The organism is Paraburkholderia sp. BGA-UO-ETr-F21, from assembly GCF_059567925.1.
Genome location: NZ_JCAQOY010000040.1, coordinates 513,422 through 571,092, shown reverse-complemented (window position 1 = coordinate 571,092; position 57,671 = coordinate 513,422). Strand labels below are relative to the sequence as shown.

Genomic DNA, 57,671 nt, shown 5'->3' with positions numbered 1-57,671 from the left:
GATCGGGTCAGCCGATTGCACTGTGGCGATTGCGTTACCTGCGTAGATCGGGCGCTCGAACGTGTCAGCGCTGTCCACTGCGGTGATGTCGCTGATCTGCGCGACATCGAGCTTTGCGGCGATACGCGGCGCGATGTTCTTGCCGTACGCCGTTGCCGGCGCGAGGATGTGCGTGTAATCCTTTGCGATGTTCAGCACCGTCGCTTCGACGTTTTCCGCGAGGCCCGCTTCGAGTTGCGGCGCGTCAGCCAGCAAGACCTTGGAAACGCCTGCAATCTTCGCTGCCGCATCCGCTGCGGCTTGTGCGTTGTGCCCTGCCACCAGCACGTGAATATCCCCGCCAATCTTCTGCGCCGCTGCGATCGTGTTCAGCGTCGCGGCCTTGATCGACGCGTTGTCGTGTTCTGCGATTACCAGATTCGTCATTTGCTCTGTCTCCCTCACAGCACCTTGGCTTCGGTCTTCAGCTTCTCGACCAGCGTCTTCACATCCGGCACCTTCACACCGGCGGAGCGCTTCGGCGGCTCGACAACCTTCAGCGTCTTCAGGCGCGGCGTGACGTCGACACCCAGGTCTTCCGGCTTGATCGTTTCCAGCGGCTTCTTCTTCGCCTTCATGATGTTCGGCAGCGTCACATAGCGCGGCTCGTTCAGGCGCAGGTCGGTCGTAATGACTGCCGGCAGCGTCAGCGACAGCGTTTCAGCGCCACCGTCCACTTCACGCGACACCGTAGCCTTTCCGTCAGCGACGACAACCTTCGAGGCGAACGTCGCCTGCGGCAACCCGGCCAAAGCAGCCAGCATCTGGCCGGTCTGGTTCGAATCGTCGTCGATAGCCTGCTTACCGAGGATGACCAGTTGCGGCTGCTCCTTATCGACCAGCGCCTTCAACAGCTTGGCCACCGCCAGCGGCTGCAGCTCTTCGGAAGATTCGATCAGGATCGCGCGATCCGCGCCGATCGCCAGCGCCGTGCGCAGCGTTTCCTGCGACTGCGTCACACCCGCCGACACGGCGATCACTTCGGTCGCCACGCCCGCTTCACGCAGACGCACCGCTTCTTCAACCGCGATTTCGTCGAACGGATTCATCGACATCTTCACGTTCGCGATGTCGACGCCCGTGCCGTCCGATTTGACTGGAACCTTCACGTTGTAATCGACCACTCTCTTGACTGGCACCAGGATTTTCATGCACACGCTCCAAAGTTACGAATACGTCAACCCACGAACATTATAACGACTGCCCTCGCGGCAGCCCTGTCGCGGGCGCTCTAGCAGGAGGATATCGCTCCTCAGCGGCGTGACGGCAATATCGAACGGTCGTTCTATTTTAATCTCGAAAAAACCCGGGCGACAACCCCGGGTTCCGACTTACGACTCTAATTTTGCATTGCCGTCGCATCTTGCTTGCTCTGCAGGCCGCCGGCTCACCAGGCGGTGATCACGGCCCCGCCGAATTTGCTTTCAACAAACTGCTTCACTTCCGGCGAATGATACGCCGCGACCAGCTTGGCGACCCACGGCTTATTCTTGTCCGCCTCGCGGATCGCGATGATGTTCACGTAAGGCCCCTTCGGATCTTCAATCGCGATGGCGTCCTGCTTGGGCTTGAGACCCGCTTCCATCGCGAAGTTCGTGTTGATCGCCGCCGCGTCCACGTCGTTCAGCGAGCGCGGAATTTGCGCGGCGTCGAGTTCGACGATCTTCAGCTTCTTCGGGTTCTCGACGATATCGAGCGGCGTCGCCTTCAGGCCCGCGTCGGCGCGCAGCTTCAGCAAGCCCTGCTTTTGCAGCAACAGCAGCGCGCGGCCGCCGTTGGTCGGATCGTTCGGCACAGCGATCTTCGCGCCCGGCTGCAGTTCGGCCAGCGTCTTCACTTTCTTCGAATAGATGCCCATCGGGTACGTCACCGTATCGGCGATGCGGATCAGCTTGTAGCCGCGATCCTTCACCTGCGCCTCCAGATACGGGTCGTGCTGGTAGCTGTTCGCGTCCAGATCGCCGCCTGCGAGCGCGGCGTTCGGCTGCACGTAATCCGAGAATTCGACGATCTTGATGTTCAGACCGTTCTTCGCCGCGACGGTCTTCACGACTTCCATGATCTGCGCGTGCGGGCCGCCGGTGACGCCGACCTTGATCGAATCTTCAGCGCAAGCCGCGCCGACAGCGAACAGGGACGTGGCGCCGAGCACGGCAGCCAGTTTGAGAATGAAACGACGTTGCATGATGGACCTTTCCAAACCTATTCGAAATTGTTGTTTTACTTATGGCTCAAACGACGCACGAGCCAATCCCCGAACGACTGCACCAACTGCACGAAGACGATCAGAATCACCACGACCGTCAACATCACTTCCGGCAGGAAGCGCTGATACCCATAGCGAATGCCGAGATCGCCGAGACCGCCGCCGCCGATCGCGCCGGCCATCGCCGAATAGCCGACCAGCGAGACGAAAGTGATCGTCAAGCCGGCAACCACGCCCGGCAGCGATTCCGGCAACAACACCTTGAAGACGATCTGGCTGGTGGTCGCGCCCATCGCCTGCGCGGCTTCGATCAGCCCGCGATCCACTTCGCGCAACGCCGTCTCCACCAGACGCGCGATGAACGGCGCGGCGGCGATCGTCAGCGGCACGACGGCGGCCGCCGTGCCGATCGACGAACCCACCACGAGGCGCGTGAACGGAATCACGGCGACGAGCAGGATGATGAACGGCGTCGAGCGAACCGCATTCACGATCACGCCCATCACGCGATTCACCGCAATGTTCTGCAGCACGCCCTGCCGATCGGTCAGATACAGCAGCACGCCGAGCGGCAAGCCCACCAAAGCGCCGACCAGTCCGGAAATGCCCACCATGACGAGCGTTTCCCAGAACGACTGGACGAACATGTCCAACATTTCACTCAACATACGACAGCTCCTCCACCACCACACCCTGTTCACGCAGATATGTCAGCGCCTGCGCCACTTTCGCCGGTTCACCGCCCGCGAGCACCGCGAGCGAGCCGAACGCCTGCCCCTGGATCTCGTCGATCTGGCCGTGCAGGATGTTGAAGTCGAGTTCGTAACGGCGAATGGTTTCCGACAGGATCGGCTGATCGACGCCGGAGCCGGTGAACGCGAGTCGCAACAAGTGACCGCTGCCGGTCTTGAGGCGCTCGGCGACACGTGCCTTCATGGCGGGTGGCAATTCCTGCGCGATCACGTCGCCGATCAACGCGCGCGTGACTTCGTGATGCGGTTGCAGGAACACGTCGATGACCTTGCCTTCTTCAACCACGCGGCCCGCATCCAGCACGGCGACGCGGTCGCAGACCTGCTTGATCACGTCCATCTGGTGCGTGATCAGCACGATCGTCAGGTTCAGTTCGCGATTGATGCGCTTGAGCAGGTCGAGAATCGCGCGCGTGGTTTCGGGATCGAGCGCGGAAGTCGCCTCGTCGGAGAGCAGCACTTTCGGCTTGCTCGCCAGCGCCCGCGCGATGCCGACGCGCTGCTTCTGACCACCACTGATCTGCGCCGGATAACGATCCTTCTGCGCCGACAGGCCGACCAGGTCGAGCAGCGGCAACACGTTCGCTTCGATTTCATCGCGCTTCATGCCGGCGAGTTCGAGCGGCAGCGCGACGTTCTCATACACGGTGCGCGACGACAGCAAATTGAAGTGCTGGAAGATCATGCCGATCTCGCGGCGCGCCTCGCGCAATTGCGCGGCGGGCAGCGTCGTCAGGTCGCGGCCGTTGACGACGATATTGCCCTCGCTCGGGCGTGTCAGCAGGTTGAGCGTGCGCACGAGCGTACTCTTGCCCGCGCCGCTACGGCCGATGATGCCGAACACCTCACCCGCCGGAATCGACAGATTGACGTTGTGCAGCGCCTCGACCCAGCCCCGGGGCCCGGCGAACCGCTGGGAGATATTGCGTATTTCGATCATGGAAAAACGAAACGGCGGAGGTTGTCAGCGAGCGTGATGCGCTCCCGACAAGCGGCCGCCGTTGCTTTTATTGGGATTTGAGCCCGCAATTCTACCGCAGCGCCGACATTCCCTTTAATAATCAATTACGATCTTTTCATAACCTGTTGGAATTAGAGGCCCGCCCGGTGCGCGGTGCTCGCGTGCGCACGACCGCTGCGACTATGATCGGGCGAAACAAAATCAGGATAAGCGGTAGCCATGGAAACATCTCCAAGCAACACGGTGCGGCCCATCGCGGGCAAGCGAAACAGCGGCGAGCCGCTACGCTCGTCGGTCACGACCGGGGACGGCGTGGAACTACCGCTGTACCGCTGGCCGGCCGCCACGCCGACGCGCGCGACCGTGGCGCTGCTCCACGGGCTGGCCGAGCACGCCGGTCGTTACGCGGCGCTGGCCGCGCGCCTGAACGCAGCTGGCGTCGAACTGGTGGCGATCGATCTGCGTGGCCACGGCCACGCACCCGGCAAGCGGGCTTACGTGAAGCGCTTCGACGACTATCTGCTGGACGCGCAAGCTTTGCTAGACGCCGCCGCGCAAAGCTGCGCCCCGCTCTTCCTGATGGGCCACAGCATGGGCGGCGCCGTGGCCGCGCTCTACGCGATCGAGCGCCTCGAAGCGAGCGGCCGGCGCCTGAACGGGCTGATCCTGTCGAGCCCGGCGCTGGCGCCGGGCCGCGACGTGCCGCGCTGGATGCTCAAGCTGAGCCAGGTGATCAGCCGTCTCTATCCGAGCTTCCCGGCGATGAAGATCGACGCCGCGTTGTTATCCCGCCTTCAACCCGTGGTGAACGCCAATCGCAACGATCCGCTCGTGCATCACGGCGCGATTCCCGCGCGCACCGGCGCGGAGCTGTTACTGGCGATGGCGCGCATCGAACGCGGCCGGGCGGGCTTGCGAGTGCCGCTGCTGGTCTATCACGGCACCGCCGACAAGCTCACCGAACCCGAAGGCAGCCGCGAATTCGGTGAGCACGCGGGCTCGCCGGACAAGACGCTCACTCTGCACGAAGGCAGCTATCACGAGACGATGAACGACATCGACCGCGACCGGGTGATCGGGGCGTTGATCGATTGGATCGAAAAACGGCTGGTGGCGAGAGCCTGATCGACGCGGCTAGTCCGCGTCACGCTTCCAGTCGGGCGGGCGTTTGTCGATGAACGCCTGCACGCCTTCCAGCGCCGACTCATCCATCATATTGCAAGCCATCGTCTGGCCGGCAAGCTGGTAAGCCGCTTCGATTCCCATTTCCAACTGGCGATAGAAGAGGCCTTTGCCGGCGCTCACGGCTTCGACGGGTTTCGCGCAGATGCTGGTCGCAAGCCGTGCGATTTCCGCGTCCAGCGCATCCTTGGGGACGACGCGGTTCACGAGCCCTTCCCGCTTCGCGCCCACGGCGTCGATGAAATCGCCGGTGAGCAGCAATTCGAGCGCGGCCTTACGCGACAGGTTGCGCGACAGCGGCACGGCAGGCGTCGCGCAGAAGAGCCCGAGGTTCACGCCCGAAACCGCAAAACGGGCCGTGTCGGCAGCGACCGCCAGATCGCACATCGCGACGAGTTGACAACCAGCCGCAGTCGCGATGCCTTGCACCCGCGCGATCACCGGTTGCGGCAAGCGCTGGATCGTCATCATGAGCTTCGTGCAGCGGGCGAACAGCGCCTGATAGTACGCCAGCGAAGGCGCCGCGCGCATTTCCTTCAGATCGTGTCCCGCGCAGAACGCCCGGCCCGCGCCGGCGATCACGACCGCGCGCGCGTCCGAGCGGCCGATCTCGCTCAATGCCGTCTGCAGGTCGTCAAGCAAGGCTTCGGAGAGCGCGTTAAAGGCATCGGGCCGGTTCATCGTCACACGCACCACGCCCGGCACGCCGTACGCGCCGTGTTCGATCTCGACCAGTGACGCGTCGCGCGCATCGGCGTTCATGGCTCGCTCCTCATAGAGTGGATGGCGCTGCGCGCCGCGCGACGGCTCAGATCCCGGCCAGCGAGCGCACGTGGGCGACCACGCTGCGCCCCAGCGCGGACAGGTTGTAGCCGCCTTCGAGACAGCTCACGATGCGCCCGTGCGAATAGCGCTTCGCGATTTCGCGCATCTGATCGGTGATCCACGCGTAATCGTCTTCGACGAGGCCCATGTTGCCGAGGTCGTCCTCGCGATGCGCGTCGAAGCCGGCCGAGATGAACACCATCTCCGGTTTGAACTCATGCAGGCGCGGCAGCCACAGCATGTCCACCGCCTCGCGCACCGCCATGCCTTTCGAGCGCGCCGGCATCGGCACGTTGCACATGTTGGGCGCCTGGTTGTCGGCGCCGGTGAACGGGTAAAACGGATGCTGGAAGAAGCTGCACATCAGCACGCGCGAGTCGCCCGAAAAGGCCGCCTCGGTGCCGTTGCCGTGATGCACGTCGAAGTCGATGATCGCGACGCGCGAGAGGCCGTGCACTTCGAGCGCATGACGCGCGGCGATCGCGATATTGTTGAAGAAGCAGAAGCCCATGGCGCGCGCCGGTTCGGCGTGGTGGCCGGGCGGCCGGATGCTGCAGAAGGCATTGTCGTAGCGGCCTTCGATCACCGCGTCGGTCGCGGCTACCGCTGCGCCCGCCGCACGCAGCGCGGCTTTCAACGTGTGCGGGTTCATCGTCGTATCGGGATCGATTTCGGCGGTGCCTTCAGCGGGTGAGCGGCTGCGGATGTAATCGACGTGGGCTTGCGTATGCACGCGCAGCAGCGCGGCTTCGTCGGCAAGCGGCGCCATCTCGCGCTCGATCAGCGAATCGATGCGGCTTCCGATCAATTGGTCTTCAATTGCCTGCAGGCGCGCGGGGCATTCGGGATGCCATTGCCCCATATCGTGCAGCAGACAGTCGTGGTGGGAATAAAAGCCAGTTGCCATGATTCTTTTCTGCGGCGACGCGTTTCGAACGCGTGCGGCATGTCTCCATCCAGGGGCGCGCGCCCTCGGCGCGCCAACAGTCATCAAGTTACCACACGATGCGGCTGTGACGCGTCAGGCACAGTTTTGCGGGGAGGCGTCGGGTATACTGCCCCGATCGATTTTTCCCGTCTTCCCTCGTCTCCCGCGCACCGCGCCTTAGCTCACTATGACCGTCAAGCTTGCTCTGTCTGCACGAAACCGGCTACGCATCACGTCCATGGCCGCCGCACTGTCCGTCGCATCGTGCATGATCATGGCAACCAGTCCCGCGATCGCGCAAAGTGCCGGCAAGAAACCATCGGTGCTGCTCGCGCAAGGCCAGCCGCAACCCGCTGTACCTCAAGGGCAAACGTTTGAAGAAGAGATCATCCCGCAGCGCTACGCGAACAACCCCAATGTCGACGCGTTCATCAACGACATGGTGGCGCGTTACGACTTCGACGAGTCCGCGCTGCACGCACTCTTTGCCGGCGTGAGCTATTCGGCGACCGCGGTCAAGCTCGTGACGCCGTCGCCTTCGCCCGCGGTCAAGAACTGGCGCGTGTACCAGGCGCGCTTTCTCGACCAGGTCCGCATCAATGCCGGCGTGCGCTTCTGGCGCGCGAATCAGGCCACGCTGCAACGCGCCTATGAAGAGTTCGGGGTGCCGCCGGAAGTGATCGTCGGCATCATCGGCGTGGAGACGATTTATGGGCGCTTCATGGGCAACTTCCGCGTGCTCGACGCGCTGACCACGCTCAGCTTCGACTATCCGGGCACCGCTAATCGCGCGGACCGCCAGGCGACCTTCCGCAAGAATCTCGAAGACTACCTGGTATGGACGCGCGACTCGCAGATCGATCCGACCACGGTGCTGGGTTCCTACACCGGCGCGATCGGCATTCCGCAGTTCCTGCCGAGCAGCATCGTGCAATACGCGGTGAGCTACGACGGCAACAAGCAGATCGACTTGCGCACGAGTCAGGCGGATGCGATCGGCAGCGTGGCGAATTACCTGCGCCAGAACGGTTGGGAAAACGGCCGGCCAGTAGTGTGGAAGATCGGCTCGGACGCCGGCAGCCTGGGCGTCGCGCAAGCGGCCGCCGACGGCCAGCCGGAGCCGCACTGGCCGCTCGACCAATTGCTGCGCGCCGGCTTGCTGCTGAACGAACCGGGCGTGGACATCGCCTCGGAAGCCGGTACGCCGGTCACGGTGGTGGATCTGCCCTCGCCCGGACGCGGCACCGAGTTCATGCTGGGCTTGAAAAATTTCTACGTGCTGACGCGCTATAACCGCAGCTTCTTCTACGCGCTCGCGGTGTATCAGTTGGGCCAGCGGGTCAAGGCGCAGATGGAAGCAAGCGACGCGACCAACGCCGTCAACAACGCCGCGCCGCCGGTTGCGGCCTCGCAATAGCTGGCGGTGCGGGCGCCGGGTGCGTCCCGCAATGCCACAAGACGAAAAAAAGCGCCGGTCTTCTGAACCGGCGCTTTTTCATTGCGCGAGCGGCTTCAAGCTACGCGCTTACGCAGGAAACACACCCGTCGACAGATAGCGGTCGCCGCGGTCGCAAACAATGAACACGATCGTCGCGTTCTCGACCTGCCGTGCGACGCGCAGCGCCACTTCGCACGCGCCGCCCGACGAGATGCCGGCAAAGATGCCTTCCACCGACGCCATACGGCGCGCCATGGCTTCAGCCGCGGCCTGGCTCACATTCTCCACGCGGTCCACCCGGCTGCGATCGAAAATCTTCGGCAAATAGGCTTCCGGCCATTTGCGAATGCCCGGAATGCGCGAACCCTCTTCGGGTTGCGCACCGATGATCTCGATAGCCTGGTTCTGCTCTTTCAGATAGGTGGACACGCCCATGATCGTGCCGGTCGTACCCATGGACGACACGAAGTGCGTAATGCGCCCTTCGGTGTCGCGCCAGATTTCCGGGCCGGTGCCTTCGACGTGCGCGGCTGGATTGTCCGGATTGGCGAACTGGTCGAGGATGATGCCCTTGCCTTCGCGCTGCATCTGCTCGGCCAGATCGCGTGCGTACTCCATGCCGCCCGTGACCGGCGTGAGAACGATCTGCGCGCCATACGCGGCCATGCTCTGACGGCGCTCCACCGACAGATCTTCCGGCATGATCAGGACCATTTTGTAGCCACGGATCGCGGCCGCCATGGCAAGCGCGATACCGGTGTTGCCGCTGGTCGATTCGATCAGCGTGTCGCCTGGCTTGATACGCCCGCGTGCTTCCGCTTTCGCGATCATCGACAACGCCGGACGGTCCTTCACCGACCCCGCGGGGTTGTTGCCCTCGAGCTTCGCAAGGATCACGTTATTGCGGCTGCGGATCTCGTCGTCGGGGAGCCGGACGAGTTGTACGAGCGGCGTATTGCCGATCGTGTCTTCAATCGTTTTGTAAGCCATATTGGTTCTGGTGCTGTCGCCGCGCAAAGTCTCAATCCATCGATTCTAAACCACCGTGCACGCGACTGCCGTGCGGCCCTTCTGAGCGCATGGATGCAGGCTCCCCTGAGTGAGGGGACGCAGCACAAAAAGCCCGCGGCTGAGAACCGCGGGAGCCAGTCATCTGCATGACAGCTGAAGGAGCGTTCTTGACGACTCCGACCATGAAGGGAAAATCAGGGCGACGCAGCTGGCGCGCGGGCCACCAGGCCCGCGCGCCAGCTGCGCGTGAGGCTATTTCTTCACCGCCACCGTGGCGTCGTTCTTCGGCGTGTTGGCCGCAGCGGCCGCGCCTTTGGTCTGTGCAGACGCCGCAGCCTGCGGGTTAGCAGCCGCGCCAGCCGGACCGATAGCGAGACCCTCCGCCTGCAGGCGCTCGACGGTATGCCCGCCCATGCCTTTGACGCGCTTGCCGAGATCGGCCGGGTCCTTGAACGGACCATGCGCTGCACGCTCGTCGAGAATGGCTTTCGCTTTGGCAGGACCGATGCCCTTGATGCCGCGCAGCGCATCCTCATTAGCCGTGTTGACGTCGACCGCCGCATAAGCGTGGCCAAAAGCGGCGAGCATGGCCGCGGTAACCAGAATTTTTCGAAACATATGGAATCTCCCTCGTACAACCGGTTGGCGACCATCACCAACCGGGAGATTCCAGTTTAAAGAGGGATCCGAATTATTTACACCTGGCCGAACAGCCAACGTACGTAACGGTCGACACCTTCCTGCACGCTCAGGAACGGCGCGTCGTAGCCGGCCGCGCGCAGCTTCGACTGGTCCGCTTGCGTGAAGCACTGGTACTTGCCGCGCAAGGCGTCGGGGAACGGAATGTATTCGATCAGCCCGCGCTGCACCTGATCCGCGAGCGACAGCGCCGGTTCGTTGTTGAGCGAGCGCAGCGTGTTGACCACCGTGCTGGCAATGTCGTTGAACGGTTGCGCACGGCCGCTGCCGAGATTGAAGATGCCCGATTTGTCCGGATTGTCGAAGAAGAACAGGTTGACCTTCACCACGTCTTCAACCGAAACGAAGTCGCGCGTCTGTTCGCCCGCGGCATAGCCGTTGTATTCGCCGAACAGCTTGACCTTGCCCTCGGCGCGGAACTGGTTGAAGTTGTGGAACGCCACCGACGCCATGCGCGCCTTATGCGTTTCGCGCGGCCCGTAGACGTTGAAATAACGAAAGCCGGCTATCTGGCTCTTCGCGGTGGGCAGCACGCGGCGGATCACCTGATCGAACAGAAACTTCGAGTAGCCGTACACGTTCAGCGGCTGCTCGACTTCGCGCTCTTCGACGAAGCGGCTCGAGCCGCCATACGTTGCCGCCGACGACGCATACAGGAACTGGATGTTCTGTGCGAGGCAGACGTCCAGCACTTCCCGGCTGTAGCGGAAGTTGTTGTCCATCATGTAGCGGCCGTCGGTTTCCATCGTGTCCGAACAGGCGCCTTCGTGGAAAATCGCGCGCACCTTGCCGAAGTCGCCACGCTGGAAGCGTTCGACGAACTCAGTCTTGTCGAGGTAGTCGTCGATCTCGCAGTCGACGAGGTTCTTGAACTTGTCCGCGCGCGTCAGATTGTCGACCGCGATGATGCGTTGTTCACCGCGCTCGTTGAGCGCCTTCACGAGATTGCTGCCGATAAAACCGGCCGCGCCGGTGACGATGAGGGTCATGATTGATGATCCTGCGATAGTGAGCTTGGCATGGGATCGGAGTCAGCGCCTGGCGCTCGCTCCGATCGACAGGTTCAGTCGACGCCGCGCGGGTCCCCGTTGCACGCCGTTGATAAAAGCACAGCGAGAGACCCGGCGGGCCGCATCAATGAAAAAGTTCGTCGTAGTCGACGGTGGCGGTGCCCAGTTTGCCGACCACGATGCCGGCCGCGCGATTCGCGAGCCCGACCGCCTCGACCAGCGTGAGGCCCGCGCCGAGCATCGCGGCAAGCGTGGCGATCACGGTGTCGCCCGCGCCCGAGACATCATACACTTCGCGTGCGACAGCCGATGCGTGCAGGACGCCGTCGTCCGAGAAGAGCGTCATGCCCTCTTCCGAACGCGTCAGCAGCAGCGCCTTGAACTGAAGATCGGTGCGCAGTTTCGTCACGCGCGCGAGTAGATCCTCTTCTGATTTCCACTGGCCAACCACCTCGCGCAACTCGGCGCGGTTCGGCGTGATCAGCGTCGCGCCGCGATAGCGTTCCCAATCATCGCCCTTCGGATCGACCAGCACCGGCTTGCCCGCCGCATGGGCCTTCGCGATCATCTGCGTGACGTGGGTCAGGCCGCCCTTCGCGTAGTCGGACATCAGGATCACGTCGTGCGACGGCAGCAGTTCGTCGAACCGTGCGAGACCGGCGAGCAGCACTTCGTGCGCCGGCGAGTTTTCGAAGTCGACGCGCAGCAGTTGCTGCTGACGCGACAGCACGCGCAGCTTGATCGTGGTGAGAAGCGCCGGGTCACGCTCGAGATAAGGCTTCACGCCGCTTTCGTTCAGCAACTGCACGATGCGCTCGCCAGGTTCGTCATGGCCGACCACGCATAGCAAGCCGGCTTGCGCGCCGAGCGCCACCGCATTGCGCGCGACGTTCGCCGCGCCGCCCAAGCGGTCTTCCTGACGCTGCACGTGCACGACCGGCACCGGCGCTTCCGGCGAAATGCGGTTCACGTCGCCGAACCAGTAGCGATCGAGCATGACGTCGCCCACCACCAGCACGCGCGCTGCGGCGAGCTGTTCGCGCGGCACGACGGTGAGCTGCGGCGCGGGCGTGGACGGGATGGCGCCGGGCACGGTCTCAGGCATCGGCCGGAAGTTCAGAGGGTTGGGCATAAGGGCGTCCAATCGAGTGATAGTCGATGCCGAGTTCGGTCATCGCGTCCGGTTCATACAGGTTGCGTCCGTCGAAAATCAGCGGCGACTTCAGCACCGATTTCAGATGCACGAAATCCGGGCTCTTGAATTCTTTCCATTCGGTCACGATCACAAGCGCGTCGGCGTCCGTCAACGTTTCGTCCTGCGTGCCCGCGAAGGTGAGACGCGCGAACTGGTCCGGCACGTCATGCAGATCCATGGCGAACACGCGGCGCGCTTCGGTCACCGCAACCGGATCGTACGCACGCACGTGGGCGCCGCGCGCGAGCAGTTCCGCGATCAGGCGACGGCTCGGCGCCTCGCGCATGTCGTCGGTATTAGGCTTGAACGCGAGCCCCCACACGGCGAACGTACGGCCGCTCAGATCGTCGCCGAGCTTGCCCGTGATCTTGTGCACCAGCACGTCTTTCTGCTTGTCGTTCACTTCCTCGACCGCTTCGAGGATGCGCAAATTGTGGCCGCTTTCGCTAGCCGTGCGGATCAGCGCCTGGACGTCCTTCGGGAAACACGAGCCGCCGTAGCCGCAACCGGCATACAGGAAGTGATAGCCGATGCGAGGATCGGAGCCGATGCCGCGGCGCACCGCTTCGATATCCGCGCCGACCCGGTCCGCCAGATTCGACATCTCGTTCATGAACGAGATGCGCGTGGCGAGCATCGCATTGGCGGCGTATTTGGTGAACTCGGCCGAGCGCACGTCCATGTAGAGCGTGCGTTCGTGATTGCGGTTGAACGGCGCGTACAGACGCTTCATCAGTTCGCGCGCGCGCAGGCCGGCTTCGTCTTCATCAAGGCCGATCACGATGCGGTCGGGGCGCATGAAGTCGTCGACCGCCGCGCCTTCCTTCAGGAATTCGGGATTGGACACCACCGAGAAGCGATGTTGCGCGCTGCCCGCGAGTCCGCGTTGGGCCAGTTCTTCTTCAACCACCGCGCGCACACGCTGCGCGGTGCCGACCGGTACCGTCGATTTGTCGACGATCACCTTGAAGCCGTTCATCGTGCGGCCAATGTTGCGGGCCGCTTCGAGCACGTATTGCAGATCGGCCGAACCGTCTTCGTCCGGGGGCGTGCCGACGGCGATGAACTGCACGTCGCCGTGCGCGACGCTGGCTTCGACATCCGTGGAAAACGTGATGCGGCGCGCCGCGCGCGTGCGGGCGATCATCTCCTGCAAGCCGGGCTCGTGAATCGGCACGCCGCCGTTGTTGAGGATTTCGATCTTGCGCGGATCGACGTCCAGACAGAAAACGTCGTGGCCGATCTCGGCGAGGCACGCGCCGGTGACGAGACCCACATAGCCCGTGCCGATAATGGTGATTTTCATACGCTTTCCGGTAGAAGGTTCCGGTGATGATTCCCGACGATAAAGCCGGTCATGAACAGGTTGCGAGATCCGCCCGCGCGAGGACGCTTGCCACGCGCGGATTCGCGGCGCGAGCGCGTGGCTGGACCCGGCGTGACCACCCGCGTGTCAGTTCGACGCGGTGATCGGCTCGACCCGGCGCGGCGCATAGGTTTCCCAACCGCTGCAGCCCGGACATTGCCAGTAGAAAAGCCGCGCCCTGAAACCACAATTCTGGCACGTATACCGTGGCAGATTTTTGGTGCGCTGGCGAATCAGCGTGCGCATCAGCTCGAGTTCGCTGCGGCGCGGTTCTTCCGCGACGGCTTCCTGTGCCTCGAGCAGCCGCGTCATGCCCGCCAGATTTGGTGACTTCTGCATTTGTGAGCGCGCCAGCGCATGCGCGGCCTCGGGTCCGCGCAGCGATGCGACGTGCTGGTAAGCCACGTCGAGCAGATCGTTGGTCGGATAGCGGTCCACCCACGTGGTGAGCAGATCGGCGCCATCTTGCGGACGGCCGAGCGCCTCGTAAGCCTTCATCAGCTTTTCCGCGACCAGCGGCAGATAAGCCGGATTCTGCTCCTCCACCCGCCGCCATTGGGCGATCGCCGCTTCCGGCGCACCGCCCGCCGCGTCGACGTCGCCGAACAGGATCGTGGCGCGCACATTGGTCGGGTTCGCCTTCAATGCGAAACCGAGCTGACGGCGGGCCTCGTCGGGCTTCTTCTGTTGCAGCGCTTCCTGCGCGAGTTCGCAGTGGAACTGCGCGATTTCCTTGTCGAGCGACTCCGCACCCATCGTTTCCAGATGACGGGCCGTGTCGATCGACTTGACCCAGTCCTTCTCGATTTCGTAGATGGTGAGAAGCGCGCGCTGCGCGCCGAGCGCATAGTCGCCGGTTTCGAGCGAGCGGAAGGTTTCTTCGGCGCGATCGAGCAAGCCCGCTTTCAGGAAATCCTGCCCCAACTCATAGAGCGCATGATCGCGCTCGCTGACCGGCAGGTCGGCACGGCTCAACAGATTCTGATGCACGCGAATCGCGCGATCCGTTTCACCGCGGCGACGGAACAGGTTGCCCAGCGCGAAGTGCAGTTCGACCGTTTCCGGATCGAGCTTGACCACTTCGATGAACGCGTCGATCGCCTGGTCCGGCTGCTCGTTGAGCAGGAAATTCAGGCCGCGAAAATACGAGCGCGGCAGGTTGGCGCTTTCAGACAGCAGCGTCTTGAGGTCGTAGCGCGCAGCCATCCAGCCGAACGCGAAAGCGACGGGTATGACAAGCAGCCACCAGAAGTCTAGATCCATGCGATAAATGCAAATGTGCGGGAAAGCGAAGACGGAAAGCCGCGCTCATGCGCGCGGCGAAGGGAATTCAGATCAGCGGCGGCATGGGCGGCTGTTCCACCACGACCGGGGTTTCGCGCGCCACGCGCAACTCGCGTTTGAGCCGGCCGTTTTCCATGCGCAAGCGCACCATGGCCGGCATCGACGACACCAGCCCAGCCAGCAGCCCTACCACGAAGAACGCGAGGCCGATCAGGATCAACGGCGCCGACCATGCGTAGCCGGCGAGGAAATTCAGCGTAGCAGGTTGTGTGTTGGAGAGCGCCAGCACCAGCAGCAGCACGAACACCAGCACACGGATCAGCCAGACGATAAATTTCATGTATAGGTCTCTTGACGGCAGTTGCGGGGTGACGCCGGCTTGATGACGCGTCGCGCCACGGTGTTGCCCGCGCCGAAGTGACCCGTATTGTAATTGAAGCCCTCGCGGCTGGGCAGGAACTGGCGGATTACGGGCTTACGGGGCTTTATCGTGCTACATCTTGCCGCAAACGGCTACGCGCGCTGGAGAGTCGGAGATTGGGTGATTGGGTAGTCACGCGGTTAGACGGCTCGGCGGGAGGCGCTACCAGCCAATCGCACGTCGATCCAAGTGAATCCGCACGCGCAAAACGTACAGACGAAAAAAAAGCACCCGAAGGCGCTTTTTCTGGTCTTTTGCCGACTGGCTTTGGCCGCTGACGCTACCCATGCCACGCTGCAAATAACACAGCGAAGCATTTACAGGTCGTCATCCGGCTCTTCGGCCTTCAGCGGCTCGCCCGCGCGACGATCTACCCGCTCGCGCAATTCCTTGCCCGGCTTGAAGTGCGGTACGTACTTCTCAGGTACCAACACCTTCTCGCCCGACTTCGGATTACGCCCGACGCGGGAGGGACGGCGGTTAAGGCCGAAGCTGCCGAAGCCACGAATTTCGATGCGATGACCATTGGCAAGCGCCTCCGACATCGCATCAAGCATCGTCTTCACCGCGAAATCCGCATCTTTAAGAACAAGTTGCGGAAATCGCGTAGCCAGCTGGGCGACCAATTCCGATTTGGTCATACTGCAGCAGACCTCTCAGGCTTACTGGTTCTGGCCGTCGAGCTTGGCCTTCAGCAGCGCGCCGAGGTTCGTCGTGCCGGTAGCAGCCGAGCTCGAGTCCGACGAAGCCAGGCCGCGGATCGCTTCCTGTTGCTCAGCCGAATCCTTGGCCTTGATCGACAGGTTGATGCCACGCGACTTGCGATCGATGTTGATGATCATCGCGTTGACCTTGTCGCCGTCCTTCAGCACGTTGCGAGCATCTTCCACGCGGTCTTGTGCGATTTCCGAAGCGCGCAGGTAGCCTTCGACTTCAGCCGACAGCTGAACCACGGCACCCTTCGCGTCCACCGACTTGACCACGCCGTCGACGATCGAACCCTTGTCGTTCATGGCAACGAAGTTGCTGAACGGGTCGCCTTCGAGCTGCTTGATACCCAGCGAAATGCGTTCCTTCTCGACGTCGATGCCGAGAACGATCGCTTCCACTTCGTCGCCCTTCTTGTACTTGCGAACTGCTTCTTCGCCCGTTTCCGACCACGACAGGTCCGACAGGTGAACCAGACCGTCGATGCCGCCCGGCAGACCGATGAAGACGCCGAAGTCGGTGATCGACTTGATCGCGCCTTGCAGCTTGTCGCCCTTCTTGAAGTTGCGGCTGAAGTCGTCCCACGGGTTCGGCTTGCATTGCTTCATGCCGAGGCTGATACGGCGGCGGTCTTCGTCAATTTCGAGAACCATGACTTCGACTTCGTCGCCCAGTTGCACAACCTTCGACGGTGCAACGTTCTTGTTCGTCCAGTCCATTTCCGACACGTGAACCAGGCCTTCGATGCCCGATTCGACTTCGACGAATGCGCCGTAGTCCGTGATGTTGGTGACCTTACCGAACAGGCGCGTGCCCGACGGGTAACGGCGCGAAATGCCTTCCCACGGATCGTCGCCCAGTTGCTTGATACCCAGCGAAACGCGGTTCTTCTCTTGATCGAACTTGAGGATCTTCGCGGTGACTTCCTGGCCAACCGACAGCACTTCGCTCGGGTGACGCACACGACGCCATGCGATGTCGGTGATGTGCAGCAGGCCGTCGATACCGCCGAGGTCCACGAACGCGCCGTAATCGGTGATGTTCTTCACCACGCCTTCCACGATCGCGCCTTCCTTCAGCGTTTCGAGCAGCTTTGCGCGCTCTTCGCCTTGGGTCGCTTCGATCACAGCGCGGCGCGACAGCACGACGTTGTTACGCTTGCGGTCGAGCTTGATGACGCGGAATTCCAGCGTCTTGCCTTCGTACGGGGTCGTGTCCTTGACCGGACGCGTGTCAACCAGCGAACCCGGCAGGAACGCGCGGATGCCGTTGACCATGACGGTCATGCCGCCCTTGACCTTGCCCGTGATCGTGCCGGTCACGAGTTCGTTGTTGTCGAGAGCCTTTTCCAGCGACAGCCACGAAGCCAGGCGCTTCGCCTTGTCGCGCGACAGGATCGTGTCGCCATAGCCGTTTTCCAGCGCGTCGATCGCGACGGAAACGAAGTCGCCCGCCTGCACTTCTACCTCGCCCGCGTCGTTCAGGAACTCTTCGAGCGGGATGTAGGCTTCGGACTTGAGACCAGCGTTGACGACCACGAAGTTGTGGTCAACACGCACGACTTCGGCGGAGATCACTTCGCCGGCGCGCATGTCTTGCTTGGTCAGCGACTCTTCGAACAGAGCCGCAAAAGATTCGGTATTCGGGGTAGAGGTTTGCAGGTCGGACATAAAAATCAAAATTTGCATGGTTCTCGCGGTGCCCGGCTGGCCGGATGGTCAGCAATAACGGCTAGTGTGCGAATGCCACGCGGGGTTAAAGGGTTAATACAAGCTTCGCGACGATCGCGAAACACCTACTGACAACGGACTTCTACTGCGCCCACACCTGAAGCACAACTCGTACTTTCATCAGGCATGCGGGACTAAAGCTTCATACCATTGCACCACCTGCTCGACCGCCTGGTCGACCGACAATGCGGAGGTATCAAGCAGCTTTGCATCCGCTGCAGGCTTGAGTGGCGCGGCTACGCGCTGACTGTCACGCTCGTCGCGCTCACGCAAATCCCGGAGCAAGTCATCTATATTAGCAGAAAATCCTTTTTGGATCAATTGCTTATGCCGGCGCGCCGCGCGGGCCTCCACGCTGGCGGTCATGAACACCTTCAGCACGGCGTCCTGGAAGATCACGGTGCCCATGTCGCGGCCGTCGGCAACCAGCCCCGGTTCCTTACGAAAAGCCCGCTGGCGCGCCACCAGCGCGGCACGCACCGGCGCGTGCACAGCGATCGCCGAGGCGCGGCTGCCGACTTCCTCGGCGCGAATCTCGGCCGATACATCGACACCGTCGAGCTGCGCCAGCCCTTCGCGAAAAGTGATATGCAGATCGTCGATCAGCTTCGTCAACGCGTCGGCATCGTGTTCCGCAATGTTATAGCGCAGGCTGGCAAGCGCGGCGAGACGGTACAGCGCGCCGCTGTCCAGCAAGTGGAAGCCGAGGCTCGCGGCAACCAGCGCGGCCACGGTGCCTTTGCCGGAGGCACTCGGGCCGTCGATCGTAATGACGGGCGTCTGGTGAAAGGGACGGGTCGGTTTCATCGAAAAAGTCGCACGTCGGTCGATTCGGGGTCGAATCAGGGTTGAGCAAGCGCAATAAAGCGCTCGAAATAATCGGGAAAGGTCTTGCCGACGCACTTCGGGTCGTTGATCCGCACCGGCACGCCGCCGAGACTCACCAGCGAAAAGCACATGGCCATGCGGTGATCATCGTAGGTATCGATGGCGGCGTTTGGAATCAGCTTTTCAGGCGGTTCGATGACGATGAAGTCCTCGCCTTCCTGCACTTTGGCGCCGACCTTGCGCAGTTCGGTCGCCATCGCGGCGAGCCGGTCGGTTTCCTTCACGCGCCAGCTGGCGATATTGCGCAGCGTGGTCGCGCCGTCGGCGAACAGGGCCGCGACGGCAATCGTCATGGCAGCGTCGGGAATCAGATTGCAGTCCATGTCGATCGGCTCGAGCTTGCCGTTGTCGTGACCGACGCCGCGCACTTCGATCCAGTCGTCGCCCATCTGCAGGTTCGCGCCCATCTTGATCAGCGCATCGGCAAAGCCGACGTCGCCCTGAATGCTCGCGCGGCCAACGCCCTCCACTCTCAACGGCCCGCCGCCGAGGGCGCCGGCCGCGAGAAAGTACGAAGCGGACGACGCATCGCCCTCCACCATGATCGTGCCCGGCGACTGATACCGCTGCCCCGCCGGCACGATGAACTGATGCCAGCCATTGCGCTCGACCTTGATGCCGAAGCGCTCCATCAGCTTGATGGTGATCTCGATGTACGGCTTCGAGATCAGTTCGCCGTCCACCTGCACGGTGCTCACGCCGCTTTCGGTGCGCAGCAGCGGCAGCGTCATGAGAAGCGAGGTCAGGAACTGGCTCGACACGTCGCCACGCACGGTGATCGGCGCGTCGGCGTTGATCTGCCCGGGGCGAATCCGCAGCGGCGGATAGCCTTCGTTCTCTTCGTAATCGATCTTCGCGCCGAGCTGGCGCAGGCCGTCGACCAGATCGCCGATCGGCCGTTCGTGCATGCGCGGCACGCCGTGAATTCGATAGTCGCCACCATTGACCGCCAGCGCCGCCGTCAGCGGACGCACTGCCGTGCCGGCGTTGCCGAGAAACAGGTCGGCCGTGCGCGCCGTGAATGCGCCGCGCGTGCCCGCCACGACGCAGGTGTCGCCGTCGCGCTTCAGACGCACGCCGAGTTTTTCGAGCGCGTCGAGCATCACGCGGGTGTCGTCGGAGTCGAGCAGGTTCGTGATCGTCGTTTCGCCTTCGGCGAGCGCCGCGAGCAGCAGCACCCGGTTCGAGATGCTCTTCGAACCTGGCAGACGAATCGTGCCGGACGCGCGGGAGAACGGTCCGAGATCGAGGAATTCCATGATTGAGTCCAGTTTCCGGTTATTTCGACGCGTCGCTATTGGCGACGCCGGCAGCGCGCTGTTCCTGCCATTCGGTACGCGCCACGCGCGAGCGCGCGAACACGCTTTCGAGGGCGGCGCCGTCAGCGGCTTCGATCGCCGCGCGCAGGCGCGCGAGCACGGCCGTATAGGCGTCGAGTTCGTCGAGCAGCGCAACGCGATTGGCCACGCACACGTCGCGCCACATTTCCGGGCTCGACGCGGCAATCCGCGTGAAGTCGCGGAAACCGCCCGCCGCGAACGAGAATTTCAGCGCGGCATCGGGCGAATTGAGAATCTGCTCGACCAGCGCGAACGAGAGCACGTGCGGCAAATGGCTGACCGACGCGAACACGCGGTCGTGCTGCTCAGGTGTCATATTGCGCACCAGCGCGCCGGTGGCCCGCCACATGGCCGCGACGCGCTCCACGTCTGCCGACGCGTTCTCAGGCAGCGGGCACAACACGACATTGCGGCCCACATACAAGTCAGGCAACGCGGCATCCACGCCGCTTGCCTCGCGGCCGGCAATCGGATGCCCCGGCACGAACTGGCCGATACGCGCGCCAAGCGCCGCACGGGCAGCAGCGACCACGTCCGACTTGGTGCTGCCGGCGTCGGTGACGATCGTGGCAGCATCGAGAAATGGGGCGATGCGCTCGAGCAGCGGCTGCGTTTGCGCGACCGGCGCGGCCAGCAGCACGAAGTCGGCGCCGGACAACGCTTCTCGCAGTGAAGTGTCATCATTTAGCGCCGCCGAGCCGTCGATCACGCTCAGTTCCAGCGCACGCTCGGTCGACGCAGACGAACGTCCGACACCAATCACCTTGCGCGCACCCTCGGTCTCGTCCCGCTCGCGCAACGCGCGCGCGAGCGATCCGCCGATCAGGCCGACACCGAAAATTACCAGCTTGTTAAAAGAAAACGCGGCCACGTCGGTCACAAATTGAGCGCGCCTGTCGTGCCGACGAGGCGCGCGGGTCAAGGGTTACCGCTTAAGCGGTGGCGAGCGTTTTTTCGAGCGCCGCGATGAATGCTTCATTTTCTTCCGGCAGGCCGATCGTGATGCGCAGCCATTGCGGCAAACCGTAGTTGCCGACCGGACGCACGATCACGCCCTGCTTCAGCAACGCCAGGTTGACGCGATTGCCGGCTGCGTCGTCGTTGCCGACACGCACCAGCACGAAGTTGCCATCCGACGGCACATATTCCAGACCGAGCTTGTCGAACGCTTCGGTCAGACGGCGATAGCCTTGCGCGTTCAACGCGGCGCTCTTTTCCAGAAACGCCTTGTCATTCAGTGCAGCGATCGCCGCGGCTTGCGCCAGCGTGTTCACATTGAACGGCTGACGCAGACGATTCAGCAGGTCGGTCAACTCGGGCTGTGCGATCGCGAAACCCACGCGCAAACCCGCCAGGCCGAACGCCTTCGAAAACGTGCGCGACACCAGCAAATTCGGATAGCGGCGCACCCACGCGATCGAGTCATAGCGCTTTTCTTCCGGCAGATACTCCGTGTACGCCTCGTCGAGCACCACGACCACGTTGCGCGGCACCTTGTCGAGAAACGCCTCGAGCTTCGCGCCTTCGATGAACGTGCCGGTCGGGTTGTTCGGGTTGGCGACGAAGATCAGGCGCGTGTCGTCGGTGATCGCGGCGAGCATCGCGTCGAGATCGTGACCGTATTTGACGGCCGGCACGACGATCGCACGAGCACCCAAGCCTTGCGTCGCCAACGCGTAAACCGCGAACGAGTACTGTGCATAGACGATCGACTGGCCTTTTTCCACAAAGGCATGCGCCGCAATTTCGAGGATGTCGTTACTGCCGTTGCCAAGCGTGATCCAGTCCGCCGGCACGCCATAGCGCTCGCTCAGCGCAGTTTTCAACTCGAACGCATTGGCATCCGGGTAGCGGCCCAGTTCGCTGGCGGCCTGCGCCATAGCACGCTGCGCCGACTCCGGCATGCCGAGCGGATTCTCGTTCGATGCGAGTTTCACGATGGTCGCTTCGTCCAGACCGAACTCGCGGGCCACTTCCGAAATCGGTTTGCCCGCAATGTAAGGCGCAATAGCGCGAACGTAGGAAGGACCGAAAGACGCTGTCATGAGACTCTCCGAACGACTATGAGTAATTGAATGTGCGGCTGGCGCGCCCGGATGCTGCGGACCGCCGCTTGAGTAGCTTCAGCGGGCGCGCGGATACGAGCCCAGAATTTTCAGGAATGCAGCCTTCTCGCCGAGTTCGGCGAGCGCGGCAGCAACCGCCGGATCGTCGCGATGACCTTCAACGTCGATATAGAAGTAGTACTCCCACGTGCCGACGCGCGCCGGTCGCGATTCGAAGCGCGTCATCGATACGCTGTGACGCGCTAGCGGCTCCAGCAGCTTGAACACGGCGCCGGGCTCGTTCTGCACGGAAACGATCAGCGAAGTCTGGTCGTGTCCGCTCGGGCCGGCGGGCTGCTTGCCGATCATCACGAAGCGCGTGCGGTTGTGCGGATCGTCCTGGATCAGCGCATACGCTACCTGCAGGCCGTAGTGAGTCGCAGCGCGATCGCCGGCGATGGCCGCCACGGTCGGATCTTCAGCGGCCATGCGGGCCGCTTCCGCGTTGCTCGACACCGCCTGGCGCTCCAGATGCGGCGCGTTGGTCGACAGCCAGCGCTGGCATTGGGCGAGCGCTTGTGCATGCGCGCACACACGCGTCACGCCGGAGAGATCGCCGTTTAGCGTCAACAAATTATGATGGATCGGCAAAGCCAGTTCGCCGCCGATCGTGAGTTGCGTTTGCAGCAGCAGATCCAGCGTGCGCGACACCGCGCCTTCGGTCGAATTCTCGACCGGCACGACGCCGAATTCCGCGGCGCCCGCTTCGACCGAGCGAAACACTTCGTCGATCGACGGACACGGCAAGCCTTCGATCGACTGACCGAAGTACTCGTGCATCGCCTGCTCGCTGTAGGTGCCGACCGGGCCGAGGTAAGCGGCCTTGATGGTCTTCTCGAGCGCGCGGCTCGCGGCCATGATCTCGCGCCAGATCGCACTGATATGCTCGCTCGCGAGTGGCCCTTCGCTCATGTCCTGCAGACGCGCGATCACCTGCTGTTCGCGCTCGGGCCGAAACACCGGCGCGTTGAAATGCTTCTTGACTTCGCCCACCTCGAGCGCCACCGCGGCGCGTTGATTGAGGAGCGCGATCAACTGCGCGTCGAGTGCGTCGATGCGTTCGCGAAGAGGCTTGAGTCGGGTATTGAGTTCGTCGTCCATGCGTGAAAACGGCCCTGCCGGTAGCTGCTGCACAAATGCGTGCTGGAAAGGATGCGCGCGCCCTGATGACTCAGGCGCTGCGCTGTTCGAATTCCTTCATGTATTCGACAAGCGCTTTGACGCCCTCGAGCGGGACGGCGTTATAAATCGACGCCCGCATGCCGCCGACGGACTTGTGGCCCTTTAGCTGCACCATTCCCCGCGCTTTCGCGCCGGCCAGGAAATCTTCGTTGCGGGACTCGTCGGCGAGGAAGAACGGGACGTTCATCCGCGAACGCGAGCCACGTTCGACCTTGTTCAGATAGAAGCTGCTCGAGTCGATCGCGTCGTACAGCAACTTCGACTTTTCGAGATTACGTGCTTCCATCGCGGCAAGGCCGCCCTGCTTCTTCAACCACTTGAACACCAGCCCGGCGATGTAGATCGCATAAGTGGGCGGTGTGTTGTACATCGAATTGTTCTCGGCGACGGTCATCCATTCGAACGCCGACGGGCAGATCGGCAGCGCACGATCCAGCATGTCTTCGCGCACGACCACCACCGTCACGCCGGCCATACCGATGTTCTTCTGCGCGCCGCCGAACAGCACGCCGTATTTGGCGATGTCCATGGGACGCGACAGGATATGCGACGAGGCGTCGGCCACCAGCGGAATATCGCCGAGATCGGGAATCTCGAACGTCTCGACGCCGTGGATCGTCTCGTTCGTGCATAAATGCACGTAAGCCGGGTCGTCCGACAGTTGCCATTCGGAGCGCGCGGGCGCGCGGGTAAAACCCTCAGCCGTCTGGCCGCTCGCCGCCAGATGCACGGTGCCGTACTTCTGCGCTTCCTTGAACGACTTCTGCGACCACGAACCCGTCACGACGAAATCCGCGCGCGGCTTCGCGCCCATCAGATTCATCGGCACGATGGCGTTCTCGCCGAGACCGCCGCCTTGCAGGAACAGAATGCGATGGCTCGCCGGCACCTCGAGCAGGTCGCGCAGATCGACGAGCGCTTCCTCGTGGATCGACATGAACTCTTTCCCGCGATGGCTCATTTCCATCACGCTCATGCCGCTGCCTTGCCAATCGAGCATTTCGTCGGCGGCTTGACGCAGCACTTCTTCGGGCATGGCCGCAGGGCCGGCGGAGAAATTAAAGACGCGCATCGTGAGATCCTGGAAGCAGGCGCGAAAAACGAAGATCGCGCAAAAATCGGCGACGTTGGCAGCCGGGCCGGCAATGACCGTCAACTGACAACGTGATTTTGCCGGCGCAATTTTCTGACGCGGGTTTCAGGCCGCGGGTTGCAGACCGCGGGCTTCAGACCATTTCGCGCCAAAAAAGAAAATGGCCGTCTGCGCGTGTGCGCAAACGGCCATTATCGCATTGTCACCGCCAAGCCGCCAAACCCCGTGCGCCATCCAGTCTATGAGGCGGCCCCACCGGGAGGCGGCTGGCGCGATATCAGCGCAGCCTTTCGACCTTGAGCTTACTTGGCCGGCTTGACCGACGCGACTTCCTTGTCGGCCTGGTCACGCGTTGCCTTGATCGATTGCGGCATGTACTTTTGCATCAAGCCGTTCACGACGTCGCGGCCAACCTGGTCTTGCACCTGGATGAACTTGCGGCCGGTCGGGCTCTTGTAGAACGTCGTCAGATCCTTGATTTCCGACGTGCTGTAGTACTTCGCGTACGCGTCGTACTGAGCTTGCATAGCGTCCTGACGGAACGAGTCCGTTGCGAACACCTGGCCTGCGCCGTCAACCAGCTTCGGCACTGCGTTCTTTTGCAGCGTCGGGACGGAAGCCTGCTTCTGCTTGTCCGTCATCGTCTTGTTTTCGCTCAGTGCGTCCGACAGGATTGCCGGAACCAGCTGCTTGGCTTGCATCTGGGCGCTGTTGCCGATCGCGCCGACGAGCTTTTGCGCGTCGATGGCGTCCAACAGGTCCTTGATTGCAGCCTGCTTGGCCGGATCAACCGGTGCCGCGGCAGCAGCCGGAGCCGCCGGAGCCGGGCTCTGAAGCGCTTGAGCCATAGCGAAGGTCGGCACGAGGGCAGCCAGCAACATCAGTTGTTTGAATCGTTTTTGCATCATTACTCCCTAATAGAAATGAACTTGAACAGCAAGCTGCGCGGGACACGTATCAGCCCGACACGCCATTATTCCCGGCGCAGCTTTCAACCAATCACTGAGACTGTAAGACGCAGACACGAATCAGGCAGCACCGCCCGGTTCGCCGCCGTTGTCACCCGCGCTGTCACCTTCGGCGGGACCTTCGACGTCGCCCTCCGCATCACCCTCTGCTTCCGCCTCAGCAACCTGTTGCAGACCTGAAAGCTTGGTCCCTTCGTCAAGGCTGATGAGTGTAACACCTTGGGTTGCACGTCCCATTTCCCGAATTTCCGACACTCGCGTACGGATTAGCACCCCGGTATTGGTGATCAGCATGATCTGCGCCTCCTGATCCACCAGCGTGGCGGCGACGACCTTGCCGTTGCGCTCCGAGGTCTGGATTGCGATCATGCCCTTCGTACCGCGGCCATGACGGGTGTATTCGATGATCGGCGTACGCTTGCCGAAACCGTTTTCCGTCGCGGTAAGCACCGACTGCTGCTCGTCGCCCGCCACCAGCAACGCGATCACGCTCTGACCGTCTTCGAGCTGCATGCCGCGCACGCCGCGCGCTTCGCGGCCCATCGGACGCACGTCGTTCTCGTCGAAGCGAACCGCCTTGCCCGAATCCGAGAACAGCATGACATCGTGCTGGCCGTCGGTAATGGCGGCGCCGATCAGGTAATCGCCGTCATCCAGACCGACCGCAATAATACCTTTGCGCAACACACGCCCAAAGGCTTCCAGCGGCGTCTTTTTTACCGTTCCTAACGCGGTGCCCATGAAGACGAATTTGTCAGCCGAGAATTCCTTGACCGGCAAGACAACCGTAATCTTTTCGCCTTCCTGAAGCGGGAAGATATTGATGATTGGACGGCCCCGCGAGTTCCGCGAACCTTGCGGCACTTCATAGACCTTCACGCTGTAGACGCGACCGCGATTCGAGAAGCACAGAATGTGATCGTGCGTGTTCGCGATGAACAGCGTGTCGATCCAGTCGTCTTCCTTCATCGCCGTGGCCTGTTTGCCACGACCACCGCGTTTCTGCGCGCTGTATTCGGACAACGGCTGCGATTTCACGTAGCCGGCGTGCGACATGGTCACGACCATTTCTTGCGGCGTGATCAGATCTTCCGTATTCAGTTCGGTTGCGTTCAGCTCGATCTTCGAGCGGCGCGCGTCGCCAAATTCGGCTTTGATCGACGTGAGTTCGTCGACGATGATCGCCGTAATGCGCTCCGGACGAGCCAGAATGTCCAGCAGGTCAGCGATTTGCGCCATGACTTCGCGGTACTCGCCGATGATCTTGTCCTGCTCCAGGCCGGTCAGGCGCTGCAGACGCATCTGCAGAATTTCCTGAGCCTGAGTGTCGGACAGACGGTAGAGGCCGTCGGATTGCATGCCGAACGACGGATTCAAACCGTCAGGACGGTAGGCTTCGCGACCACCCGCCGTCGCATTTTCCGTCTCGGCGCGGGACAACATTTCGCGCACCAGCGAGGAATCCCACGGACGCGCCATCAATTCCTGCTTGGCGATCGGCGGAGTCGGCGCGGCTTTGATGATCGCGATGAACTCGTCGATGTTGGCGAGTGCAACCGCCAGACCTTCGAGCACGTGGCCGCGTTCACGCGCCTTGCGCAGTTCGTATACAGTGCGCCGCGTCAGCACTTCCCGGCGATGCGACAGGAAGCACGACAGCATTTCCTTCAGGTTCAGCAGCTTCGGCTGGCCGTCGACCAGCGCGACCATGTTCATGCCGAAGGTGTCCTGAAGCTGGGTCGCCTTGTACAGATTGTTCAGAACGACTTCCGGCACTTCGCCGCGCTTGAGTTCGATCACGACGCGCATGCCGCTCTTGTCGGACTCGTCGCGAATGTCGGAAATGCCCTCGAGCTTTTTCTCGTTGACCAGTTCGGCGATGCGCTCCAGAAGTGAGCGCTTGTTCACCTGATACGGCAATTCGTCGACGATGATCGACATGCGCTGACCGCGGTCGATTTCCTCGAAGTGCGTGAGCGCGCGCATCACCACGCGGCCGCGGCCGGTGCGATAGCCGTCGCGCACGCCGGCCACGCCGTAGATGATGCCGGCGGTCGGGAAGTCGGGCGCCGGAATGATCTCGATCAGCTCGTCGATCGTGGATTCCGGGTTCTTGAGCAGATGCTGGCACGCGTCGACAACCTCATTGAGGTTGTGCGGCGGGATGTTGGTCGCCATGCCGACCGCGATGCCGGACGAACCATTGATCAGCAGATTGGGAATACGCGCCGGCAGGATGGCCGGTTCGTTTTCGCTGCCGTCGTAGTTCGGCGTGAAGTCGACCGTTTCCTTGTCGATGTCGGCCAGCAGTTCGTGGCCGATCTTCGCCATACGGATTTCGGTGTAACGCATGGCCGCGGCATTGTCGCCGTCGACCGAACCGAAGTTGCCCTGGCCGTCGACCAGCATGTAGCGCAGGGAGAAGTCCTGCGCCATCCGGACGATGGTGTCGTATACAGCCGTGTCGCCGTGCGGGTGATATTTACCGATAACGTCGCCGACGATACGCGCGGACTTCTTGTAAGCCCGGTTCCAGTCGTTGTTCAGTTCGTGCATCGCGTACAGCACGCGCCGGTGCACCGGCTTCAGGCCATCGCGAACATCGGGAAGCGCACGCCCTACGATCACGCTCATCGCGTAATCGAGATACGAACGGCGCATTTCCTCCTCTAGGGAGATTGGCAGAGTCTCTTTGGCGAATTGATCCATTATCCGTATCTTTTACGTGCCAAGACGACGGCTTAACTGCAATTCGCCGCGTCTTCGCGTAAGCATTGCAGACGCAACGCATCACGCGATTCTAACATGCCGCGAATCCGCTCCCGACGAAGGTACGTATACCTATTAGGCAGTGAACGCGAAGCCCACCTCGACGCTCCATTTTTGAGAGAGAGCAGGCTCGATTCGTGCGTGGGGCAATTCGCCGCTGAGCCATGACTGGCGGCCCCTCCGGGCGATTACTTCTGTTGCGCATGCACCACAATTGGAGGGGGATTTGATGGGGGGCAGATTTTTTTATCGTTGGAAGGGAACGATATGGCAAAATGCCAACGCACAAAGAGTTAGACACTGCTCGAAGTCTACACAGCACGTTTTTTGTTCTACACCGATGTTATACTTCGAGCAATGTATGACTTGTCTTCGTCAACAGGCTCGCAGTAAACCTGCGGTAATCTCAATTTCGAGAGGAGAAATATGAATAAACTTTCAAAGCTCGCGTTCATTGCAGCTACCGCAGTTATGGCTGCATCCGCCATGGCGCAATCGGTGCCGGCGTCGCGACAAGCCACGAACGACAACTGGGTGAATGGTACCGGCGAATACGTGTGGATGAACGGCACGAACGAGCTTTGCTGGCGCGATGCATTCTGGACGCCGGCAACGGCCAACGCAAAGTGCGATGGCGCCCTGGTTGCCCAGGCTCCGACCCCGCCGGCTCCGGTCGCACCTGCACCGGCTATCACGAGCCAAAAGATTACGTATCAAGCTGACGCTCTGTTCGACTTCGACAAGGCAATCCTGAAGCCGGCTGGCAAGGAAAAGCTGGACGATCTGGCATCGAAGATCGGCGCGCTGAACCTGGAAGTCGTCGTCGCAACGGGTTACACGGACCGCATCGGTTCGGACAAGTACAACGACCGTCTGTCGCTGCGCCGCGCTCAAGCTGTGAAGGCATACCTGGTCAGCAAGGGCATCGAATCCAACCGTATCTACACGGAAGGCAAGGGCAAGCGCAACCCGGTCACGACCGGTTGCAACCAGAAGAACCACAAGCAACTCATCGCCTGCCTCGCACCGGATCGTCGCGTGGAAGTCGAAGTTGTCGGTACTTCGAAGCAATAAGCTGCGCGTTACCGCAGTATCAAAGCCCCGCTTCGGCGGGGCTTTTTTTATGTCCGGCCGCCTGCTCGCCTCCGTCTGCGCGCACCCGGCCGAACCTCGACGGGGCGGCATTTTGCCGCCTCGTCCCTCGACCTATATACTCCGGGTTTATCCTCGAGCGCCCGCTCACCGCTTTCTTCGAGGCAGCTTCCGCCATGACCAACGCCGATCCCCACGAACTGCAGAAATTTAGCGACCTTGCACATCGTTGGTGGGACCCGAATGCCGAATTCAAGCCGCTGCACGAGCTCAATCCGATCCGCCTGAACTGGATCGATGCGCACGCGCATCTTGCCGGCAAAACCGTGCTCGATATCGGCTGTGGCGGCGGCATTTTGTCCGAGTCGATGGCCGGCCTGGGCGCGCACGTCAAGGGAATCGACCTGTCGACCCAGGCGTTGGGCGTGGCAGACCTTCACAGCCTTGAAAGCGGTGTAACCGTCGATTACGAAGAAATCGCCGCTGAGGCGCTCGCCGCCCGCGAACCGGGCAAGTACGACGTCGTCACCTGCATGGAAATGCTGGAGCACGTGCCTCAGCCCGCCGCCATCGTCGAAGCGTGCAAGACGCTGGTGAAACCGGGCGGCTGGGTGTTCTTTTCCACACTGAACCGCAACGTGAAGTCGTACCTGTTCGCCGTGATCGGCGCCGAGTACATCGCGCGCATGCTGCCCAAGGGCACGCACGACTACGCGCGCTTCATTCGCCCTTCGGAGTTGGCGAGCTTCGTGCGCGCTGCCAACCTGCGCACGGCCGATATCAAAGGCATCGTCTATAACCCGCTCAGCAAGCATTTCACGCTGTCCGCCGACACGAGTGTGAACTACATGCTCGCCTGCCGGCGCGACGTCTGATCCGCCCCGACCTGCCGGACCTACGAATCAATGAGCGATCCCACACCCCTGCCCCAACGCGAAGACAACGAAGACGCACTTGGTCTTTGCATGGCTGTGCTGTTCGACCTCGACGGCACGCTAGCCGACACGGCGCCCGACCTCGCGGCTGCCGTCAACAAGATGCGCCACGATCGCGGGCTCGAGATGGTACCGCTCGAAGATCTGCGCCCACTGGCGTCTGCGGGCGCGCGCGGGCTGATCGGTGGGGCGTTCGGGATCGGCCCCGAACATCATGAGTTCGCGTCGCTGCGCGAGGAATTCCTCGCCAACTACGAAGCGGACCTGTGTATCGAGACCACGCTGTTTCCGGGCATTCCGGAAATTCTCGACGAACTCGACGCCCGTGGCGTGCTCTGGGGCATCGTCACCAACAAGGTTGCGAGGCTCACCGAACCGCTGATCGCGCAACTGGGACTGGAAGAGCGCGCCGGCTGCATCGTCAGCGGCGACACGACTCCCCATTCGAAACCGCACCCGGCACCTTTGCTGCACGCTGCGCGGGAACTGGACGTGGTGCCCGAACGCGTCGTCTACGTTGGCGACGATCTGCGCGACGTGCAGGCGGGTTTCGCCGCCGGCATGAGGACCATCGCGGCGGCGTACGGCTACTGTGGCAACGATATTCCGCCGACACAATGGCACGCGCAGCACGTTGTCCAATCGCCGGCTGAATTGCAGAGACTATTGCGTGACCTCGGCTGAAGCATGGCCTCCCGGCCCGATCAAGCCCGGCCGCCATCGCGCCCGCCACGTCAATGAGTCAGGACGTGGCCGTCAATCTATTGTAAAATCTACGCTGGCTCATATATTTTGAGCAACGAACCGCGGGGGCGACCTGGTTTCGACAGGGGTTGCGAAGCGGCTAGGGCATGTCGAGGACCCGTCACCTCGTTAATCAATGGGAAAAACGTAACTGCAAACGACGATACGTTCGCACTGGCAGCCTAAGGGCCGCCGTCCTCTGCCTAGTTTACTGACGGGCTAGAGTCGCAAGACCGGTAGCAATACCGACAGAGGTCATATACGTCAGTTAAGCCTTGGTGGTGTCACGACATCCGGGTCGAAAATCTAGTGAATCGCCGTAGTGCAGCGTGTTCGTCCGCGTCGCTGCGGTTAAATCAAATGACAGAACTAAACATGTAGAACTGGTCGTAGAGTGCTTCTGGACGCGGGTTCGATTCCCGCCGCCTCCACCAGAACACGTTTCAGGCAGTACATTCAAGTCTCACCGAAAACCCGTAAGCGGCCTGCTGCTTGCGGGTTTTTTGTTGCCCGCCGCGTCCGTCCTGCTCGTCTGGTTCGCCCCCCTTGCCGCTCCCGCTCCCCATGCGAAGAAACGTTTGGAATAAACGCATCCGCTCGATCGTTTATTCCTCACGCGCGCGCACGCCGCGTTTCGCGCGAAACCAACACCAAGATCAGGAGCCGACATCATGCGCAAAACCCTTTTCTGCCTCGCCCTCCTCGCACTGCAACAAAGCGCTTTTGCCGAAGCGCCAAAAGTCGTCGACGGGCGTTTCGTCACGGCGGACGGCATGACGCTCTACACCTTCGACAAAGACACCACGCCCGGCGTGAGCACCTGCACTGGCGGCTGCCTGAACAATTGGCCGGCAGCCACGGCCAGCGCGTCGGACAAACCGTCCGGCGAGTGGACGCTAATTGCCGCCGCCGACGGCAAACACCAATGGGCGTACAAAGGCCACCCGCTCTATCGCTTCGCGGCGGACAAGCAGGCGGGAGATATGAAGGGAGACGGCTTCAAGGACATGTGGCACACGGCCAAACCCTGAACATCCGCCACAGGGTGAAGGCAAAGGCAACGGCAACCGCAACGCCGGGCTAAACCTGAACCTCGAGACCCATCGAAAGACGCCGGCAGAACGCCGGCGTTGCACAACCAACGGACTCGCGAATCCGCTTATTCGTCTTTAGGACACTGCAGATTGCAGCCATTCGGATCACCCATATCGCCGCGCTTGCGCATGGCCGATTTTTTACCGCTCTGATATTTGTCCGAGGGCGCCGACGCGGCAAACGGCATTTGCGGATGCTCGGCAAGACGAAACTGGTCTTGCAGGATACCGCCCGGAACACCCGGCGAATTCTGCGCAACAGCAACCGAAGCGGTGGCGAGCAGCACACCAGCCGTTGCCACGGCAGCACATGCGTGAAAAATAACGTTCATAGAGATCGGCGCGACATAACGCGCGGTTAAGGCGGAAGCGGAAGCTTAAAGAGTATCCCAAACGGACGCCATACGCAGCGCCGAACACAGCCCGATGTTTACGGCGGCTTACGCCACGGCTTCGCCGAGACCCTCTTCCAGTTCCACCACCCTGCCGCAGTCTTGCGGGTCGTAGCCTTCGAGCTGATCGACGCTATGACGAAACGCGCTGCCGCGCAGCAGACCGATCACGGTCGCAAGCGGCGCACGCTCGAGGCGCGCGCGGTCGCAGGCAAAGTAATAGTCTTCGTCGACGACCGGGATGAAGTCGAGGCCGAAGTGATGCGCTGCGGGCTCCACGCCAAAGCCCACATCCGCCATGCCGCTCGCAACGAACGCCGCAATCGCCGAATGCGTGAGTTCGGCCGACGCATAACCATTCACCCGATCCGGATCCACCCCGACGTTGCGTAGTGCGAGATCCAGCAGCATGCGCGTGCCGGAGCCGGGCTGCCGGTTGACGAAGCGAATGTCGTCGCGCGCCAGATCGCCCAGGCCCGTGATGCCGCGCGGATTGCCCTTGCTCAAAAAGAGCCCCTGCTTGCGTCGAGTGAGATGCACGAGCACGTGACGCTGCGGATCGAGCCAGCGCCGGTACGCATCGGCACATGCCGCGCGAAACTCACCGCGCGGCACATGGAAGCCGGCCAGATCGCATTCGCCGCGCGCCAGCGCGCTCACCGCATCCGCGCTGTCGCGATACTTGATGTCGACCGGAAGATCGTTCGCGACCAGCGCCGTGACGAGTGCGGCCACGGCATAACCATGCGACGCGAAGATGCGCACGTCGTCGGCGGGCGGCGCGAGCCAGCGGTTCAGATCGCTCGCCACTTCGCTGGCAAGCGCCTGCATGTTGCCATCGAGCCTTTCGCCGCACAGACGCTGCGCACGCAATACGGCTTGCCCAAGTTCGGATAGCACCGAGCCGCGGCCGCGCTCCTTGGCGATCAGCGGACCGCCCAAACGCTCCTCGATGCTGCGCAGCAAACCCCACGCATGGCGGTAGGACAAACCCTTAAGCGTCGCCGCCTGCGCGATGCTGCCGGACTCGTCCACCAGCGCGAGCAACGGCACGACGTCCGACAGGCTTGCCTCGCGGCCATCCGGGCCCTTCACCACCAACTGCGCCTGGCACTCGATTCTGATCATATATGTTCAACTCTTTCCTATTGCGCCAGCCGAATCAGCCGCCTATTGTTCGGCTATCCCATATCGAATATACGAAGCATAAGTGCACGCATTATGAATGACAAGTGCATATATGCCTTTGGAGGAGCCACCACTTGGACGATTCCATCGCCATCGCGCCGGATCAGCTCGTGCAGCGTCACGCGCAGCCGGGCAGATCGCTGCTAGCCGTCTTGCACGCGATTCAGGACGAACTCGGTTACGTACCGCCCGCTACGGTCGCGCCGCTCGCGCTCGCCATGAACCTGTCGCGCGCGGAAGTGCACGGCGTCATCACCTACTACCACCACTTCCGTACGCAGCCGGCCGCACAGGTCACGGTGCAACTGTGCCGCGCGGAAGCCTGCCGCAGCATGGGAACCGAAGCGCTGGCCCAGCATATCGAATCGCACACCGGCTGCCGCTTCGACGCCGAACATGAGCACGGCGCGACGGTGGAGCTGGAATCGGTGTATTGCCTCGGGCAATGCGCACTGTCGCCGGCACTCATGCTCAACGGCACCTTGCACGCCAAGGTCACGCCGCAAAAGTTCGACGCGATATTCGCGGCCGCCAACAAGTGCGTGGAGGTGACGGCATGACGCGCATCTACGTTCCCCGTGATTCGTCGGCACTGGCGCTCGGCGCCGACGCGCTCGCTCAGGCGATCGAAGCCGAAGCCGCGCGCCGCGGCGTCGAAGTCGAAATGGTTCGCAATGGTTCGCGCGGCCTGCTGTGGCTCGAACCGCTCGTCGAAGTTCAAACACCGGAAGGCCGCATCGGCTACGCGAATGTCGAAGCAGGCGACGTCGCCGCGCTGTTCGATGCAGGCCTACTCGAAGGCGGAGCGCACGCAAAGCAAGTCGGCGTGGTCGACGAGATTCCGTATCTGAAGAAGCAGCAGCGCCTGACGTTCGCGCGCATCGGCATCACCGACCCGCTTTCCATCGACGACTACGTCGCCCACGGCGGCCTCGAAGGCTTGCGCCAGGCGCTGCAGACCGACGGCGACGCCGCCTGCGAAGCATTGATCGAATCCGGCCTGCGCGGCCGCGGCGGTGCAGCCTTCCCGGCCGGCATCAAATGGCGCACGGTGCGCGGCGCGAAAGCGGCGCAGAAGTACATCGTCTGCAACGCGGACGAAGGCGATTCCGGCACCTTCTCCGATCGCCTCGTGATGGAAAGCGATCCGTACGTGCTGATCGAAGGGATGATCATCGCCGGTGTCGTGACGGGTGCGACGGTGGGCCATATTTACGTGCGCAGCGAGTATCCGCATTCGATCGCGACGCTCGAAGCCGCTATCGCCAAAGCACGCGCCGCCGGCTGGCTCGGCGATAGCGTGCTCGGCTCGACGGCGCATCGCTTCGAACTGTTCGTCGCGAAAGGCGCCGGCGCATACGTGTGCGGCGAGGAAACGGCGCTGCTCGAATCGCTCGAAGGCAAGCGCGGCATCGTGCGCGCCAAGCCGCCAGTGCCGGCGCTCGTCGGCCTTTTCGGCCAACCGACCGTGATCAACAACGTGATCACGCTCGCCACGGTGCCGATCATCTTTGCGCGCGGCGCCGCGTTCTACAAAGACTTCGGCATGGGCCGTTCGCGCGGCACGCTGCCGTTCCAGCTCGCGGGCAACGTCAAGCAAGGCGGCCTCGTCGAACTCGCGTTCGGTGTGACGCTGCGCGAATTGCTCTATGACTTCGGCGGCGGCACGGCGAGCGGCCGGCCCGCTCGCGCGGTGCAGGTGGGCGGCCCGCTCGGCACGTATCTGCCGGAAAGCCAGTGGGACATTCCCATGGACTACGAAGCGTATGCGGCAGTCGGCGCGGTCGTGGGCCACGGCGGCCTCGTCGTCCATGACGACACGTCGAATCTGGCCGAACTCGCGCAGTACGCCATGCACTTCTGCGCCCTCGAATCATGCGGCAAATGCACACCGTGCCGGATCGGCTCGACGCGCGGCGTCGAAGTAATCGGCCGGATTCGCAACGGCGATACCTCCACCCGGCAAGTGCAATTGCTGCGCGATCTGTGCGACACGATGGTGTCCGGTTCGCTCTGCGCGATGGGCGGCATGACGCCGTTCCCGGTGCTGTCCGCGCTCGATCATTTCCCCGAAGACTTCGGTCTCGCCAACGTGTCTGACCACGCGCCGAAAGCGGCCTGACCCAGGAGCCAAAACATGTCCGACGTGCTCAACTCTCCCACTGGCGGCTGCGGCTCAGGCAACTGCGCGTGTAAATCGCAAGCCCTGCAGCAGCGTGCGCCCCGTTCGTTCTTCGACGACACCGATTTCGGCACGCCCGAGCGCCATGCCGACATCGACGTCACGCTGGAAATCGACGGCCAGTCCGTCACCGTTCCCGCCGGCACCTCCGTGATGCGCGCCGCCGTCGAAGCGGGCGTCAACGTGCCGAAACTCTGCGCGACCGATTCGCTGGAGCCGTTCGGCTCGTGCCGTTTGTGTCTGGTGGAAATCGAAGGCAAGCGCGGTTATCCCGCTTCATGCACGACGCCGGTCGAAGCCGGCATGAAGGTCCGTACGCAAACCGATCGTTTGCAGTCGTTGCGCCGCAACGTGATGGAGTTGTACATCTCCGATCACCCGCTCGACTGCCTCACCTGCCCCGCCAACGGCGACTGCGAACTGCAGGACATGGCGGGCGTCACGGGCCTGCGCGAAGTGCGCTACGGCTTCGACGGCGCGAATCACCTGAAGGACAGGAAAGACGAGTCGAACCCCTACTTCACCTACGACCCGTCGAAATGCATCGTCTGTAATCGCTGCGTGCGCGCGTGCGAAGAAACGCAAGGCACGTTTGCGCTGACCATCGCCGGACGCGGTTTCGAGTCGCGCGTGGCCGCCAGCGAAGACGTGCCGTTCATGGAATCGGAATGCGTGTCGTGCGGCGCGTGCGTGGCCGCGTGCCCGACCGCGACCTTGCAGGAAAAGACCGTGATCATGCTGGGCCAGGCCGAACACTCGGTCGTCACCACATGCGCGTATTGCGGCGTCGGCTGCTCGTTCAAGGCCGAGATGAAGGGCAACCAGGTCGTGCGGATGGTGCCGCACAAGAACGGCCAGGCCAACGAAGGCCACGCTTGCGTGAAGGGCCGTTTCGCGTGGGGCTACGCGACGCACAAGGACCGCATCACCAAGCCGATGATCCGCGCGAAGATCACCGATCCGTGGCGCGAAGTGAGTTGGGAAGAAGCGCTCACGTATGCGGCATCGGAATTCCGCCGCATTCAGGCGAAGCACGGCCGCGATTCGATCGGCGGCATTACGTCGTCGCGTTGCACGAACGAAGAAACGTATCTGGTGCAAAAGCTCGTGCGCGCCGCGTTCGGCAACAACAACGTCGACACCTGCGCGCGGGTGTGCCATTCGCCGACCGGCTACGGGCTGAAAGCCACGCTCGGTGAATCGGCGGGCACGCAGACTTTTGCTTCCGTCGATAAAGCCGACGTGATCATGGTGATCGGCGCGAATCCGACCGACGGCCATCCGGTGTTCGGCTCGCGGCTGAAGCGCCGTGTGCGCGAAGGCGCGAAGCTGATCGTGGTGGACCCGCGGCGCATCGATATCGTCGACACGGCGCACGTGAAGGCCTCGCATCATCTGCAATTGCGGCCCGGCACCAACGTGGCCATCGTGAATGCGCTGGCGCATGTGATCGTCACCGAAGGCCTGCTCAACGATGCATTCGTTGCCGAGCGTTGTGAGACGCGCGCGTTCGAGCAATGGCGCGATTTCGTCGCGCTGCCGGAAAACGCGCCGGAAGCGACCGAAGCGGTGACCGGCGTACCGGCCCAATCCGTGCGCGAAGCGGCCCGCATCTATGCGACCGGCGGCAACGCCGCGATTTACTACGGCCTGGGTGTCACCGAACACGCGCAAGGCTCGACGATGGTGATGGGCATCGCCAACCTCGCCATGGCAACGGGCAACATCGGCCGCGAAGGTGTGGGCGTGAACCCGCTGCGCGGCCAGAACAACGTGCAGGGTTCCTGCGACATGGGCTCGTTCCCGCACGAACTGCCGGGCTATCGCCATATCAGCGACACGGTCACGCGCACGTTGTTCGAAGAGGCCTGGAACGTCACGCTGCAACCGGAACCCGGCCTGCGCATTCCGAACATGTTCGACGCGGCCGTGCACGGCAGCTTCAAGGGTCTGTATTGCCAGGGTGAAGACATCGTCCAGTCGGACCCGAATACGCATCACGTATCCGCGGCGCTGACGGCGATGGAATGCATCGTCGTGCAGGACATCTTCCTGAACGAGACCGCCAAGTATGCGCACGTGCTGCTGCCCGGTTCGTCGTTCCTCGAAAAGGATGGCACGTTCACCAACGCGGAGCGGCGCATCTCGCGCGTGCGCAAGGTCATGCCGCCGGTGCCGGGTTACGCGGACTGGGAAGTCACGGTCATGCTCGCACGCGCGCTCGGCTATGAAATGGACTACGCGCATCCGTCGCAGATCATGGACGAGATCGCGCGTCTCACGCCGACTTTCCACGGCGTGTCGTACAAAAAGCTCGACGAACTCGGCAGCATTCAGTGGCCGTGCAACGAGAATGCGCCGGACGGTACGCCGACCATGCACATCGACACCTTCGTGCGCGGCAAGGGCAAGTTCGTGATTACGAAGTTCATCGCGACGCCCGAGAAAGTCACGCGCAAATTCCCGCTGCTGCTCACCACGGGCCGCATCCTGTCGCAGTACAACGTGGGCGCGCAAACGCGCCGCACCGAGAACTCGCGCTGGCACGACGAGGACCGACTGGAACTGCATCCGCACGACGCGGAAGAGCGCGGTATCAAAACCGGCGACTGGGTGGGCATCGAATCGCGCGCGGGGCAAACCGTGCTGCGCGCGAAGATAACCGACCGCATGCAGCCGGGCGTCGTGTACACGACGTTCCACTTCCCCGAATCGGGCGCGAACGTGATCACCACCGATAGCTCGGACTGGGCGACCAACTGTCCGGAATACAAGGTGACCGCGGTGCAGGTGATGCCGGTCGAACAGCCGTCGCAATGGCAGAAAGACTACTCGCGCTTCAACACCGAACAGCTCGATCTGCTGAAGCAGCGTGAGTTGGCCAACGCGACATCGGGCAAGTGAGGACGGCCATGGACAATCAGAACCTGATCGACATGGCCAACCGGATCGGCGACTTCTTCGATTCGATGCCGGACCGCGAGGAAGCGCTCGCCGGCATCGCCGACCATATTCGCCGTTTCTGGGAGCCGCGCATGCGCCGCGCGCTACTCGCAGAGCTCGATGAACCGGATGCGAGCGGTATCCCGATGTCGGGCATCGTCAGGGAAGCGCTCGTCAAACATCGCGCGCAACTGACGCCCGCCGCGCCCGCGACGGTGTAAGCCGCGCCGCACTCGCGGCGCTCAATGTCCGCGGGACTCGCGCGACTCGGGCGGCCCCGCTCACAGGGCCGCCTGCTCCGGTATTTCCCCGCTCACGGCGAACCAGGCTTCGCAATGCCGTAGCAAACCGTGCAGATCGGTACCGGTCCGCCCGCGCGCGCTGATGTAGCCGTCCGGCCGCACCAGATAGAACGACGGCCGCGTTCGGCCATACGATTCGGACAGCGCCGGGCCGCCGTCGCCAGTGGTATCCGTGATGCGCCAGATGCGCACTCCGCCCGGCAGCAATCTCTCGACTTCCGCCGCCACACGCTCCAGTTCCGGGTCGGGCGGTGGCGCATGCTTCGCCGCGGGATCGAGCGGTTTTTCGTCGACGGGCAACGGCGGCACCAGCAGAAACAGCGAGAAGAACGCCGGATCGTGCAGATCGAAAATGCAGCCCACGCCGGGCGCACGCCCCAGCGGTCCATCCACCACATGCACCAGCGCGTCCGGTGCGCGCTCGCCGGCGCGTGGTCCGCCGTCGAGTACACGTTCGAGCGTCAGCGGACTGCGCCGGTACTGGATCGACAACTCGCTGATAGTGAGGCGCGCAGCGTCGCGCAGCGGACCGAGCGCAGCAAGGACCGGCATCACCCGTTCGCGCAGCAGCTTCAATGGTCCGTGATCGGCCTCCGCCATCTGCGTGATGAAACCGGTTTGCCGCAGCACGTCACGTTCGATCGGGTGACGCTCGACGTGATAGGTGTCGAGCAGGCGGTCCGGCGCCGCGCCTTTCAAAACGCGCGCGAGTTTCCAGCCGAGGTTGAACGCTTCCTGAATGCCGGTGTTCATGCCCTGGGCGCCGGCCGGGCTATGCACGTGCGCGGCGTCGCCCGCAAGGAAGATGCGGCCGACGCGCAGCCGGTCCACCATGCGGCTATTCACATGGAAATACGAAGACCACGCCAGATCCGACACGTCGACCCGCTCGCGCACGCGCCGGGCGATCAACGCCTCGCATGCCGCGAGCGACGGCGACGGCACCCTGTTCAGCGGCGGCTCGCCCAACACCGCGGGCGTCTCGGCCGGGGCGACGGCGGCAGGCTCGATCGCATGATCCGCGATCAGACGATGCCGGCCGTGGCCCATCGGAAACAGCGCGACCAGGCCTTCGCCTGACGCGAAGATATGAAACTCGTCCTCGGGCCAATCGGTTTCGGCGTGCAGGTCGGCGAGCAGGAAAGTCTGCTCCAGGGTCTTGCCCTCGAAACTCAAACCCAGCCGGTGACGGATCGCGCTATGCGCGCCGTCGGCGGCGATCATGTACGACGGGCGCATCGTCTCCGTGTGACCGTCCGCGCGGCGCAATGTCGCCTGAAGGCTGGCGGCGCCCTGCGCGAACATCGTCAGTTCGACGCCGCGCTCGACCGTCACGCCCAATGTGGCGAGATGCTCAGTCAGCAGACGCTCGGTCACGGACTGATCGAGAAACAGCAGATACGGATAACGTGTATGCAGCGGATCGAAATCGAGCTGCGCGAGACGCATGCCGTTCGAAAACAGATTGGCGATGCGCGCGCGATGGCCGAGCTCGAGAAACGGCTCGACCAGCCGATGCTGCTCGAGCAATTCGAGCGTGCGCGCCTGGATGCCGATGGCCCGCGAATACGGGTTCGGTTGCATGGCCTTGTCGATCACACGCACGGGGATGTGGGCACGCGCCAGACTCATCGCTGCGGCGAGTCCAGTCGGACCCGCCCCGACGATCAGCACCGGCGACGCATCGTTTGCGGCAGCGTCCATGCGGAACTCCGGAGACAACAATGCGTTCTAGTGTACGCCGCCAGGAAGTCCGCTAGGGGCGCGACGATCGCCTGCTCAACGACGGTTGCAGTGCATCAAGCGCGCAGCGAGCATGGGCTCGGCGTGGCTGCTTCTTGCTTTCAGCGCTCTGCCCGTGCCGTGACCTCGCAACGCGTTCCTGTCAGCCTCAATGCGCGTGCGGCGCATGATCCATCGCGCAGCGATGCTGCGTCGTACCAAGATCCACTTGCAGCGTCGCATGGTGCATCGAAAAACGTTCGCGCAGCGTGAGAACGATGCCGTCGAGCGACTCGTCGCCCGGATGGCCCGCCGGCATCACCAAGTGCGCGCTGAGCGCGTTGCCGGTCGTGGACAGCGCCCACACGTGCAGATCGTGCACGTCGACGACGCCCGGCTGCCCCGCCAGATAGTCGCGGATGCCTTGCAGATCGACGCCGGGCGGCACGGCGTCGAGCGCAAGGCGCACCGAATCGCGCAGCAGGCTCCAGGTGCCGGCCACCACGACCGCCACCACGAGCAGGCTCATCACCGGGTCGAGCCACGTCCAGTTGGTATAGAGAATCACGAGGCCGCTCACCGCGACCGCCGCCGAGATACCGGCATCCGCCGCCATGTGCAGGAACGCGCCGCGGATGTTCAGGTCATCCTGCTGCCCGCGCATGAAAAGCCACGCGGATATTCCGTTGATGACCGCGCCGCCCATCGCCACGACGAACACGGCGAGCCCCGCCACCGGCGCCGGATTGATCAGACGCCCGATGGCTTCCGCGACGATCACGCCGCACGCGAACAGCAGCAACCCGGCGTTGACGAGCGAGGCCAGGATCGACGAGCTGCCGTAACCGAACGTGTAGCGCGCCGACGGCCTGCGCGTAGCGAGCCAGGCGGCGCCCCACGCGAGCAGCAGGCCGAGGACATCGGAGAGGTTGTGGCCGGCGTCGGCAAGCAGCGCGGTGGAATGGGCGAGCACGCCATAGACCGTCTGGGCCACCACGATCGCGATGTTGAGCACGACAGCCAGGGCGAACGCGCGGCCGTGACCGGCAACCGGAGCGTGAGCGTGGTGGTGGCCGGCGTGCCCGTGACTGTGGGAATGACCGGCGGGACCGTGGTTGCCGTGGCTATCGTGGTTGCCGTGGTCAAGCGGCGTGGACACGTGCGCGTCCTCTTGATCCGCCGCAGTTCCGTTCGGGGTTTCGGGTTTCTTCATGACTGATCCAGAGAATCATTGCCGGCCGGTTCGGCCACGTGTTCGAGCATCCCGGCCAGCATCGCGCTGATATGGCGATCGGCGGCGAGGTAGAAGACCTGCTTACCCTGCCGCTGCGCACGCACGATTCGCGCCGCACGCAGCAACCGCAAATGATGGCTCACCAGCGACGACGACAAACCCAGCGCCTCGGCGATCGCCCCGACGGCGCGCCGCTCGTCGAGACACGCCAGCACGATGCGCAACCGCGTGGGGTCGCCGAGCAGGCGAAACAGGTCGGCCAGCGGCACGATGGTATCGGCCGGGCGATCGTGGATGGCGGTAAGCGAAGTGGATGCAGCGAGGGAAGAAGCCATGATGGACGGCGGCTCGGCAGCACATATGAACACGTGTTCACACATTATAGATACCGGGACAACCGGTCAAATCGGAGCGCGCTCCGGCGAGTGTGGGAAAATGCGGCCTCTGCCTCACCCGAATGCCATCCCCCGTCATGCAACCTGTATTTGACCGCGCTTTCGCGGCGCATCGTGACGGCCGCCTCGAAGACGCCGAACGCGGCTACCGCGCGACGCTCGACGGCAACCCCGCGCACGTCGATGCGTTGCACCTGCTGGGCGTTCTGCGCCACCAGCAGGGTCAGCACGCCGAAGCCGCCGAACTCGTCCGGCGCGCCGTGAACCTGCGCCCGGAAGACGCCGCGCTGCAGCTGAATCTGGGCAACGCGCTAAAGGCGCTCGGCCAGATCGACGACGCGATCGAACAGTTCCGCAACGCGCTGACGCTCGCGCCGTCGTTCCCCATGGCGCACTACAACCTGGGCAACGCCTACGCCGCAGCGGGCCGTCACGAAGACGCCGCCGACGCGTTCGAAAAATCGTTGCGCCTGCAACCGAACGACGCCTCGTCGCACAACAACCTCGGCAACGCGCTGCACGCGCTCGGACGTCACACGGAAGCTATCGCCGCGTTCAGGCGCACGCTGGAGCTGCGTCCTGGCCACGCCGGCGCGCTCAATAACATGGGCATGTCGCTGAACGCGCTCGGACGCGCGGCAGAGGCGATCCCGTGTTTTCAGGCGGCGCTGACGGCCGAGCCGCGTTTCGTCGCCGCGCACTTCAACCTCGCCAATACCTTCGACGCCACCGGCCGCCATGCGGAAGCGGTCGCATCGTTCCGTGCGGCGCTGACCTTGCAGCCGAACCTGCCGCCGGCCATTTTCGGCATGGGCAATGCGCTCGCGGCATTGGGACACCATGCGCAGGCGCTGCCCTACCTCGAGCGCGCGGTCGGTCTCGATCCGCAATTCGCGCTCGCGTGGCTGAGTCTCGGCACCGCGCACCAGGCGCTGGGCGCGCATGGTCCCGCCGTGCGTGCATTCGATCAGGCGCTGCGCCTGCGCCCCGACCTCGCCTCCGCGCACATGAACCGCGCGCTCGCATGGCTCGCGATGCGCGATTTCGCGCGCGGACTGCCGGAATACGAGTGGCGTCTGCAAACCATGGCGCAGCCGGAGATCCAGACGCTGCCGCGCTGGCACGGCGAGCCAATCGCCCAGCATACGTTGCTGGTCCATGCCGAGCAGGGGTTCGGCGACACGCTGCAATTCGTGCGCTTCGTCCCGCTCGCCACGCAGCGCGCGGCGCACGTCATACTCGAAGTGCAGCCGCAACTGCTGCCGTTGCTGGCGCCTGCCGCGCAAGCCTGGCGCGTGACGCTGATCGCTCAAGGCACGCCACGACCCGCCGCCGATCTGCAATGTCCGCTGCTAAGCCTGCCGCTCGCACTCGGCACCACCTACGACTCTATTCCCGCCCGCACGCCTTACCTCAGCGTGCCGCCCGCCTACAGCCGCAAATGGCGCGGCTCGCTCGGCGGTCAGGCAAAACGCAAGATCGGCATCGTCTGGTCGGGCCGCATTCAGCAAAATGAAACGCGTTCGATGCCGCTCGCCGCGCTCGATCCACTGTTCGCGCTCGAAGGCATCGACTGGATCGTGCTGCAACCGGAGTTGAGCGCCGACGAGCGCGTGGCGCTCGACGCGCATCCGCGCGCGGCGTCGATTCATCGCTTCGACAAGCGCATCGGCGACTTCGCGGACACCGCTGCGATCATCGAACGGCTCGACGCGGTGGTGTCGATCGATACCTCCATCGCGCATCTGGCCGGTGCGCTGCGCAAGCCGCTCTGGTTGATGCTGCCGTTCGCGGCAGACTGGCGCTGGTTCGCCGGCGAGGCGCGCAGCCCCTGGTATCCCGGCGCGGCACTGGTGCGTCAGCCGCAACCCGGTGCGTGGAGCGAAGTTGTCGAAGCCGTGGCGAACGAATTGCGCAAGCAGTAACGGGACGCCGCGCGCTGAGCGCAGCGTCGCTGCCGGGCCAAAAACAAAAACCCCGCGTTCGTGAGAACGCGGGGTTTTTGTTTGACCCACGAACGGTGACCGCCGAAGCTCAGGCCGTCCGATACTGATCGCGCGATTCCGGCGTGCGGTACAGCACCAGCGTCGCAATCAACCCGCAAATCGCCGCCAGGCCCAGGAACAGCCCCGGCGCGGCCTTGTTGCCGGTGGTGTGAATCAGCAGCGTCGAGATAGCCGGCGTGAAACCGCCGATCGTCGTGGCAAGGCTGTAGGCGAGCGAGAAACCGGCCGTCCGCACTTCGACCGGCATCACTTCGGTCAGCGCCACGACCATCGCGCCGTTATAGCTGCCGTACAGGAACGACAGCCACAACTCGACCGCCAGCAAACGCGCGAACGAAGGATCCGCCACCAGCCATTGCAGCGCCGGATACGCGGTGATGATGGTCAGAATCGTGAAGGCCAGCAGCACCGGACGGCGGCCGATACGGTCCGACAGCGCACCCGCGAGCGGCAGCCAGATCAGATTCGACAAACCGATACAGACCGTGACGATCAGCGTATCGATCGAAGACAGTTTCAGCACTTCCTTGCCGAAAGTCGGCGTGTACGCCGTGATCATGTAGAACGACACGGTGGTCATGATCACCATGCCCATGCCGCCCAGCACGATGCCCCAGTTCGCGGCCATCGTCTTCATGATCTCGCCCATCTTCGGGTGATGCTTGCGCGCCTTGAATTCCTCGGTTTCCTGCAGCGAACGGCGGATCAGGAACAGGAACGGCACGATCAGGCAGCCGATCAGAAACGGCACGCGCCATCCCCAGGCGCTCATCTGGTCGGCCGGCAGCATCTTGTTCAGGAACACGCCGATCAGCGCGGCGAACACCACGGCAACCTGCTGGCTGCCCGACTGCCACGCGCAATAGAAGCCCTTGTTGCCCTTGGTGGCGATCTCCGACAGATACACGGACACGCCGCCGAGTTCGACCCCGGCGGAAAAGCCTTGCAACAGCCGGCCGAACAGAACGAGCACCGGCGCCAGCACGCCGATCGTCGCGTACCCTGGAATCGACGCCACCGTGAGCGTGCCGAGCGCCATCAGGCCGAGCGTGAGGATCAGGCCCTTGCGCCGGCCGTGATGGTCGATGTAGGCGCCGAGGACGATCGCACCGAGCGGCCGCATCAGGAAGCCCGCGCCGAACACCGACAGGGACAGCATCAACGAGGCGAATTCGTTGCCGCTCGGGAAATAGGTCTTGGCGATCGCCGAAGCGTAATAGCCGTAGACCATGAAATCGTACATCTCAAGAAAGTTGCCGCTGACCACGCGGAATACTGTCTTGACCTTGGATTCTTCCGCTGAGGAAGTAGCGTGTGACGCAGTAGACATGACATTCTCTTATAGGCCTGCTGCCACGAAAGAGGCGGTGGCGGTCAGGCAGTTGAAACGATCCACTGCGCTCGGCAAGCGGATGCCGCGGACGGATAGAAAGAACGCGCCGGGGGCGCTGCATTTTCTTGCGGAACGCGTTCCCATGGTATCCGGGTAAACGTTGTGAATCATGCAGCGCTCGCTCCACGTAATGTTACCGTTGATAAAGCTGTCGCGTATTGCATACAGTTTCATTACACATGGTGTCACCTGTGGTCGCGGTAACATTTTTGCAGTCAGGCATTTCCGTTGAGCACTACCGATGCGAACCACCCCCGCTCTTTCACTGCGCCCCGCGACGCTCGCGGATGCCGCGCTCATTGCTTCGATCCACAGCAGCAGTTGGCAGGCCACTTATCGCGGCCTGCTGCCCGAAGCCTTTCTCGACGGCGAAGTCACGCAGGAGCGCGCCGCGTACTGGGAGGCTCGTCTCAGCGCGCCCGGCGGTGAACGGCGCATCGTGCTGATCGCCGAACTTGCGGGCGAGGCGGCCGGGTTCGTGTGTGTTGAACGTCAACCGGAGTCCAGTTGGGGCGTGCTGCTCGATAACCTGCACGCGCGGCCGGCCTACCAGGGTATCGGAGTCGGCAAGCTGCTGATGCGAGCCGCCGAAGACTGGGCTCGCGCGCAAGGCGAGGCGCAACTCTATCTGTACGTGCTTCAGGGGAATACCCCGGCGATCGGGTTCTACGAGCGGCAAGGCTGGCAATTTGCCGGCGCCGAACCGGATCATATGGGCGGCGTGGACATTACCGCGTTGCGCTACATATACAGACTCGACCGCAGACTCGACCGGTAGAGGCGCTGCGGCGCGCTTGTTCGTTATCCCAGGTTTTCCCGATCATGGACGTACCGGCACCTCATTTCGGAACCGTCCGATCGCCAGGTCGGCTGCTTCCTGGCATCATCCTCCGCACTCCGATGGCTTCATAGCGACACGCCCTGTGCCCCGTTTGCTCGTCGCGAGCACGGCGCCGGCGCCTCGCGTCGACGCACGCCGTGCCGTGTAGGGATGGCGTTCACGCGCATCGTACCGAGGCCCGAGTCCCCGCAGACCACGGGATCGCCGATCGGCGCTCCCCTTACAAGGCGCTGGAAAAGACCGATGTCCACCATTCCGTTCACCCCGATCGAAGGCTATCTGGCGCTGCCGCGCGTTCGCCCGCTGGTTCATGTGCCAGCGCCATTCGGCCGGGACTGGGCGCTGCTTCCGCCGGGCTACAGTCTGCGGGCTGAACTCAAGGCGCTCTACGCCGCCATGCTGCGCACGTTCTGCCTGAGCGATCAGGCCATTCGTTCGCTTTGCCGATGGTCGCCGCTGGGTGAACAACGCGTGATCGCACCTACGCATGAGCCTGTATCTGCCGCGATAGCGGCGCAGGCAACGAGCGTTGACGCATCGCCCGAGACAGCCATTCGCGCGGCCGATGCAACGCCCGCCGTCGCGTCCATTGTCGGGCCCGCGTATGGAACCAGGGCGCGTGGGTATGGCAACCCTTGGGGCGCTTTAGCGGGCGGCGCCTGCGTGATCGGCGGCGCTGCGGTGCTGGCGTGGGTCGGGTTCGATTATCTCGCGCATCGTCAAATGGCCGCTCCTGTCGCCGACAGGGCATCGGGTCATCGGGACTCGCAGCTAGCGGACCTTCGGACGCCCGCCACGATTACAGGTCGCGCGGTCGATACCGGTGCGTTGCGCGCACCTGCCGCGTCTGCTGCACTTGCGCCGTCTGCGCCAGAGCGCACACGCGTGCAGCCAACATTCGCGCCTGCGTCCAGCCTTTCGACGGCAACAGTGTCTACAACGGCTTCGGCCCAGATTCAGACTCGGGCACTGCCTTCCGCTCAGGCGCGTATCTCCGCGGACAATACGTGATCACCTCGTCCCCGCCGCCTTCGCGAAAAGGTCGTCACGCTGCAGAAACATAACCGCCAGGCCAGCGCACGGTTTGTCGCCGCCAACCCATCGCGACATGCGGCAGCACTTGCCGCTAACCTGCCGCACATCGCAGTGCCAAGGCTTGCGGCAAGCTTGCCGCCGAGTTCATCCGCTGCGGGGGCTTATTCGCCTCCAGCACCGACTCGACTCGGCGTCGACGAATACGCGGGCGTGATCATGTCCGCAGCGACGCATCCCCGCAAGATGGCGCCGCCGCACGCCGGCTCAGCGACCAATGCATCCGGCACCAGTGGAACGGAGTGGATGACCCGCCTGTCGCAGCGGCGTGTTACCGAGGTTCCCGACCAATTCGCGAAATAGGCATGACACCAATCGCAGTAGCTTGAAACAAAAAAGCCCGGTCATTTCGTGAATGGCCGGGCTTAGTTACGTTCATGCGTCTACTTCTGAATCGGCAATCCCATCTCGGTTTGCCGCTGCAGTTGCATCACTTCGCCTTGCACCTGGCGCAACTGCGCCTGCGCCCTTTCCTTCTCCGCGTGCAGCGCGGCCGCTTCGCCTTGCGTCTGACGCTGATAGTCGTTGACCTTGGCTTGCTGCGTGCGAGCCACGTCGAGATCGGCTTGCAGACGCTTGGCGCGATCTTCCGATAACGCAATGATGTCTTCGATATACGCCTTCTGCGCCTGCAACTGCGTGCGACGAATCTCGACATCGGCGAGTTGCGTGGTCTGCTGGGCAAAGCCCGCATAGACCGCTTCCGCGCGCGCGGCGTCTTCGGACTTGAGCACGCGCCAGAAATGTTTGTCCTGGAACAACGCGACGTAGTACGTCATTTCCTGCGGATAGAAAAACAGACTGGCGCCGTAACTGCCGTTATACGTGGTGCGCAGTTCGCTTAACTTTGCGTCGTGAATCATCTGCATGAGCTCGGCGACATTGCCTTGCGCATCGCTAGCCGAAGCCGGTGAGGCTGACGCCGTGTTGCGCAGCGCGTCAGCCGCGGGCTGCGGCGTCAGGGTGTTGATAGCGGGCCTCGTGCCGGCCATCGGCACGGCCTCGCCGCCTTGCGCTGCCAGTACGAGACCGCCCTGCTGCAACAGCGCACACGAAGTCGCGAGCAGCATGGCGCGCCGTACAATTAAGGGGTACTTCATACGTGCATGCTCCATGCGAATCCAAATCAGCCGCAGATTATCGCGCGGATTGGCCCGTAAACGAAGCATTCAAATGTCGCGCGGACCGACTTTAAATCGAGATAAATGGCTGCCGACTAAATTAGCCAAATCGCTTCAGCAATCTCGAAACAAACAAATTCGGATAAGCCGAAAAAGGAAGGCTAAGCCTCGCTTGGACAAGCCTGAACTTATGCCTGGTTGGTGCAAATCCAGCAGCGAACGGACTCGAAACAGGAGGATAGAGTGCCGGCCATGAGAAACACGCACTCCTGATTATCTATCTCGACAACGAAACACCCGCAATTCAAAACATGCCGTTGATCTCGCCGGACCACGCGACGCTCAACGCACAATGCGAGGCGACACGCCAGTCGTCGATCAATAAAATAACGCACCATGAGAACGGCACCAGGAATTGCGCGAGGCGCACCATCGCAAAAAGCGGTGGTGCACCTCGAACAAATCAGCCTCTGTCACTCAACTTTGAACCGCACGCCCAGGGCGCGGACCCGACATGGAGCGAGCCGCCTTAAAAACGCGTTTCGCGCGCCACTCGCAGGAAGTTATCGAGCAACGGCGTGCAGTCGAGCAGTTCCGCGCCGCCCGCACGATGAAACTCCGGATGCCATTGCACGCCCATCACGAACGGCGCACGCCGGTAGCGCACGGCCTCGATGATGCCGTCCGACGCCGACACGGCTTCGATATTGAGATCGCGGCCGAGCGTCTTCACCGCCTGATGGTGAATTGAGTTGACGATCGCATCGCGCCGGCCAGGAAACATATTCGCAAGCGTCGAACCGTCGGGGAAGTGAATTCCGTGCCGATGCTGATCGTAGTCCTCGTTGACGTGGGCGCCGGCGGTCGGCACATCGGTGGCGATGTCCTGATACAAGGTGCCGCCAAACGCCACGTTGATCAATTGACAACCCCGGCACACGCCGAGCACCGGCTTGCCCGACTCGATGAACTCGTGCAGCAGTTCGAGCTCGTACATGTCGCGCACGCGGTCGCCAGGCCACTCGTGGCTGGTTGCCTGTTCCGCGTAAGACTGCGGCGAGACGTCGGCGCCGCCTTGCAGCAGCAGGCCGTCGAGATGCTTCGCGTAATCACGCAAACGAATATTGCTCGGATGCAGCATGCCTTGATGACCGACCGTCGGAATCATGAACACCAGCACATCGCGCGACATGACCCAATGCGCAATCGATTCCTCGAGATACTGCAATGTCTTGCCGCGCAATCCCTTCGCACCCGGCTCCGGATGGAAGATGCGCGCCGACACGCCGATGCGCAGCGTGCGCTGCGTGATCCGTTGGCCCGCGCGATCGAACAATTGCCGCGCGCGCGCCGCGACGATGCGCCCGAACACGGTCCACGCCGAATCGTTGTGCTTCAGATAGCGCGGCGGCGACGGCGGCAATGCATTGGGCGGCGGCGGATTGGACGCGCTGAAGTCAGGCGCCGCGCCGAAACCGGGCGGCGGCGAGCCGGCCTTCTGCTCGGCGGGGCGCGGGACCTCTTCGATAACGGTGGCGTCTTCCACCGAGGTAATCAGCTCGCCGTCGACAGCTTCGCTGCTCGCGAAGGTCGGCGCGGGTTTCGGAGCGGGTTTCGCGGCGAACGTTCCGGCGCGCCGGGCTTCCTTTTCATGAACCTCGGCTTCCTGCTGCGCGGTGGAGGCGGCGGCCGAACTGCGTGCTTCGGCTGCGTCGCGTTGCCGCGCCGCGTGCGGATCAGTTGGCGTGACGGCCGACGCACTGTCGGGATCGTCGGTCGACGATCTCACGGCTGCCTGCTCCGCCGCCGACGTGGTAGCAGACGCGGTGCCGGCATGGGTCGGCGACGTCACTGCGTCCTTGATCGGAGACTGGATGGCATCTTCATGCGAGAGAGGCAGCGAGGCCGCCGGTTCTTCCGGCGTCAAGCCAGCTGTCGGCGTGCCGGACGGCGCTGGCGACGCCGAAGGCCGCGTCGGATCGCCGGGCTTGCCGGCGTTTTCAGGTTTGTTTTCGCTCATGACAGTCAGACAGGCGCCTTCCACGCGAACGAATGAATATGCCCTGATTATCCGCTAGCGAAGCAAGCCCCGCAAACCCGCACACAATTGCTCACATTGTTGCGACGCGCCGCAACGATTCCCGTTAAAGGGCCGCGGCGAAAGTCTGTCTGACTTTTAAGGATCCGGCTGTTCGTTGAAAGTCTCGCGCAAGGCGATTTGCATCGCCGCATGGATCTTCACGCACCAGCGCCATAGCAGCGCCAGCAGCAACGCGGCGCAGATGAGCACCACGGCAAGCAGGCCCGTCGGCGGCAAAATGCCGCCTGAAAGCGCCGCGACCAGCAGAAACACGCCGACCATCGAAACCACCGGCACCAGATCGGAGATCGCGTAACGGATCGCGCTCGTGAAGCGCCCCGCTGTGGCCGGTTGCACGCTGACCTCGGCGAGTAGCAAGGCCAGCGACTTGGTCTTGCGATACACGGCGACCAGGAACGGCATCGACACGACCAGTGCGGCGCTCCATAGCACGACGCGCTGCATCGGTTCGGAACTGAGCCAGTGCGCGAGCAGCGAACTGGTATAAGGCGCGCTATACGACACGCCCAGAAAAATCGCGGCGACGAGCGCCAGATTGACGGCGATCTGCAGAATGATCCGCCGCGTCATGCTGAACAGCGTCGGCTCGCCGCTCGTCGTGCTCAGGCTGCCGAGCCATTGCCCGTACATGCCGAACACATTCGCGAGCGTGCGCGGCATGGCGTGACCGAGGCGCTGGGTCAGCGGGTCGGCCGCGCGAATCAGGTATGGCGTGAACAGCGTGGTCAACGCCGACACCGCCACCGCGATCGGATACAGAAACGCGCTCGTCACCTTCAGCGTCAAGCCGAGCGACGCGATGATGAACGAGAACTCGCCGATCTGCGAGACGGTCATGCCGACCCGCATCGCCGTGCGCCCGTCCTTGCCGGCGAGAAAGGTGCCGAGCCCGCACGACACAATCTTGCCGACGATCACCGCCACGGTGATCACCGCGATCGGCCATGCGTAGTCGACCAGCACGGCCGGGTTCAGCATCAAACCGATCGTCACGAAGAAGATCGCGGAAAAGGCGTCGCGCAGCGGCGCGATCAGATGCTCGATCCGATGCAGATGGCGCGATTCGGCCATGATCGCGCCAATCAGGAACGCGCCGAGCGCGATACTGTAGTCGAGCTTCACGACCAGCAGACAGAAGCCGAAGCAGAAGCCCAGCACGGAGACGAGCAGCATCTCGTCGCTCTTCGCGCGCGCCACATAGTTCAGGGCGCGCGGCACCACCAGAATGCCGACCACCAGCGACACCGTCATGAACAGCAGCAGCTTGCTGAGCGTGACCACGGCGACGCCCGCGCTCAACTGCCCGGTCTGCGCAATGCCCGACAGCAGGACCAGCATCGCAATGGCGAGAATGTCTTCGACGATCAGAATGCCGAACACCAGTTGCGCGAAGGTCTCGCGCTTCAGGCCCAGTTCGGAGAGCGCCTTGACGATGATCGTGGTCGACGAGATGGCGAGGATCGCGCCGAGGAACAGCGAATCCATCGAACTCCAGCCGAACGCGCTGCCGATTTCGTAACCGAGCCACAACATCAGGACGATCTCGGAGAGCGCCGCGACGATTGCCGTGGCGCCGACCTTGAAGAGCTTGCGCAGACTAAATTCGAGGCCGAGCGAAAACATCAGGAACACCACGCCGAGTTCGCCGAGCGTCTGGATGGTCTGCTCGTCGTGGATCAGCTGGAACGGCGGCGTGTACGGCCCGATGATCACGCCAGCGGCAATGTAGCCCAGCACCACCGGCTGTTTCAGGCGATGGAACAGCACGGTGACGACGCCGGCGAGCGCCATCACGACCGCCAGGTCCTGAATGAAGCCGATGCCATGATGCATGAGCGCGTTCCTTACAAAAAGTAAAGTTGCAAAGGCGCAGTGTAACAAAGGAACGCGAGGCGCCGAATCGCCCGAACGGCCAAACGGCGCTGGATTGCCGACGGGACGCCCGCCGCAGCGGCATCGTGTCGGCACCTCGCCGACGCGCGCTGCGGAATGTTTTTGACACGCTGGACTCCTGTGAAATATCACAATAATATTTGACGCATATTTTTAGCGGAGTCGAGTCATGCAGCAGGTGTCTTTCAACGTGGCAGAACGTGCCGGCGACAGCCGCGCGGAGTCCGCCGAGGTCAATCGTCTAACCATCGCCGGCTGGGCCGGGCGCGATCAGGCCGCGATCGAGCATCACATTGCCGAACTGGCCGAACTCGGCGTGAAGCGGCCCTCCACCACACCGTGCTTCTATCGCCTCGGCGCCGAACTGCTGACGCAGGCCGAGCAGATCGACGTGGTCGGCATGAAGTCCAGCGGCGAAGCCGAATGCGTGCTGGTGCATGCGAAGACGGGCGTGCTCGTCACCGTCGGTTCGGACCACACCGACCGCGAAGTCGAGGCCTATGGCGTCACCGTCTCCAAACAGGTTTGTCCGAAACCGGTCGCGCGCGACGCCTGGCGTTTCGACGATGTATCCGGCCACTGGGATCAGCTGGAATTGCGCGCTTATGCCGTGACCAACGGCGAGCGGCGCGTCTATCAGCAAGGCAGCGTGTCATCGCTGCTGCCGGCCGCCGATCTGCTCACGCGCGCGCCACTCGCGCCCGGCGCGGCGATGTTCTGCGGCACGCTGGCGGTACAGGGTGGCATCGTCGGCATGGCCGACGGCGACGCGCTCGAACTCGAATTGCACGATCCCGTTCTGAACCGCACGCTGCGCCACGCCTATCGCGTGCGCGCGCTCCCTATCGTCGAATGAGGCACCCATGAGCTCCCCTTCGCTATCCGCCGCCGACGCGTCTTCCGACGCGTGGCTCGAAGCCGCCGCCCTGCGCAAGATCACCTGGCGCATCATGCCGTTCCTGTTTCTCGTCTACGTGCTGTCGTATCTGGACCGCGTCAACATCGGTTACGCGAAGCTGCAGTTCACCGGCGACCTCGGCCTGTCGAACGCGGCGTACGGACTCGGCGCGGGGATCTTTTTCTTCGGCTACTTCGTGTTCGAGGTGCCGAGCAATCTGCTGCTGAAGAAGTTCGGCGCGCGCGCCACGATCGCCCGCATCACGATGCTGTGGGGTCTGCTGTCGTGTCTGATGATGTTCGTGCACTCGGAAACGATGTTCTACGTGCTGCGCTTTTTCCTCGGCGTCGCCGAAGCCGGTCTGGTGCCGGGCGTGGTGCTCTATCTGACTTTCTGGTTTCCGTCCGACCGGCGCGCCCGCATGGTCGCCGTGTTCATGGCGGCGATTCCGGTGGCAGGCATTATCGGCGCGCCGTTGTCGGGTTTTCTGATGTCGGCGCTGCATGAAGCGCACGGCTTGCGCGGCTGGCAGTGGATGTTCCTGATCGAAGGCATTCCGTCGATTCTCGCCGGCTTCTGGGCGCTCGCCGTGCTGCGCAACACGCCCGCCGAAGCCGCATGGCTCAGCGACGACGAAAAGCGCGTGATTCTCGGCCGTCTGGCGCGGGAAAACAGCGCGGCCGCGGCGGCCGGCGCGCAACACAGCCTGGCGGTCGCGTTGCGCTCGGGCCGTTTCTGGCTGCTCACGCTGATCTATTTCTGCCTCGTCACCGGCAATGCGGGTTTCTCGTTCTGGCTGCCGCAGATCGTCAAGGATCTTGGCGTGACGAACCTCGTCACCAACGGTTTTGTGACCGCGATTCCGTATCTGGCGGCGGGCATCGGCATGATCCTGATCGGGCGCTCCTCGGACATCACGGGCGAGCGGCGCTGGCACTACGCGGTGTGCTGCTTCATCGGCGCGGCGGGGCTGCTCGGCAGCGCCTCGGTGACCAACTCGATTCCGCTTGCGGTGACGGGTTTGTCGATCGCGTATATCGGCATCCTCGCGGGCTTCGGCATTTTCTGGTCGATGTCGACGACGTTCCTGCAAGGCACGGCCGCCGTCGCCGGCATTGCCGTGATCAACTCGATCGCGAACCTCGCCGGCTATGTGAGCCCGTATGTGCTCGGCATCGTCAAGGACGCGACGCATAGCGTGACGTTCGGGCTCGTGCTGATCGCGGGGGCGCTGATCGTCGGTGGGCTGGTCACGTTGATTATGCCGCGCGTCAAGGTGCAGCATGCTGCGGCGGTTTCGCCGAGCCGCGCCTGACTGGCGCTGATGGACGCGATCTGGCGCGGCGCCCGCAGAGAAAACGGCGGTCGTGCGAAACAGCACGGGCGCCGTGCGAAACGAGTGCAAGCGCGGGACTGCGATTCATGTGTGCCGCGTCTGGAAGCGCAGGCTGATCGCCCACCAGCCGCGGTGCGCGCCCGGCGCGCGTCGCGCGCACAAAACCTTGCTCTACAATGCGGACGACATCGCCCGCTTCCTCTTCACATGACGCTTTTGCAGACCGCCCGCCCTTCCAGACCCACCCGCGCGACCGCCGCCGCGAGTCTCGCCGAGCAGGCGTATGCGTTCGTCAAGCGCGAGATCATTACCATGCGCCTGCGGCCGAGCGAGGTGCTCAACGAGGCGGAACTGATGGCGCTGACCGGCATCGGCAGGACGCCGGTTCATCAGGCGCTGCACCGGCTGGTGCACGAAGGCATGCTGACCATCATGCCGCGCAAGGGCATCATGGTCCGCCCGGTTTCGCTCGACGACGTGCTGGCGATCATCGACGTGCGCCTCGTCAACGAAAGCTACTGCGTCGAGCTGGCCGCGCGCCACGCGCAACAGCACGATTACGACACGATGCAGGCGCTGCTGGACCGCTCGGCCGTGTGCGTGGCCGCGCACGATATCGAAGGCATGATGGATATCGACCGCGAGTTTCATCTGGCGATCTCGGCCGCCTCGCGCAACCCCGTGCTGGCCGACATCCTGCGCGGGCTGCACGAGCGCTCGCTGCGCTTCTGGTTCATTTCGCTGTCCGAGCCGCATCATCTGGAAGACGTGCACGAGGAACATCTCGAACTGTTTCGCCTGCTGCGCGAACGTGATGCCGAAGGCGCGCGCCAATCGGTGCAAAAACATATCGAAGCGTTCCGCGCGACCCTCTTCAATCGCATTTAAGCCACCGCGTGTGAGCCCACCCACCGGCTTCGCGCGCTTCAACCGGATTACTACCGACATCATGGCCACTGAATTCACGCCCTTTCCGCCGCTTGCCCAGCTTGCCGCCGACCTCGCCGCCGGACGCACCACCAGTCGCGCGCTCGTCGAGACGGCGCTCGAGCGGATCGCCGATCCGGCCGGCCAGGGCGCAGCCGTCTTCATGCATGTCGACGCGGACAGCGCCCGCGCCGCCGCCGACGCGCACGACCGGCTGCGCGCCGCCGGCACGGTGCTCTCGCCGCTTGCCGGGATCCCGCTGTCGGTCAAGGACCTGTTCGATATCGAAGGCCAGCCGACCCGCGCCGGTTCCGTGGTGCTCGCCGACGCCCCCGCCGCCAGGGCGGATGCCGTCGCGGTCGCGCGCCTGAAGCGGGCTGGCGCCGTGCTCGTTGGCCGCACCAACATGAGCGAGTTCGCGTTTTCCGGACTCGGCCTGAACCCGCACTACGGCAATCCTCTGTCCCCGTACCAGCGCGGCGTGAAGGGCGATGAGCGGATTTCGGGCGGTTCGTCGTCGGGCGCGGCGGCTTCCGTCGCGGACGGCATGGCGGCGATCGCGCTCGGCACCGACACCGGCGGCTCGATCCGCATTCCGGCGGCGCTGTGCGGCCTGACCGGCTTCAAACCGACCGCCGACCGCATCCCCAAACAAGGCGGCGTGCCGCTTTCATCGACGCTCGATTCGTTCGGGCCGATCGGCGTGTCGGTGGCGTGCTGCGCGCTGGTGGACCGCATGCTGGCCGGGCTCGAGCCGCGCATTCCGGCCGCCCGCCCGCTCGAAGGCGTGCGTCTTGGCGTACTGACGAATTTCGTGACCGACGGCGTGGAGCCGGCGGTCGCCGCGGCGGTCGACACGGCGCTCAAACATCTGGAAGCGGCCGGCGCGATTGTCAGCGAGGTGCGTTTCGCACCGCTCGACCGTTTGCCCGAGATCAACCGCTTCGGGTTCTCGCCGATCGAGGCGTATGCGTGGCATCGTCCGCTGCTGGAAAAGCATCGTGACCAATACGACCCGCGCGTGCTGGTGCGCATTCTGAAAGGTCAGCCGGCCAGCGCCGCCGACTATCTGGATCTGCTCGCCGAACGCGAGGCGATGCTCGCCGAAGCCGCGCGCACGTTGTGGCAGCGTTTCGATGCGGTGGTGGCGCCGACGGTGCCGGTGGTGCCGCCGCGCGTCGCCGATCTGGTCGACGACGATGACGCGTTTGGCCGCACCAACGCGCTGATTCTGCGCAACCCGAGCGTGTTCAATTTCCTCGACACCTGCGCGCTGTCGCTGCCGTGCCACCTGCGCGGCGACGCACCCGTGGGCCTGATGCTGGCCGGCGCGCCGCACGCCGACGACGCGCTGCTGGCGATCGGCCGCGGCGCCGAAGCGGTGCTGAACGCGATTCGCTGATTGGGAAATACGCCGTAAAAGCAGGATAAGCGGCAGGGCGGGGGTTCGCGCTAGAATCGCGGGCACCCGCCCTTTCTGTTTCCAGAGACAGCCACACGATCCATGAATAACGACACTGCGATGCTGCGCCGCGAGCGCTCCCTGCTGGTTCTGCTTGCCCTGATCTGCGTCGCCCTGGTGGGCGGCGCGCTGTATCTGCAGTACTTCCTGCACGAAGACCCGTGCCCGTTGTGCATCATCCAGCGGTATTTCTTCCTACTGATCGCGATCTTTGCGTTCCTCGGCGCACGCTTCAATAGCTGGCGCGGCGTGCGTCTGCTGGAAGTGCTGGCGGCCTT

The 57,671-nt window shown here is 63.3% G+C and carries 51 protein-coding genes and 1 other RNA gene (2 of these 52 running past the window's edge); 19 read left to right on the top strand and 33 right to left on the bottom strand.

All coding sequences use genetic code 11. The features are described 5' to 3' along the window. From AC57B1_RS34985 to AC57B1_RS34965, 5 genes are all read right to left on the bottom strand, one after another. A protein-coding gene (locus tag AC57B1_RS34985) for an electron transfer flavoprotein subunit alpha/FixB family protein (RefSeq protein ID WP_496419989.1) crosses the window boundary here: on the bottom strand, nt 1-426 show its 5' end (the start). The gene continues 510 nt to the left of window position 1, outside the view; only the first 426 of its 936 coding nucleotides appear in the window; its start codon is at nt 424-426; the stop codon falls past the left edge of the window. Nucleotides 427-440: 14 nt separating this feature from the next. After that, nucleotides 441-1,190, bottom strand: a complete 750-nt coding sequence (locus tag AC57B1_RS34980; RefSeq protein WP_496419988.1) for an electron transfer flavoprotein subunit beta/FixA family protein — start codon at nt 1,188-1,190, stop codon at nt 441-443. 236 nt (nt 1,191-1,426) lie between these two features. After that, nucleotides 1,427-2,224, bottom strand: coding sequence for a MetQ/NlpA family ABC transporter substrate-binding protein (locus AC57B1_RS34975; RefSeq protein ID WP_496419987.1), 798 nt, complete (start codon nt 2,222-2,224; stop codon nt 1,427-1,429). 35 nt (nt 2,225-2,259) lie between these two features. Continuing rightward, entirely contained in the window at nt 2,260-2,913 is a 654-nt protein-coding gene (locus tag AC57B1_RS34970; RefSeq protein WP_091800124.1) for a methionine ABC transporter permease, read from the bottom strand. Then, the gene (locus tag AC57B1_RS34965) at nt 2,903-3,937 is read right to left on the bottom strand and encodes a methionine ABC transporter ATP-binding protein (protein ID WP_091800121.1); all 1,035 of its coding nucleotides are present in this window, start codon (nt 3,935-3,937) and stop codon (nt 2,903-2,905) included. Before AC57B1_RS34965 ends, AC57B1_RS34970 begins: the two co-directional genes overlap by 11 nt. Before the next feature lie 240 nt (nt 3,938-4,177). Here AC57B1_RS34965 and AC57B1_RS34960 point away from each other — a divergent pair, with 240 nt between their 5' ends. After that, nucleotides 4,178-5,083 carry an alpha/beta hydrolase gene (locus tag AC57B1_RS34960; RefSeq protein ID WP_496419986.1) on the top strand — a complete coding sequence of 302 codons (906 nt, stop codon included), beginning with the start codon at nt 4,178-4,180 and terminating at the stop codon, nt 5,081-5,083. A gap of 9 nt (nt 5,084-5,092) precedes the next feature. On the opposite strand, the gene AC57B1_RS34955 is transcribed toward AC57B1_RS34960, so the two are convergent. After that, a complete protein-coding gene (locus AC57B1_RS34955) occupies nt 5,093-5,902 on the bottom strand; it encodes an enoyl-CoA hydratase (RefSeq protein ID WP_496419985.1) in 810 nt (269 codons plus the stop codon). A gap of 46 nt (nt 5,903-5,948) precedes the next feature. Further along, entirely contained in the window at nt 5,949-6,872 is a 924-nt protein-coding gene (locus AC57B1_RS34950) for a histone deacetylase family protein (RefSeq protein WP_496419984.1), read from the bottom strand. Nucleotides 6,873-7,161: 289 nt separating this feature from the next. Between AC57B1_RS34950 and mltB the strand changes: the two genes are divergently transcribed. Continuing rightward, entirely contained in the window at nt 7,162-8,310 is a 1,149-nt protein-coding gene (gene mltB, locus AC57B1_RS34945) for a lytic murein transglycosylase B (protein ID WP_091801093.1), read from the top strand. A gap of 108 nt (nt 8,311-8,418) precedes the next feature. Here the strand turns inward: mltB and cysM are convergent, their stop codons facing one another. The 17 genes from cysM to gyrA form a co-directional block, all read right to left on the bottom strand. After that, nucleotides 8,419-9,321: a cysteine synthase CysM gene (gene cysM / locus AC57B1_RS34940; RefSeq protein ID WP_091800109.1), complete on the bottom strand. Its 903-nt coding sequence runs from the start codon at nt 9,319-9,321 to the stop codon at nt 8,419-8,421. Nucleotides 9,322-9,594: 273 nt separating this feature from the next. After that, entirely contained in the window at nt 9,595-9,960 is a 366-nt protein-coding gene (locus tag AC57B1_RS34935; protein WP_408354776.1) for a ComEA family DNA-binding protein, read from the bottom strand. Between the two features lie 77 nt (nt 9,961-10,037). Then, nucleotides 10,038-11,030: an ADP-glyceromanno-heptose 6-epimerase gene (gene rfaD / locus AC57B1_RS34930; protein WP_408354774.1), complete on the bottom strand. Its 993-nt coding sequence runs from the start codon at nt 11,028-11,030 to the stop codon at nt 10,038-10,040. 145 nt (nt 11,031-11,175) lie between these two features. Then, nucleotides 11,176-12,183 (bottom strand): D-glycero-beta-D-manno-heptose-7-phosphate kinase, encoded by a 1,008-nt coding sequence (rfaE1, locus tag AC57B1_RS34925; protein ID WP_408185317.1) that lies wholly within the window; start codon nt 12,181-12,183, stop codon nt 11,176-11,178. After that, a complete protein-coding gene (locus AC57B1_RS34920) occupies nt 12,149-13,552 on the bottom strand; it encodes a UDP-glucose dehydrogenase family protein (protein ID WP_496419983.1) in 1,404 nt (467 codons plus the stop codon). Before AC57B1_RS34920 ends, rfaE1 begins: the two co-directional genes overlap by 35 nt. Before the next feature lie 147 nt (nt 13,553-13,699). Then, complete coding sequence (gene lapB / locus AC57B1_RS34915) at nt 13,700-14,875, bottom strand: lipopolysaccharide assembly protein LapB (protein WP_091800097.1); 1,176 nt, start codon at nt 14,873-14,875, stop codon at nt 13,700-13,702. A gap of 67 nt (nt 14,876-14,942) precedes the next feature. Then, the gene (locus AC57B1_RS34910) at nt 14,943-15,236 is read right to left on the bottom strand and encodes a LapA family protein (RefSeq protein WP_091800094.1); all 294 of its coding nucleotides are present in this window, start codon (nt 15,234-15,236) and stop codon (nt 14,943-14,945) included. 398 nt (nt 15,237-15,634) lie between these two features. Beyond that, nucleotides 15,635-15,958 (bottom strand): integration host factor subunit beta, encoded by a 324-nt coding sequence (locus AC57B1_RS34905; protein WP_007180889.1) that lies wholly within the window; start codon nt 15,956-15,958, stop codon nt 15,635-15,637. Nucleotides 15,959-15,979: 21 nt separating this feature from the next. After that, complete coding sequence (rpsA, locus tag AC57B1_RS34900; protein WP_091800091.1) at nt 15,980-17,713, bottom strand: 30S ribosomal protein S1; 1,734 nt, start codon at nt 17,711-17,713, stop codon at nt 15,980-15,982. A gap of 162 nt (nt 17,714-17,875) precedes the next feature. Then, the gene (gene cmk / locus AC57B1_RS34895) at nt 17,876-18,562 is read right to left on the bottom strand and encodes a (d)CMP kinase (protein WP_496419982.1); all 687 of its coding nucleotides are present in this window, start codon (nt 18,560-18,562) and stop codon (nt 17,876-17,878) included. A gap of 35 nt (nt 18,563-18,597) precedes the next feature. Then, nucleotides 18,598-19,902: a 3-phosphoshikimate 1-carboxyvinyltransferase gene (aroA, locus tag AC57B1_RS34890; RefSeq protein WP_408354766.1), complete on the bottom strand. Its 1,305-nt coding sequence runs from the start codon at nt 19,900-19,902 to the stop codon at nt 18,598-18,600. Nucleotides 19,903-19,921: 19 nt separating this feature from the next. Further along, complete coding sequence (locus AC57B1_RS34885) at nt 19,922-20,863, bottom strand: prephenate dehydrogenase (RefSeq protein ID WP_496419981.1); 942 nt, start codon at nt 20,861-20,863, stop codon at nt 19,922-19,924. A gap of 52 nt (nt 20,864-20,915) precedes the next feature. After that, nucleotides 20,916-22,028 carry a histidinol-phosphate transaminase gene (gene hisC / locus AC57B1_RS34880; protein ID WP_091800077.1) on the bottom strand — a complete coding sequence of 371 codons (1,113 nt, stop codon included), beginning with the start codon at nt 22,026-22,028 and terminating at the stop codon, nt 20,916-20,918. Between the two features lie 78 nt (nt 22,029-22,106). Next, nucleotides 22,107-23,189: a prephenate dehydratase gene (pheA, locus tag AC57B1_RS34875; protein WP_408354757.1), complete on the bottom strand. Its 1,083-nt coding sequence runs from the start codon at nt 23,187-23,189 to the stop codon at nt 22,107-22,109. Nucleotides 23,190-23,259: 70 nt separating this feature from the next. After that, nucleotides 23,260-24,342 (bottom strand): 3-phosphoserine/phosphohydroxythreonine transaminase, encoded by a 1,083-nt coding sequence (serC, locus tag AC57B1_RS34870; protein ID WP_496419980.1) that lies wholly within the window; start codon nt 24,340-24,342, stop codon nt 23,260-23,262. A gap of 323 nt (nt 24,343-24,665) precedes the next feature. Continuing rightward, nucleotides 24,666-25,268: a DUF2059 domain-containing protein gene (locus AC57B1_RS34865; protein ID WP_007180881.1), complete on the bottom strand. Its 603-nt coding sequence runs from the start codon at nt 25,266-25,268 to the stop codon at nt 24,666-24,668. 123 nt (nt 25,269-25,391) lie between these two features. Continuing rightward, entirely contained in the window at nt 25,392-28,040 is a 2,649-nt protein-coding gene (gene gyrA / locus AC57B1_RS34860; protein ID WP_408185325.1) for a DNA gyrase subunit A, read from the bottom strand. A 486-nt stretch (nt 28,041-28,526) separates the two neighbouring features. Here gyrA and ompA point away from each other — a divergent pair, with 486 nt between their 5' ends. The 5 genes from ompA to AC57B1_RS34835 all read left to right on the top strand — a co-directional run bounded on the left by ompA (nt 28,527) and on the right by AC57B1_RS34835 (nt 31,902). Further along, complete coding sequence (gene ompA / locus AC57B1_RS34855) at nt 28,527-29,174, top strand: outer membrane protein OmpA (protein WP_028200089.1); 648 nt, start codon at nt 28,527-28,529, stop codon at nt 29,172-29,174. 194 nt (nt 29,175-29,368) lie between these two features. Continuing rightward, on the top strand, nt 29,369-30,067 hold the full coding sequence (ubiG, locus tag AC57B1_RS34850) for a bifunctional 2-polyprenyl-6-hydroxyphenol methylase/3-demethylubiquinol 3-O-methyltransferase UbiG (RefSeq protein WP_408296433.1): 699 nt from the start codon (nt 29,369-29,371) through the stop codon (nt 30,065-30,067). Between the two features lie 30 nt (nt 30,068-30,097). Further along, nucleotides 30,098-30,811 (top strand): phosphoglycolate phosphatase, encoded by a 714-nt coding sequence (gene gph, locus AC57B1_RS34845; protein ID WP_091800066.1) that lies wholly within the window; start codon nt 30,098-30,100, stop codon nt 30,809-30,811. Nucleotides 30,812-30,935: 124 nt separating this feature from the next. Further along, nucleotides 30,936-31,305, top strand: a transfer-messenger RNA (tmRNA) gene (ssrA, locus tag AC57B1_RS34840). Nucleotides 31,306-31,542: 237 nt separating this feature from the next. After that, nucleotides 31,543-31,902, top strand: a complete 360-nt coding sequence (locus AC57B1_RS34835) for a COG4315 family predicted lipoprotein (RefSeq protein WP_408185327.1) — start codon at nt 31,543-31,545, stop codon at nt 31,900-31,902. A gap of 128 nt (nt 31,903-32,030) precedes the next feature. Here the strand turns inward: AC57B1_RS34835 and AC57B1_RS34830 are convergent, their stop codons facing one another. Both AC57B1_RS34830 and AC57B1_RS34825 read right to left on the bottom strand, forming a co-directional pair. Continuing rightward, entirely contained in the window at nt 32,031-32,297 is a 267-nt protein-coding gene (locus tag AC57B1_RS34830) for a hypothetical protein (RefSeq protein ID WP_408354748.1), read from the bottom strand. A 108-nt stretch (nt 32,298-32,405) separates the two neighbouring features. Next, nucleotides 32,406-33,485: a substrate-binding domain-containing protein gene (locus tag AC57B1_RS34825; protein ID WP_091800021.1), complete on the bottom strand. Its 1,080-nt coding sequence runs from the start codon at nt 33,483-33,485 to the stop codon at nt 32,406-32,408. A 134-nt stretch (nt 33,486-33,619) separates the two neighbouring features. Here AC57B1_RS34825 and AC57B1_RS34820 point away from each other — a divergent pair, with 134 nt between their 5' ends. Genes AC57B1_RS34820 through AC57B1_RS34805 form a run of 4 tightly spaced genes read left to right on the top strand, consistent with a single transcriptional unit; the run spans nt 33,620 to nt 38,891 of the window. Further along, nucleotides 33,620-34,105: an NAD(P)H-dependent oxidoreductase subunit E gene (locus AC57B1_RS34820; protein WP_408354745.1), complete on the top strand. Its 486-nt coding sequence runs from the start codon at nt 33,620-33,622 to the stop codon at nt 34,103-34,105. Then, a complete protein-coding gene (locus tag AC57B1_RS34815; protein ID WP_496419979.1) occupies nt 34,102-35,667 on the top strand; it encodes a formate dehydrogenase beta subunit in 1,566 nt (521 codons plus the stop codon). Before AC57B1_RS34820 ends, AC57B1_RS34815 begins: the two co-directional genes overlap by 4 nt. A gap of 15 nt (nt 35,668-35,682) precedes the next feature. After that, nucleotides 35,683-38,631, top strand: a complete 2,949-nt coding sequence (fdhF, locus tag AC57B1_RS34810) for a formate dehydrogenase subunit alpha (RefSeq protein ID WP_496419978.1) — start codon at nt 35,683-35,685, stop codon at nt 38,629-38,631. An 8-nt stretch (nt 38,632-38,639) separates the two neighbouring features. Beyond that, on the top strand, nt 38,640-38,891 hold the full coding sequence (locus AC57B1_RS34805; RefSeq protein WP_091800010.1) for a formate dehydrogenase subunit delta: 252 nt from the start codon (nt 38,640-38,642) through the stop codon (nt 38,889-38,891). Nucleotides 38,892-38,951: 60 nt separating this feature from the next. Here the strand turns inward: AC57B1_RS34805 and AC57B1_RS34800 are convergent, their stop codons facing one another. From AC57B1_RS34800 to AC57B1_RS34790, 3 genes are all read right to left on the bottom strand, one after another. Further along, a complete protein-coding gene (locus AC57B1_RS34800) occupies nt 38,952-40,676 on the bottom strand; it encodes an FAD-dependent monooxygenase (RefSeq protein ID WP_496419977.1) in 1,725 nt (574 codons plus the stop codon). A 187-nt stretch (nt 40,677-40,863) separates the two neighbouring features. Continuing rightward, on the bottom strand, nt 40,864-41,907 hold the full coding sequence (locus tag AC57B1_RS34795; RefSeq protein ID WP_496419976.1) for a cation diffusion facilitator family transporter: 1,044 nt from the start codon (nt 41,905-41,907) through the stop codon (nt 40,864-40,866). Beyond that, nucleotides 41,904-42,263: an ArsR/SmtB family transcription factor gene (locus AC57B1_RS34790; protein ID WP_496419975.1), complete on the bottom strand. Its 360-nt coding sequence runs from the start codon at nt 42,261-42,263 to the stop codon at nt 41,904-41,906. The genes AC57B1_RS34795 and AC57B1_RS34790 overlap by 4 nt, the downstream gene beginning before the upstream one ends. Before the next feature lie 137 nt (nt 42,264-42,400). Here AC57B1_RS34790 and AC57B1_RS34785 point away from each other — a divergent pair, with 137 nt between their 5' ends. Next, nucleotides 42,401-44,248 carry a tetratricopeptide repeat protein gene (locus AC57B1_RS34785; protein ID WP_496419974.1) on the top strand — a complete coding sequence of 616 codons (1,848 nt, stop codon included), beginning with the start codon at nt 42,401-42,403 and terminating at the stop codon, nt 44,246-44,248. 109 nt (nt 44,249-44,357) lie between these two features. Here AC57B1_RS34785 and AC57B1_RS34780 read toward each other — a convergent pair whose 3' ends face one another. Then, on the bottom strand, nt 44,358-45,659 hold the full coding sequence (locus tag AC57B1_RS34780; RefSeq protein ID WP_408354727.1) for an MFS transporter: 1,302 nt from the start codon (nt 45,657-45,659) through the stop codon (nt 44,358-44,360). Nucleotides 45,660-45,963: 304 nt separating this feature from the next. Between AC57B1_RS34780 and AC57B1_RS34775 the strand changes: the two genes are divergently transcribed. Both AC57B1_RS34775 and AC57B1_RS34770 read left to right on the top strand, forming a co-directional pair. Further along, on the top strand, nt 45,964-46,500 hold the full coding sequence (locus AC57B1_RS34775; protein WP_408296408.1) for a GNAT family N-acetyltransferase: 537 nt from the start codon (nt 45,964-45,966) through the stop codon (nt 46,498-46,500). Nucleotides 46,501-46,806: 306 nt separating this feature from the next. Further along, nucleotides 46,807-47,574, top strand: coding sequence for a hypothetical protein (locus AC57B1_RS34770; RefSeq protein WP_496419973.1), 768 nt, complete (start codon nt 46,807-46,809; stop codon nt 47,572-47,574). Nucleotides 47,575-48,038: 464 nt separating this feature from the next. On the opposite strand, the gene AC57B1_RS34765 is transcribed toward AC57B1_RS34770, so the two are convergent. From AC57B1_RS34765 to AC57B1_RS34755, 3 genes are all read right to left on the bottom strand, one after another. Next, complete coding sequence (locus AC57B1_RS34765) at nt 48,039-48,755, bottom strand: DUF2968 domain-containing protein (protein ID WP_496419972.1); 717 nt, start codon at nt 48,753-48,755, stop codon at nt 48,039-48,041. 550 nt (nt 48,756-49,305) lie between these two features. Next, nucleotides 49,306-50,796, bottom strand: a complete 1,491-nt coding sequence (locus tag AC57B1_RS34760) for a gamma-glutamyl-gamma-aminobutyrate hydrolase family protein (protein WP_496419971.1) — start codon at nt 50,794-50,796, stop codon at nt 49,306-49,308. A gap of 156 nt (nt 50,797-50,952) precedes the next feature. Further along, a complete protein-coding gene (locus AC57B1_RS34755) occupies nt 50,953-52,710 on the bottom strand; it encodes a cation:proton antiporter (RefSeq protein ID WP_496419970.1) in 1,758 nt (585 codons plus the stop codon). A gap of 229 nt (nt 52,711-52,939) precedes the next feature. Between AC57B1_RS34755 and AC57B1_RS34750 the strand changes: the two genes are divergently transcribed. From AC57B1_RS34750 to AC57B1_RS34730, 5 genes are all read left to right on the top strand, one after another. Beyond that, entirely contained in the window at nt 52,940-53,626 is a 687-nt protein-coding gene (locus AC57B1_RS34750; protein ID WP_408354709.1) for a DUF2848 domain-containing protein, read from the top strand. 7 nt (nt 53,627-53,633) lie between these two features. Further along, on the top strand, nt 53,634-54,983 hold the full coding sequence (locus AC57B1_RS34745; RefSeq protein WP_496419969.1) for an MFS transporter: 1,350 nt from the start codon (nt 53,634-53,636) through the stop codon (nt 54,981-54,983). 228 nt (nt 54,984-55,211) lie between these two features. Further along, a complete protein-coding gene (locus tag AC57B1_RS34740) occupies nt 55,212-55,892 on the top strand; it encodes a GntR family transcriptional regulator (protein WP_091799965.1) in 681 nt (226 codons plus the stop codon). 61 nt (nt 55,893-55,953) lie between these two features. Beyond that, nucleotides 55,954-57,333: an amidase gene (locus AC57B1_RS34735; protein ID WP_496420335.1), complete on the top strand. Its 1,380-nt coding sequence runs from the start codon at nt 55,954-55,956 to the stop codon at nt 57,331-57,333. A gap of 102 nt (nt 57,334-57,435) precedes the next feature. Beyond that, nucleotides 57,436-57,671, top strand: the beginning of a protein-coding gene (locus AC57B1_RS34730; RefSeq protein ID WP_091799961.1) for a disulfide bond formation protein B. The gene runs 274 nt beyond the window's last position; only the first 236 of its 510 coding nucleotides appear in the window; its start codon is at nt 57,436-57,438; its stop codon lies beyond the right edge, outside the window.

Bases quoted from the DNA above. Each gene is read 5' to 3' on its own strand.
- AC57B1_RS34980 (WP_496419988.1), bottom strand. From the start codon at position 1,190: ATGAAAATCCTGGTGCCAGTCAAGAGAGTGGTCGATTACAACGTGAAG.
- AC57B1_RS34975 (WP_496419987.1), bottom strand. From the start codon at position 2,224: ATGCAACGTCGTTTCATTCTCAAACTGGCTGCCGTGCTCGGCGCCACG.
- AC57B1_RS34970 (WP_091800124.1), bottom strand. From the start codon at position 2,913: ATGTTGAGTGAAATGTTGGACATGTTCGTCCAGTCGTTCTGGGAAACG.
- AC57B1_RS34965 (WP_091800121.1), bottom strand. From the start codon at position 3,937: ATGATCGAAATACGCAATATCTCCCAGCGGTTCGCCGGGCCCCGGGGC.
- AC57B1_RS34960 (WP_496419986.1), top strand. From the start codon at position 4,178: ATGGAAACATCTCCAAGCAACACGGTGCGGCCCATCGCGGGCAAGCGA.
- AC57B1_RS34955 (WP_496419985.1), bottom strand. From the start codon at position 5,902: ATGAACGCCGATGCGCGCGACGCGTCACTGGTCGAGATCGAACACGGC.
- AC57B1_RS34950 (WP_496419984.1), bottom strand. From the start codon at position 6,872: ATGGCAACTGGCTTTTATTCCCACCACGACTGTCTGCTGCACGATATG.
- mltB (WP_091801093.1), top strand. From the start codon at position 7,162: ATGATCATGGCAACCAGTCCCGCGATCGCGCAAAGTGCCGGCAAGAAA.
- cysM (WP_091800109.1), bottom strand. From the start codon at position 9,321: ATGGCTTACAAAACGATTGAAGACACGATCGGCAATACGCCGCTCGTA.
- AC57B1_RS34935 (WP_408354776.1), bottom strand. From the start codon at position 9,960: ATGTTTCGAAAAATTCTGGTTACCGCGGCCATGCTCGCCGCTTTTGGC.
- rfaD (WP_408354774.1), bottom strand. From the start codon at position 11,030: ATGACCCTCATCGTCACCGGCGCGGCCGGTTTTATCGGCAGCAATCTC.
- rfaE1 (WP_408185317.1), bottom strand. From the start codon at position 12,183: ATGCCCAACCCTCTGAACTTCCGGCCGATGCCTGAGACCGTGCCCGGC.
- AC57B1_RS34920 (WP_496419983.1), bottom strand. From the start codon at position 13,552: ATGAAAATCACCATTATCGGCACGGGCTATGTGGGTCTCGTCACCGGC.
- lapB (WP_091800097.1), bottom strand. From the start codon at position 14,875: ATGGATCTAGACTTCTGGTGGCTGCTTGTCATACCCGTCGCTTTCGCG.
- AC57B1_RS34910 (WP_091800094.1), bottom strand. From the start codon at position 15,236: ATGAAATTTATCGTCTGGCTGATCCGTGTGCTGGTGTTCGTGCTGCTG.
- AC57B1_RS34905 (WP_007180889.1), bottom strand. From the start codon at position 15,958: ATGACCAAATCGGAATTGGTCGCCCAGCTGGCTACGCGATTTCCGCAA.
- rpsA (WP_091800091.1), bottom strand. From the start codon at position 17,713: ATGCAAATTTTGATTTTTATGTCCGACCTGCAAACCTCTACCCCGAAT.
- cmk (WP_496419982.1), bottom strand. From the start codon at position 18,562: ATGAAACCGACCCGTCCCTTTCACCAGACGCCCGTCATTACGATCGAC.
- aroA (WP_408354766.1), bottom strand. From the start codon at position 19,902: ATGGAATTCCTCGATCTCGGACCGTTCTCCCGCGCGTCCGGCACGATT.
- hisC (WP_091800077.1), bottom strand. From the start codon at position 22,028: ATGACAGCGTCTTTCGGTCCTTCCTACGTTCGCGCTATTGCGCCTTAC.
- pheA (WP_408354757.1), bottom strand. From the start codon at position 23,189: ATGGACGACGAACTCAATACCCGACTCAAGCCTCTTCGCGAACGCATC.
- serC (WP_496419980.1), bottom strand. From the start codon at position 24,342: ATGCGCGTCTTTAATTTCTCCGCCGGCCCTGCGGCCATGCCCGAAGAA.
- AC57B1_RS34865 (WP_007180881.1), bottom strand. From the start codon at position 25,268: ATGCAAAAACGATTCAAACAACTGATGTTGCTGGCTGCCCTCGTGCCG.
- gyrA (WP_408185325.1), bottom strand. From the start codon at position 28,040: ATGGATCAATTCGCCAAAGAGACTCTGCCAATCTCCCTAGAGGAGGAA.
- ompA (WP_028200089.1), top strand. From the start codon at position 28,527: ATGAATAAACTTTCAAAGCTCGCGTTCATTGCAGCTACCGCAGTTATG.
- ubiG (WP_408296433.1), top strand. From the start codon at position 29,369: ATGACCAACGCCGATCCCCACGAACTGCAGAAATTTAGCGACCTTGCA.
- gph (WP_091800066.1), top strand. From the start codon at position 30,098: ATGAGCGATCCCACACCCCTGCCCCAACGCGAAGACAACGAAGACGCA.
- AC57B1_RS34835 (WP_408185327.1), top strand. From the start codon at position 31,543: ATGCGCAAAACCCTTTTCTGCCTCGCCCTCCTCGCACTGCAACAAAGC.
- AC57B1_RS34830 (WP_408354748.1), bottom strand. From the start codon at position 32,297: ATGAACGTTATTTTTCACGCATGTGCTGCCGTGGCAACGGCTGGTGTG.
- AC57B1_RS34825 (WP_091800021.1), bottom strand. From the start codon at position 33,485: ATGATCAGAATCGAGTGCCAGGCGCAGTTGGTGGTGAAGGGCCCGGAT.
- AC57B1_RS34815 (WP_496419979.1), top strand. From the start codon at position 34,102: ATGACGCGCATCTACGTTCCCCGTGATTCGTCGGCACTGGCGCTCGGC.
- fdhF (WP_496419978.1), top strand. From the start codon at position 35,683: ATGTCCGACGTGCTCAACTCTCCCACTGGCGGCTGCGGCTCAGGCAAC.
- AC57B1_RS34805 (WP_091800010.1), top strand. From the start codon at position 38,640: ATGGACAATCAGAACCTGATCGACATGGCCAACCGGATCGGCGACTTC.
- AC57B1_RS34800 (WP_496419977.1), bottom strand. From the start codon at position 40,676: ATGGACGCTGCCGCAAACGATGCGTCGCCGGTGCTGATCGTCGGGGCG.
- AC57B1_RS34795 (WP_496419976.1), bottom strand. From the start codon at position 41,907: ATGAAGAAACCCGAAACCCCGAACGGAACTGCGGCGGATCAAGAGGAC.
- AC57B1_RS34790 (WP_496419975.1), bottom strand. From the start codon at position 42,263: ATGGCTTCTTCCCTCGCTGCATCCACTTCGCTTACCGCCATCCACGAT.
- AC57B1_RS34785 (WP_496419974.1), top strand. From the start codon at position 42,401: ATGCAACCTGTATTTGACCGCGCTTTCGCGGCGCATCGTGACGGCCGC.
- AC57B1_RS34780 (WP_408354727.1), bottom strand. From the start codon at position 45,659: ATGTCTACTGCGTCACACGCTACTTCCTCAGCGGAAGAATCCAAGGTC.
- AC57B1_RS34775 (WP_408296408.1), top strand. From the start codon at position 45,964: ATGCGAACCACCCCCGCTCTTTCACTGCGCCCCGCGACGCTCGCGGAT.
- AC57B1_RS34770 (WP_496419973.1), top strand. From the start codon at position 46,807: ATGTCCACCATTCCGTTCACCCCGATCGAAGGCTATCTGGCGCTGCCG.
- AC57B1_RS34765 (WP_496419972.1), bottom strand. From the start codon at position 48,755: ATGAAGTACCCCTTAATTGTACGGCGCGCCATGCTGCTCGCGACTTCG.
- AC57B1_RS34760 (WP_496419971.1), bottom strand. From the start codon at position 50,796: ATGAGCGAAAACAAACCTGAAAACGCCGGCAAGCCCGGCGATCCGACG.
- AC57B1_RS34755 (WP_496419970.1), bottom strand. From the start codon at position 52,710: ATGCATCATGGCATCGGCTTCATTCAGGACCTGGCGGTCGTGATGGCG.
- AC57B1_RS34750 (WP_408354709.1), top strand. From the start codon at position 52,940: ATGCAGCAGGTGTCTTTCAACGTGGCAGAACGTGCCGGCGACAGCCGC.
- AC57B1_RS34745 (WP_496419969.1), top strand. From the start codon at position 53,634: ATGAGCTCCCCTTCGCTATCCGCCGCCGACGCGTCTTCCGACGCGTGG.
- AC57B1_RS34740 (WP_091799965.1), top strand. From the start codon at position 55,212: ATGACGCTTTTGCAGACCGCCCGCCCTTCCAGACCCACCCGCGCGACC.
- AC57B1_RS34735 (WP_496420335.1), top strand. From the start codon at position 55,954: ATGGCCACTGAATTCACGCCCTTTCCGCCGCTTGCCCAGCTTGCCGCC.